Origin of the sequence: Agrobacterium bohemicum, from assembly GCF_001562555.1 — a bacterium.
GTDB lineage: Bacteria > Pseudomonadota > Alphaproteobacteria > Rhizobiales > Rhizobiaceae > Agrobacterium > Agrobacterium bohemicum.
The window spans coordinates 1-54648 of the sequence record NZ_KQ961039.1; the positions used below are offsets into that span (position 1 = coordinate 1).

59 protein-coding genes and 3 pseudogenes are annotated in these 54648 nt (G+C 53.6%); 29 read left to right on the forward strand and 33 right to left on the reverse strand.

Annotated elements, in window-relative coordinates; all coding sequences use genetic code 11:
• Nucleotides 1–248: 248 nt before the first annotated feature.
• Both ATO67_RS23645 and ATO67_RS21535 read left to right on the forward strand, forming a co-directional pair.
• Nucleotides 249–734, forward strand: a pseudogene (locus ATO67_RS23645) (IS5 family transposase); the annotation flags it as partial.
• 159 nt (nucleotides 735–893) lie between these two features.
• A complete protein-coding gene (locus ATO67_RS21535; protein ID WP_067653825.1) occupies nucleotides 894–1904 on the forward strand; it encodes a sensor histidine kinase in 1011 nt (336 codons plus the stop codon).
• A gap of 27 nt (nucleotides 1905–1931) precedes the next feature.
• Here the strand turns inward: ATO67_RS21535 and ATO67_RS21540 are convergent, their stop codons facing one another.
• Complete coding sequence (locus tag ATO67_RS21540) at nucleotides 1932–2258, reverse strand: hypothetical protein (RefSeq protein ID WP_067653827.1); 327 nt, start codon at nucleotides 2256–2258, stop codon at nucleotides 1932–1934.
• A gap of 190 nt (nucleotides 2259–2448) precedes the next feature.
• Nucleotides 2449–3240, reverse strand: coding sequence for a PRC-barrel domain-containing protein (locus tag ATO67_RS21545; RefSeq protein WP_067653829.1), 792 nt, complete (start codon nucleotides 3238–3240; stop codon nucleotides 2449–2451).
• 365 nt (nucleotides 3241–3605) lie between these two features.
• Between ATO67_RS21545 and ATO67_RS21550 the strand changes: the two genes are divergently transcribed.
• Nucleotides 3606–3974, forward strand: a complete 369-nt coding sequence (locus ATO67_RS21550; RefSeq protein WP_067653831.1) for an ArsR/SmtB family transcription factor — start codon at nucleotides 3606–3608, stop codon at nucleotides 3972–3974.
• Nucleotides 3937–5175 (forward strand): arsenite efflux MFS transporter ArsK, encoded by a 1239-nt coding sequence (arsK, locus tag ATO67_RS21555; protein WP_067653833.1) that lies wholly within the window; start codon nucleotides 3937–3939, stop codon nucleotides 5173–5175. The genes ATO67_RS21550 and arsK overlap by 38 nt, the downstream gene beginning before the upstream one ends.
• 4 nt (nucleotides 5176–5179) lie before the next feature.
• Here arsK and arsH read toward each other — a convergent pair whose 3' ends face one another.
• Genes arsH through ATO67_RS21585 form a run of 6 tightly spaced genes read right to left on the reverse strand, consistent with a single transcriptional unit; the run spans nucleotide 5180 to nucleotide 8710 of the window.
• Nucleotides 5180–5890, reverse strand: a complete 711-nt coding sequence (gene arsH, locus ATO67_RS21560) for an arsenical resistance protein ArsH (RefSeq protein WP_280940038.1) — start codon at nucleotides 5888–5890, stop codon at nucleotides 5180–5182.
• A complete protein-coding gene (arsC, locus tag ATO67_RS21565; protein WP_067653835.1) occupies nucleotides 5883–6308 on the reverse strand; it encodes an arsenate reductase (glutaredoxin) in 426 nt (141 codons plus the stop codon). The genes arsH and arsC overlap by 8 nt, the downstream gene beginning before the upstream one ends.
• Before the next feature lie 3 nt (nucleotides 6309–6311).
• Nucleotides 6312–7370: an ACR3 family arsenite efflux transporter gene (gene arsB / locus ATO67_RS21570; RefSeq protein WP_067653837.1), complete on the reverse strand. Its 1059-nt coding sequence runs from the start codon at nucleotides 7368–7370 to the stop codon at nucleotides 6312–6314.
• Nucleotides 7370–7897, reverse strand: coding sequence for an arsenate reductase ArsC (locus tag ATO67_RS21575; RefSeq protein ID WP_067653839.1), 528 nt, complete (start codon nucleotides 7895–7897; stop codon nucleotides 7370–7372). The genes arsB and ATO67_RS21575 overlap by 1 nt, the downstream gene beginning before the upstream one ends.
• Before the next feature lie 16 nt (nucleotides 7898–7913).
• Nucleotides 7914–8354: an arsenic resistance N-acetyltransferase ArsN2 gene (arsN2, locus tag ATO67_RS21580; protein WP_067653841.1), complete on the reverse strand. Its 441-nt coding sequence runs from the start codon at nucleotides 8352–8354 to the stop codon at nucleotides 7914–7916.
• The gene (locus ATO67_RS21585) at nucleotides 8351–8710 is read right to left on the reverse strand and encodes an ArsR/SmtB family transcription factor (protein WP_067653843.1); all 360 of its coding nucleotides are present in this window, start codon (nucleotides 8708–8710) and stop codon (nucleotides 8351–8353) included. Before ATO67_RS21585 ends, arsN2 begins: the two co-directional genes overlap by 4 nt.
• Here ATO67_RS21585 and ATO67_RS21590 point away from each other — a divergent pair.
• A complete protein-coding gene (locus tag ATO67_RS21590; RefSeq protein WP_157940878.1) occupies nucleotides 8692–8967 on the forward strand; it encodes a hypothetical protein in 276 nt (91 codons plus the stop codon). The genes ATO67_RS21585 and ATO67_RS21590 overlap by 19 nt on opposite strands.
• Nucleotides 8968–9244: 277 nt before the next feature.
• Here the strand turns inward: ATO67_RS21590 and ATO67_RS21595 are convergent, their stop codons facing one another.
• The gene (locus tag ATO67_RS21595; protein ID WP_067653847.1) at nucleotides 9245–10018 is read right to left on the reverse strand and encodes a DUF3108 domain-containing protein; all 774 of its coding nucleotides are present in this window, start codon (nucleotides 10016–10018) and stop codon (nucleotides 9245–9247) included.
• Between the two features lie 252 nt (nucleotides 10019–10270).
• On the opposite strand from ATO67_RS21595, the gene rpmB reads away from it, so the two are divergent.
• From rpmB to ATO67_RS21645, 10 genes and pseudogenes are all read left to right on the forward strand, one after another.
• Nucleotides 10271–10573 carry a 50S ribosomal protein L28 gene (gene rpmB, locus ATO67_RS21600; RefSeq protein ID WP_067653849.1) on the forward strand — a complete coding sequence of 101 codons (303 nt, stop codon included), beginning with the start codon at nucleotides 10271–10273 and terminating at the stop codon, nucleotides 10571–10573.
• A 110-nt stretch (nucleotides 10574–10683) separates the two neighbouring features.
• Nucleotides 10684–11319, forward strand: coding sequence for a queuosine precursor transporter (locus tag ATO67_RS21605; protein WP_067653851.1), 636 nt, complete (start codon nucleotides 10684–10686; stop codon nucleotides 11317–11319).
• Nucleotides 11320–11527: 208 nt separating this feature from the next.
• Nucleotides 11528–11962, forward strand: coding sequence for a helix-turn-helix domain-containing protein (locus tag ATO67_RS21610; protein WP_067653853.1), 435 nt, complete (start codon nucleotides 11528–11530; stop codon nucleotides 11960–11962).
• 5 nt (nucleotides 11963–11967) lie between these two features.
• Nucleotides 11968–12273, forward strand: coding sequence for an AfsR/SARP family transcriptional regulator (locus ATO67_RS21615; RefSeq protein ID WP_067653855.1), 306 nt, complete (start codon nucleotides 11968–11970; stop codon nucleotides 12271–12273).
• Nucleotides 12274–12323: 50 nt separating this feature from the next.
• Nucleotides 12324–12608 carry a hypothetical protein gene (locus tag ATO67_RS21620; protein WP_067653857.1) on the forward strand — a complete coding sequence of 95 codons (285 nt, stop codon included), beginning with the start codon at nucleotides 12324–12326 and terminating at the stop codon, nucleotides 12606–12608.
• Between the two features lie 121 nt (nucleotides 12609–12729).
• A pseudogene (locus ATO67_RS23650) lies at nucleotides 12730–12900 on the forward strand (Lrp/AsnC ligand binding domain-containing protein); the annotation flags it as partial.
• Nucleotides 12901–13040: 140 nt separating this feature from the next.
• The gene (locus ATO67_RS21630) at nucleotides 13041–14543 is read left to right on the forward strand and encodes a helix-turn-helix transcriptional regulator (RefSeq protein WP_067653871.1); all 1503 of its coding nucleotides are present in this window, start codon (nucleotides 13041–13043) and stop codon (nucleotides 14541–14543) included.
• Between the two features lie 174 nt (nucleotides 14544–14717).
• Nucleotides 14718–14897 (forward strand): CsbD family protein, encoded by a 180-nt coding sequence (locus ATO67_RS21635; RefSeq protein WP_067653874.1) that lies wholly within the window; start codon nucleotides 14718–14720, stop codon nucleotides 14895–14897.
• A gap of 63 nt (nucleotides 14898–14960) precedes the next feature.
• Nucleotides 14961–15302 (forward strand): BON domain-containing protein, encoded by a 342-nt coding sequence (locus ATO67_RS21640; protein ID WP_067653875.1) that lies wholly within the window; start codon nucleotides 14961–14963, stop codon nucleotides 15300–15302.
• Nucleotides 15299–15814: a DUF992 domain-containing protein gene (locus ATO67_RS21645; RefSeq protein ID WP_067653876.1), complete on the forward strand. Its 516-nt coding sequence runs from the start codon at nucleotides 15299–15301 to the stop codon at nucleotides 15812–15814. Before ATO67_RS21640 ends, ATO67_RS21645 begins: the two co-directional genes overlap by 4 nt.
• Before the next feature lie 244 nt (nucleotides 15815–16058).
• On the opposite strand, the gene ATO67_RS23655 is transcribed toward ATO67_RS21645, so the two are convergent.
• The 17 genes and pseudogenes from ATO67_RS23655 to repA all read right to left on the reverse strand — a co-directional run bounded on the left by ATO67_RS23655 (nucleotide 16059) and on the right by repA (nucleotide 31169).
• Nucleotides 16059–16256, reverse strand: a complete 198-nt coding sequence (locus tag ATO67_RS23655) for a hypothetical protein (RefSeq protein ID WP_082760384.1) — start codon at nucleotides 16254–16256, stop codon at nucleotides 16059–16061.
• Nucleotides 16257–16333: 77 nt separating this feature from the next.
• Nucleotides 16334–16775: pseudogene (locus tag ATO67_RS23940) on the reverse strand (response regulator); the annotation flags it as partial.
• 113 nt (nucleotides 16776–16888) lie between these two features.
• The gene (locus ATO67_RS21655) at nucleotides 16889–17584 is read right to left on the reverse strand and encodes a glycosyltransferase family protein (RefSeq protein WP_067653880.1); all 696 of its coding nucleotides are present in this window, start codon (nucleotides 17582–17584) and stop codon (nucleotides 16889–16891) included.
• 5 nt (nucleotides 17585–17589) lie between these two features.
• The gene (locus ATO67_RS21660; protein ID WP_067653882.1) at nucleotides 17590–19074 is read right to left on the reverse strand and encodes a glycosyltransferase family 2 protein; all 1485 of its coding nucleotides are present in this window, start codon (nucleotides 19072–19074) and stop codon (nucleotides 17590–17592) included.
• Nucleotides 19071–19700 (reverse strand): HAD family hydrolase, encoded by a 630-nt coding sequence (locus ATO67_RS21665; RefSeq protein WP_067653946.1) that lies wholly within the window; start codon nucleotides 19698–19700, stop codon nucleotides 19071–19073. The genes ATO67_RS21660 and ATO67_RS21665 overlap by 4 nt, the downstream gene beginning before the upstream one ends.
• A 32-nt stretch (nucleotides 19701–19732) precedes the next feature.
• On the reverse strand, nucleotides 19733–20353 hold the full coding sequence (locus ATO67_RS21670) for a phosphatidylinositol-specific phospholipase C/glycerophosphodiester phosphodiesterase family protein (protein ID WP_067653884.1): 621 nt from the start codon (nucleotides 20351–20353) through the stop codon (nucleotides 19733–19735).
• Between the two features lie 58 nt (nucleotides 20354–20411).
• Complete coding sequence (locus ATO67_RS21675; protein WP_067653886.1) at nucleotides 20412–21608, reverse strand: hypothetical protein; 1197 nt, start codon at nucleotides 21606–21608, stop codon at nucleotides 20412–20414.
• Nucleotides 21609–21740: 132 nt separating this feature from the next.
• Nucleotides 21741–22265 (reverse strand): flavin reductase, encoded by a 525-nt coding sequence (locus ATO67_RS21680; RefSeq protein ID WP_067653888.1) that lies wholly within the window; start codon nucleotides 22263–22265, stop codon nucleotides 21741–21743.
• 23 nt (nucleotides 22266–22288) lie between these two features.
• Entirely contained in the window at nucleotides 22289–23083 is a 795-nt protein-coding gene (gene rutD / locus ATO67_RS21685; protein WP_067653890.1) for a pyrimidine utilization protein D, read from the reverse strand.
• Nucleotides 23084–23089: 6 nt separating this feature from the next.
• On the reverse strand, nucleotides 23090–23479 hold the full coding sequence (rutC, locus tag ATO67_RS21690; RefSeq protein WP_067653891.1) for a pyrimidine utilization protein C: 390 nt from the start codon (nucleotides 23477–23479) through the stop codon (nucleotides 23090–23092).
• Nucleotides 23480–23506: 27 nt separating this feature from the next.
• Nucleotides 23507–24247, reverse strand: coding sequence for a pyrimidine utilization protein B (gene rutB / locus ATO67_RS21695; RefSeq protein WP_067653892.1), 741 nt, complete (start codon nucleotides 24245–24247; stop codon nucleotides 23507–23509).
• Complete coding sequence (gene rutA, locus ATO67_RS21700; protein ID WP_067653893.1) at nucleotides 24244–25335, reverse strand: pyrimidine utilization protein A; 1092 nt, start codon at nucleotides 25333–25335, stop codon at nucleotides 24244–24246. Before rutA ends, rutB begins: the two co-directional genes overlap by 4 nt.
• 332 nt (nucleotides 25336–25667) lie before the next feature.
• The gene (locus ATO67_RS21705; protein ID WP_067653894.1) at nucleotides 25668–26657 is read right to left on the reverse strand and encodes a Bug family tripartite tricarboxylate transporter substrate binding protein; all 990 of its coding nucleotides are present in this window, start codon (nucleotides 26655–26657) and stop codon (nucleotides 25668–25670) included.
• Nucleotides 26658–26767: 110 nt separating this feature from the next.
• Nucleotides 26768–27382 carry a biliverdin-producing heme oxygenase gene (locus ATO67_RS21710; RefSeq protein ID WP_067653895.1) on the reverse strand — a complete coding sequence of 205 codons (615 nt, stop codon included), beginning with the start codon at nucleotides 27380–27382 and terminating at the stop codon, nucleotides 26768–26770.
• A 94-nt stretch (nucleotides 27383–27476) separates the two neighbouring features.
• A complete protein-coding gene (gene repC, locus ATO67_RS21715) occupies nucleotides 27477–28751 on the reverse strand; it encodes a plasmid replication protein RepC (RefSeq protein ID WP_067653896.1) in 1275 nt (424 codons plus the stop codon).
• A 193-nt stretch (nucleotides 28752–28944) separates the two neighbouring features.
• Nucleotides 28945–29958, reverse strand: a complete 1014-nt coding sequence (repB, locus tag ATO67_RS21720) for a plasmid partitioning protein RepB (RefSeq protein ID WP_067653900.1) — start codon at nucleotides 29956–29958, stop codon at nucleotides 28945–28947.
• Nucleotides 29955–31169 carry a plasmid partitioning protein RepA gene (gene repA / locus ATO67_RS21725; RefSeq protein ID WP_082760385.1) on the reverse strand — a complete coding sequence of 405 codons (1215 nt, stop codon included), beginning with the start codon at nucleotides 31167–31169 and terminating at the stop codon, nucleotides 29955–29957. The genes repB and repA overlap by 4 nt, the downstream gene beginning before the upstream one ends.
• Before the next feature lie 355 nt (nucleotides 31170–31524).
• On the opposite strand from repA, the gene ATO67_RS21730 reads away from it, so the two are divergent.
• Nucleotides 31525–32916 (forward strand): FAD/NAD(P)-binding protein, encoded by a 1392-nt coding sequence (locus ATO67_RS21730; protein WP_067653903.1) that lies wholly within the window; start codon nucleotides 31525–31527, stop codon nucleotides 32914–32916.
• Nucleotides 32917–33072: 156 nt separating this feature from the next.
• Here the strand turns inward: ATO67_RS21730 and aptA are convergent, their stop codons facing one another.
• Nucleotides 33073–34407, reverse strand: coding sequence for an omega-aminotransferase AptA (gene aptA, locus ATO67_RS21735; protein WP_067653906.1), 1335 nt, complete (start codon nucleotides 34405–34407; stop codon nucleotides 33073–33075).
• A 148-nt stretch (nucleotides 34408–34555) separates the two neighbouring features.
• Between aptA and ATO67_RS21740 the strand changes: the two genes are divergently transcribed.
• The 4 genes from ATO67_RS21740 to ATO67_RS21755 all read left to right on the forward strand — a co-directional run bounded on the left by ATO67_RS21740 (nucleotide 34556) and on the right by ATO67_RS21755 (nucleotide 39826).
• Nucleotides 34556–35104, forward strand: a complete 549-nt coding sequence (locus ATO67_RS21740) for a cupin domain-containing protein (protein WP_067653908.1) — start codon at nucleotides 34556–34558, stop codon at nucleotides 35102–35104.
• A gap of 393 nt (nucleotides 35105–35497) precedes the next feature.
• Nucleotides 35498–37567, forward strand: a complete 2070-nt coding sequence (locus tag ATO67_RS21745; RefSeq protein ID WP_158667391.1) for an exopolysaccharide transport family protein — start codon at nucleotides 35498–35500, stop codon at nucleotides 37565–37567.
• Between the two features lie 36 nt (nucleotides 37568–37603).
• The gene (locus ATO67_RS21750; protein WP_067653912.1) at nucleotides 37604–38869 is read left to right on the forward strand and encodes a lipopolysaccharide biosynthesis protein; all 1266 of its coding nucleotides are present in this window, start codon (nucleotides 37604–37606) and stop codon (nucleotides 38867–38869) included.
• 42 nt (nucleotides 38870–38911) lie between these two features.
• The gene (locus ATO67_RS21755) at nucleotides 38912–39826 is read left to right on the forward strand and encodes an ATP-grasp fold amidoligase family protein (protein WP_067653914.1); all 915 of its coding nucleotides are present in this window, start codon (nucleotides 38912–38914) and stop codon (nucleotides 39824–39826) included.
• A 1-nt stretch (nucleotide 39827) separates the two neighbouring features.
• On the opposite strand, the gene ATO67_RS21760 is transcribed toward ATO67_RS21755, so the two are convergent.
• Nucleotides 39828–41126, reverse strand: a complete 1299-nt coding sequence (locus ATO67_RS21760; protein WP_067653918.1) for an O-antigen polymerase — start codon at nucleotides 41124–41126, stop codon at nucleotides 39828–39830.
• A 106-nt stretch (nucleotides 41127–41232) separates the two neighbouring features.
• Entirely contained in the window at nucleotides 41233–42468 is a 1236-nt protein-coding gene (locus ATO67_RS21765; RefSeq protein ID WP_067653920.1) for a glycosyltransferase, read from the reverse strand.
• 311 nt (nucleotides 42469–42779) lie between these two features.
• On the opposite strand from ATO67_RS21765, the gene ATO67_RS21770 reads away from it, so the two are divergent.
• From ATO67_RS21770 to ATO67_RS21785, 4 genes are all read left to right on the forward strand, one after another.
• Complete coding sequence (locus tag ATO67_RS21770; RefSeq protein ID WP_067653921.1) at nucleotides 42780–43886, forward strand: glycosyltransferase family 4 protein; 1107 nt, start codon at nucleotides 42780–42782, stop codon at nucleotides 43884–43886.
• Nucleotides 43883–44950, forward strand: a complete 1068-nt coding sequence (locus ATO67_RS21775) for a glycosyltransferase family 4 protein (protein WP_067653922.1) — start codon at nucleotides 43883–43885, stop codon at nucleotides 44948–44950. Before ATO67_RS21770 ends, ATO67_RS21775 begins: the two co-directional genes overlap by 4 nt.
• Nucleotides 44951–45042: 92 nt before the next feature.
• Entirely contained in the window at nucleotides 45043–46290 is a 1248-nt protein-coding gene (locus tag ATO67_RS21780) for a glycosyltransferase (protein WP_067653923.1), read from the forward strand.
• Nucleotides 46291–46414: 124 nt separating this feature from the next.
• Nucleotides 46415–48244 carry an alpha/beta fold hydrolase gene (locus ATO67_RS21785; protein ID WP_158667392.1) on the forward strand — a complete coding sequence of 610 codons (1830 nt, stop codon included), beginning with the start codon at nucleotides 46415–46417 and terminating at the stop codon, nucleotides 48242–48244.
• A gap of 115 nt (nucleotides 48245–48359) precedes the next feature.
• On the opposite strand, the gene ATO67_RS21790 is transcribed toward ATO67_RS21785, so the two are convergent.
• From ATO67_RS21790 to ATO67_RS21805, 4 genes are all read right to left on the reverse strand, one after another.
• On the reverse strand, nucleotides 48360–48596 hold the full coding sequence (locus tag ATO67_RS21790; RefSeq protein ID WP_067653926.1) for a hypothetical protein: 237 nt from the start codon (nucleotides 48594–48596) through the stop codon (nucleotides 48360–48362).
• A gap of 122 nt (nucleotides 48597–48718) precedes the next feature.
• On the reverse strand, nucleotides 48719–49408 hold the full coding sequence (locus ATO67_RS21795) for a TfuA-like protein (protein ID WP_067653928.1): 690 nt from the start codon (nucleotides 49406–49408) through the stop codon (nucleotides 48719–48721).
• Nucleotides 49408–50577, reverse strand: coding sequence for a YcaO-like family protein (locus ATO67_RS21800; RefSeq protein ID WP_067653930.1), 1170 nt, complete (start codon nucleotides 50575–50577; stop codon nucleotides 49408–49410). Before ATO67_RS21800 ends, ATO67_RS21795 begins: the two co-directional genes overlap by 1 nt.
• A 2-nt stretch (nucleotides 50578–50579) precedes the next feature.
• Complete coding sequence (locus tag ATO67_RS21805; protein ID WP_067653932.1) at nucleotides 50580–50804, reverse strand: hypothetical protein; 225 nt, start codon at nucleotides 50802–50804, stop codon at nucleotides 50580–50582.
• Between the two features lie 251 nt (nucleotides 50805–51055).
• Between ATO67_RS21805 and ATO67_RS21810 the strand changes: the two genes are divergently transcribed.
• The 5 genes from ATO67_RS21810 to ATO67_RS21830 all read left to right on the forward strand — a co-directional run bounded on the left by ATO67_RS21810 (nucleotide 51056) and on the right by ATO67_RS21830 (nucleotide 54565).
• Nucleotides 51056–51295: a Rossmann-fold NAD(P)-binding domain-containing protein gene (locus tag ATO67_RS21810; protein WP_067653934.1), complete on the forward strand. Its 240-nt coding sequence runs from the start codon at nucleotides 51056–51058 to the stop codon at nucleotides 51293–51295.
• The gene (locus tag ATO67_RS21815) at nucleotides 51256–51789 is read left to right on the forward strand and encodes a YbaK/EbsC family protein (protein ID WP_157940880.1); all 534 of its coding nucleotides are present in this window, start codon (nucleotides 51256–51258) and stop codon (nucleotides 51787–51789) included. Before ATO67_RS21810 ends, ATO67_RS21815 begins: the two co-directional genes overlap by 40 nt.
• A 123-nt stretch (nucleotides 51790–51912) precedes the next feature.
• A complete protein-coding gene (locus ATO67_RS21820) occupies nucleotides 51913–52674 on the forward strand; it encodes an isocitrate lyase/PEP mutase family protein (protein ID WP_067653938.1) in 762 nt (253 codons plus the stop codon).
• Nucleotides 52675–52778: 104 nt separating this feature from the next.
• On the forward strand, nucleotides 52779–53513 hold the full coding sequence (locus ATO67_RS21825; protein ID WP_067653940.1) for a helix-turn-helix transcriptional regulator: 735 nt from the start codon (nucleotides 52779–52781) through the stop codon (nucleotides 53511–53513).
• Nucleotides 53513–54565, forward strand: a complete 1053-nt coding sequence (locus tag ATO67_RS21830) for a bifunctional transcriptional activator/DNA repair enzyme AdaA (protein ID WP_067653942.1) — start codon at nucleotides 53513–53515, stop codon at nucleotides 54563–54565. Before ATO67_RS21825 ends, ATO67_RS21830 begins: the two co-directional genes overlap by 1 nt.
• The last annotated feature ends 83 nt before the right edge of the window (nucleotides 54566–54648 follow it).

Consider the following 54648-nt stretch of genomic DNA (forward strand, 5'->3'; position numbering starts at 1 on the left):
ACGCTGACAATCATCCGGCCAAGCCCGGAATACGCCGTGGATGTCATAAGCTACACCACGCTGCGGGACACGATCTGTCTTATCCCATGGCGCCAGCTATGCATCATGAGTTATCGTGAACTGTCGAGGCTAATTTGTCTACGAATTCAGTCCTGTTAAAGAATGACAATCGAATTTCGACATTTTGATATCGCTTTCCTAAAGCCAGTATCACTGTGTTCAAATTTCTCACGAAAGTTGGTTGTCTGTTGATGATCGACGCCACCCATTTGAAAGCCCATCGCACCGCAGCCAGTCGGCTAAAAAAGGGGATGTTCCCCGACGTATCGGACGCGCCAAAGGCGGGTTGAACTCCAAGCTGCATGCTGTTTGCGATGGTCCGGCCGACCGCTGATCCTGATTCTAAGCGAAGGGCAGATGAGCGACTACAAAGGTGCCGCGCGGATGCTTCAGGCCTTCCCCAAGGCAAAGTCGCTACTGGCCGACAAAGGATATGACGCCGACTGGTTTCGAGACGCATTGGCGCAACGCTAGATAACTGCCTGGATTCCATCACGGGCAAACCGCAAGGTGCCAATCTCACATGATCCGGCGCTCTACAAAAAGCGCCACAAGATCGAAAACATGTTTGGCAGGCTCAAGGACCGGAGGCGAATTCACACTCGATACGATCGATGCGCCCACACCTTTTTCTCAAGCATAGCATCGCAGCCGCCGTAATCTTCTGGCTGTGATTTAACGAGTCCTGAGCCTAGCTTTCCGAAAGAAATATCGCAAATGTTACCATTGCAAACTATTCTGACATTCCGGTCGTATTTTCGCTATAGAGCTGGAATTCAAGAGCGTGACGACGAAGGTCCTTTCGCTTGAACGTAAGACAATTTGGAGTTCCAATGACGACGACGCCGGAGACACTCAAGCCACTTCTGTGGGAACCGAAAAATCTGGTGCGCGCCATTGAAGCTGCAGGCGTCACTCTTTGGTCCTGGAACGTCAGCACTGACGCCTTCGCTATGGATGATCATTCTTATGAGCTGTGGGGGGTTCCCAAAGGCAAGGACGTCACATTCGAAGATCTCTCCGCACACATTCATCCGGCCGACCGTGACCGAGTTCGTGCAGCCTTCACAGCGACTCGCTCCATCATCGGTGCCTATGAGATTGATTTCCGGATTATGATCGGTGATGAACTCAAATGGATTTCGGCCCGTGGACAGGGTGACGACGTCGGCATGATCAAGGGGATCATGTTCGGCATTTTCATCGATGTCACAGGACGCAAGCAGGCCGAAGAAGGCCGTGAACTGCTGGCGGGGGAAATGAGCCACCGCGTAAAAAACCTTCTCGCCATTGCCTCTGGTCTTACAGCCATTACCTCGCGGTCAACGACAACGGTTGAGGATATGGCCCGCGAGTTGACGCTCAGGCTGACAGCGTTGGGACGGGCGCATGATCTCGTCCGACCGGTGCCCGGGCAAACGGAGGCGCCATCCGCTTTGCTGGGTGATCTACTGACCGTGCTTCTCGCACCTTATGATGATCTCGGCGCTTTCAGCGGGCGTATCCGTGTTTCCGTGCCACGAATGAGCGTGGGCGAAGGGGCAACGACCGTTGTCGCGCTGATCGTCCATGAGCTTGCCACCAACTCCTTGAAATACGGCGCCCTGTCGGTTGATACGGGAACCCTTGACGTTTCATGCTCGGCGCAAAACGAGGCTGTCACGATTGTCTGGACTGAAAACGGCGGCCCGAAAGTCGTCCACCCACAGTCCAAGTCTGGTTATGGCAGCAAGCTGGTAGAACGTAGTGTCACGGGGCACCTGCGCGGCTCGATCGACTATAACTGGGCTCAGGATGGCCTCGTCGTTACGCTGGTTGTCGATCCGGAGCGTCTAGCAAGCTAAAATCTTGATTCGGATGCCCCGAATGTATCAGATGAAAAGCATCAGCTCGGCTGCAGCCGCATTTGCCTCATCCATGGAGGCATCCAGAGTAGCCTTGAGAATCCGCAGCTCGGCCAGAAGACGTGGGCTGAGTTCCTCCTGTTGCCAATTTGTCAATTTCTGCTGCCATTCGGCAACTTCAACTATGAGCTGACGCGACCTGTCGGCTGTTTCGGGATTGACGGCACGGGCCGCCCGCTCGGCGTTTTCTGCAAGCTCGACCAATTCGACCGTGCTTACAATCCATGTCGGGAGCGCATCCCTCAACGTCACGATTTCAGCAAGAACGGATTTGTCGGCGGCATAGTGGGTCATGTTATTTCCAATCTTCGCAAAAATGAAATGTGAATGAGCGTCTTGTGTGAAGGTGTGCGGCACAATCAAACTTAGCCTACGGTCAGGTATTCGACCTCGGCAGCGTGCCTCGCATTATCGCTGTTTAACAAATTGGGTGTGCAATGCATTCGAGACATTCACGGCTATAGGGCTATTTGCGTTTTGAAGATCACTTCGGATCCAACCTCTGTCCAAGGGTCTTTTCTATACTAGCAACGTTGGAAACAAGGCTCTGGAAAATCGCGTCGTTCTTGGCACGCCATTCCTTGTCGTCCAGCCAGAGATAATCCTGATCCGGCATTAGTGGTACGGATTTCACCTGATCATTGGTGATGGGCAGGAAGAAGCTGGTTCTTGCGCGGTCGATCACCAGCGATAGAAGCGGCACCACCAAACTGTCTTTTCCCGGGACAAAAAAGCCGCCGGACGCGACAATGACATAGTCTTTCTGGTCTTTGGTGCCGATGACGACATTGCGAACCTCGCCGACGATTTTGTCGTCGGACGTTCTGACTTCTGCCCCGACAATTTCGTTGACCAGAAGACCCGGATCAAGGGCACTGATTGGCACGAGAGGTCCTTCGTTGAGCGTACCGCGACTACCTTTGACCTTGCCCAGCCGTTGTTGCAGCGGTTGACCTGCAGCCTGTTGCTGATCCACGGCATCTTCGTCGCTTGTGCCACGTTCACCCATTGAGGGTGAGGCGATCAGCTCCTTGATGTTGCCGACTAGACGCTCGCAGTCATCTTCCAGCCCATAGGTCCACAAAAGGAAAGCCGCATCGCGCAAAGTTCTAAGGTCGAGGACGAGATATCGGTTCTCAGGATCACGCAACTCAGGCTTTTGCAAAATTGCCTCTTCCAGCTTGGCGTCGGAGATGTTGCAGGCCGCCATCACCGGCGTCGCACACAGCGCAACGGCAAGCCCAACGGCAACAGCCGCTTTTTTAAGGATAGTCATGAGATAGGTCCGATCGGCGGATTTTGCTTCGACCTCGTGGTGTAAAGCACGTCAATCCGGAAAGAGCGTACCGCGTGACGCCTCGATCATGATGGCACAACGGTCTAGGTCCTGTTTCGTTCCATCTGCGGATCGGATTTGATAAAGGAAACCCGCGCATCGCGATAATCCATGACTTGTCAGCATGAAACTGCAGAATTGCTGCTTGGTAAGAATGTGCCGACGACGGGCGAAGAGGACAATAAAGTATATCTGAGCGGCCGACACGTCGATGCGCTCAATGCATGGAAGGCGGCAGAATTTGTCTTGTCGATCGCGTTCATCTAGGTTATGTAATAATACAATTATTCAAGGATTATTGAATTATGGACGACCGTCAAGCCCTGACTTCTTTTGCGGCACTGTCCCAGGAAACCCGGCTCGCCATCGTGCGCGCGCTTGTGGTTGCCGGCCATGATGGTCTTGCCGCTGGCGTCATTGCGGAACGCATGGGCGTCTCGCCCACGAATGTCTCCTTCCACCTCAAGGAACTGGAACGGTCAGGCCTTATCACTCAGAGACGGGAGTCTCGGTCGATCATCTACAGCGCGAGCTACGATGCTCTGGCAGACCTCGTGAAGTTCCTGATGGACGATTGCTGCGCTGGCCATCCGGCCATCCGCGAGAACGTCGAGCATTCCAGAGCGTGTTATTCTAATGACAAAAAATCTTCCGAGGGCCCCGTCGTTGCATAAGACCAGCGTACCTGCGGGGATCGTCTCCGCTCTCGGCCTTACACAAGTCATCGGTTACGGCACCCTCTATTACAGCTTCAGTATTCTAGCGCCTGGCATGGCGACGGATCTCGATCTGACGCTGGCTGAAGTGTTCGGGGTGTTTTCGGCGTCGCTTTTCATTGGCGGCCTGTCTGCCACCTATATCGGCAGGCAGATGGACAGGATCGGCGCCGCAACCATCATGACGATCGGCTCCGCACTTGCCGCTTTGACATTGGCGCTCTGCGCATGGTCGCCGTCCATCGCCATCTTTGCCGTCGCCGTTATCCTCATCGAGATATCGTCGGGAATGGTCCAATATCAGGCAGCGTTTGCGGCACTTGTCGAAAGCGATCCCCTATCTGCATCGCGCAGCATCACCTATTTGACCCTGATCGGCGGCTTCGCATCGACGATCTTCTGGCCCATCTCGGCAGCACTTTCCGTATATCTATCCTGGCGCGAGATCTACCTCGTCTTCGCAGGCTTGAACATGTTCCTCTGCATGCCGCTTCACTACTGGATCATGCGCGTCGGCAAAACGGCATCGAATGCCGATCTGGCGATCCGCACGCGTGAGACCATCGTCGGCGCGATCCCGCCGCATGCGAGACGCCGAGGAATGATCCTCGTCTCATTCGCATTCGCGTTGCTGGGCTTCACGCTCGCGGCGATCCTCGCCCACATGGTGCCGATGCTCGGATCGATCGGGCTGGGCGCAGCAGCCGTGGTGATCGGGTCGCTCTTTGGTCCCGCGCAGGTTTTGAGCCGCCTGATCAACATGGTCTTCGGAAAGAACCTGTCTCCACCAGAGCTTGCCGTCCTTGCCGCGGTACTGATCGTGCTCGGCGTTCTGATCCTGCTGGCGACTGGCAACTGGCTTCCCGGGGCCGTCGCGTTCGCGATATGCCTTGGCTTGGGTTCCGGCATCAACAGCATCGCGCAGGGAAGCCTGCCGCTCTATCTGTTCGGGTCGGACGGCTACGGTGCGATCACTGGCAAGATGGCGGCAGCACGGCTTGCAGTCGGAGCGGGCGCTCCCTTCGTTTTTGCAGCAGCCATGGAGAATATCGGCCTCGACTTCGCACTCCTGGCAAACGCTTGCCTTGGAGTGATCAGTATCGCGGCGTTTGTCGCGGTGGCGGCCTCCAGCAGGCAACCCGCCACCCCGACAGGCTGATCGGTCAGATCGATTTCAGCGAAACCCGCTTCTCGAGTTCCGCCGCCTGTTCTTTCCGCTCGCTGTAGCGCTCCGTCAGATAGGTCGAAGCATCGCGGGTCAGCAGCGTGAACTTGACCAGCTCCTCGCACACATCAACGACCCGGTCGTAGTAGGAGGATGGTTTCATCCGGCCATCAGCGTCGAATTCCTGATATGCTCTGGCGACCGAGGACTGGTTGGGAATGGTGATCATCCGCATCCACCGCCCCAGAATCCGCATCTGGTTGACGGCATTGAAGGACTGGCTGCCGCCGGACACTTCCATGACCGCCAGCGTCTTGCCCTGCGTCGGCCGCACGGACCCGATCGACAAGGGTATCCAGTCGATCTGCGACTTCAGTATCCCGGTCATTGCTCCATGGCGCTCGGGACTGACCCACACCTGACCTTCTGACCATTGCGACAGCTCACGCAGCTCCTGTACCTTGGGATTGCTGACGGGCGCCTCGTCGGGCAGCGGGAGGCCCTTCGGATCGAAAATCCGCACTTCGCATCCCAGCCTTTCCAGCAGGCGCTCAACCTCGAAAGCGAGCAGCCGACTGTAAGAGACCTCGCGGAGCGATCCGTAAAGGACCAATATCCGCGGCTTGTGCGTCGAGAAGGTCGGGCGCAGAGCGTCGAGGTCCGGTTGATGCAGATGCGGCTCCTGCAATGCGGGGAATGTATCAGACAATGCGTTTTCCTTCCTCGTCGAGGATCTGTTCGCCGCCTTCCTTGCTGAACGGACCCTTGAACGCGTCCGCCGGCAAGATATCGAGGACGACCTCGGAGGGGCGCGACAGGCGCGTCCCCATCGGGGTAATGACGAAAGGCCGGTTGATCAGAATCGGTGTCTCGATCATCGCGTCGAGAAGCTGGTCGTCGCTGACGTCAGGGTTGTCGAGGCCAAGCTCGGCATAGGGCGTGCCCTTCTCACGAATAGCGACGCGCACTGACAGCCCGGCATCCGAGATCATCTTTGAAAGCTGTTCACGGCTTGGTGGCGTTTTCAGATATTCGATGACAGTGGGTTCGATACCAGCATGCTGAATAAGCTCGAGCGTGTTGCGCGAGGTGCCGCAAGCCGGGTTGTGGTAGATTCTGACGTCCATGATCTAGGTCCTTTGGGATTTTTCGTTGCGGGAAACGGTGGGGGACGATTCGTACCATCCCTTTGAGCGGTTCACGATCCAGACCACCGAGAGCATGACCGGTACTTCGATCAGGACGCCGACAACCGTTGCAAGAGCCGCACCGGATTGAAAGCCGAAAAGGCTGATCGCGGCAGCGACGGCAAGTTCGAAGAAGTTGCTGGCGCCGATCAGTGCGGATGGCCCGGCGACGCAATGCCGCTCGCCCGACATGCGATTGAGGATATAGGCGAGCCCAGAATTGAAATAGACCTGGATCAGGATCGGGACGGCCAGAAGCGCGATGATGGTTGGCTGAGCAATGATTTGCTCACCCTGGAAGCCAAAAAGCAGAACAAGGGTTGCGAGAAGGGCCACAAGGGAAAGCGGCTGCAGGGTCTCCAGTATCCGGTCAAGGCGGGCGGACGTCCCGTCCGCGGTCAGCCAGCTTCGCAGGATCTGCGCGATGATGACGGGCACGACGATATAAAGGGCAACGGAGATGGCCAGCGTGTCCCAGGGAACGGTGATGGCCGACAGACCGAGCAGAAGTCCGACGATCGGCGCAAACGCAATGATCATGATGGCGTCGTTGAGCGCCACCTGGGAGAGGGTAAACAATGGCTCGCCACGCGTCAGGTTCGACCACACGAACACCATTGCGGTACAGGGCGCCGCAGCAAGGATGATCAAACCGGCGATATAGGAATCGATCTGGTCAGCCGGCAAGTAAGGCCTGAACAACCAACCGATGAACAGCCAGCCGAGAAGCGCCATCGAAAACGGCTTCACCGCCCAGTTGATGAACAGGGTGACGCCGATACCGCGCCAATAGCTACCGACTTGCGCCATCGAACGGAAGTCGATCTTGATGAGCATCGGAATGATCATCAGCCAGATGAGGATTGCGACAGGAATGTTCACCTTTGCCACTTCAGCTGCACCGATGGCCTGGAAAACGCTGGGAATGAAATGGCCGAGCGCAATCCCGACCACGATGCACAGACCGACCCAGACGGTGAGATATCGTTCGAAGGTGGACATCAGGCGGTCTTCCCTTGGCCGTTGGTGGTTCCCTCCATCGTCCCGATCTGCCGCAGCCGTGTTTCGAGGGCCAAGCGATCAATGGATTCGAGCGGAAGGCTCAGGAATGCCGTGATGCGGTTCTTCAGGAACCGTGCGGCCTGCGCGAATGCGCGCTGGATTTCGACTTCGGTTCCGGTCACTGCTGCCGGATCTTCGACACCCCAATGCGCTGTCATCGGGTGACCGATCCACACCGGGCAGGCTTCACCTGCTGCACTGTCACAAACGGTAAAGATGAAATCCATCTGTGGCGCACCCGGTTCAGCGAACACGTCCCAGCTCTTGGACGAGAAGCCTGTCGAAGGGTAACCGAGGGCCGCGAGTTCCTTGAGCGCGTGGGGATTGACTTCGCCCTTCGGCTGACTGCCAGCCGAGTAAGCCTTGAAGCGACCGCCACCTTCCTTGTTGAGGACGGCTTCGGCAAGGATGGAACGTGCGGAATTGCCCGTGCACAGGAAGAGCACGTTATAGGTCTTTTCGGTCATGTCAGTGATCCGTGTGTTAGGTTGGGGGGCGGGTAAGTTTCATGATGGTCGCCGATGATGGGCAGAGAGAGGAAAGCTGCCGTGTCGCGAGCACTGCGGCTGGCAGATTTTCCCGTTGAACTTCGATGAAGCTGAGGCGGGCAAAAAAGGGCGACGCGTTCGTGGTCACAAGAAAAACGTCGCGGCCCGGCTCAACATGTACAAGAGCCGCCGAGACGGCTGCATGGCCGAAACCTTTCCGTCTTTGACCCGGCAGCATGACTACCGATCTCAGAAGCTTGTCATCCTCGCATGCTTCAAGACCAGCGAAGCCAACCGTCTGATTGTCGTCGGACACAATCCTGAAGAAGGTCCGCCCTTCATCCTCGATGTCATCCGTTGGCAAATCGGCCTCCAAAAGCGCTTTCTTGAGATCAAGGTCGCTCCCGTGCACTTGTTCGACGCTCAGCGCGCTCATGCCGGACTTTCCTCTGGTGTTGGGATACCGCAAGGCGTAAGTTCGGCGATGAGTGGCGCACACAGTTCCGCCGATCCACCGCAGCAATCTTTCAGGAGAAACAGCGTCATATCGCGAAGCTGTTCGAGCTCAGCGCGGTACATGATGATCCGGCTGTGTCGTTGCGAGGACACGAGCCCTGCCCGCGACAGAATGTTCAAATGCGCCGACATCGTATTTTGCGGCACCACGAGCGCACGCGCTATATCGCCGGCCGGCAACCCTTTCGGCGCATGCTTGACAAGCAGCCGAAACGTTTCAAGACGGGTTGGTTGCGCGAGCGCTGCAAGAGCGAGAATTGCCTGTTCTTGTTCCATATATCCAGATTACTGGAAGTGTGAGAGAAGTCAACACGTTTGTGAAGCTGCACAAGCCTGATCTTTCCAAGAGGAAGGCCCATTCTGGAGTTGATGGTGCATACTACATAGAGCTCATTGCAGCCCGCGATAAGTTCTGCCGGACCCATGGTGCGCTCCTCAAAAACAAGATGATCGCCCACGGGCATCTTGAGCACTGGGACGTGCTGGGCCATGAGGTCGCCGCAGCGAGCGCCCTTCAGACGACGAAATCGTGAAGAGGTGGATCATGGTTTATTTGTTCGTTGTCTTCGGCGTAGCCATCGGTGCGCGCAGGCTTGGCTTCGGCCTTCCCTATCGCACGCTGACCGTCAATATCTTTGTTCTATCCTGATAGGCATGCTGACCGAACTTCGTCATCATCTCGGGAGGAAATCTGGCGACGACGATGCCATTCATGGGACCGTCGAGCACGAAGGGTGCCACCGATGAACTTGAACCATAAATACCGCCGAAGGAGAATCCAAAATCGATTCCGCCTAGCGCTGACAGACTCTAGCCGCCATATTTTGTAGCCGTGATATAGACTTGGCCTACCTTGGTGGGGATGCGTGCGTAAACCGGCGCGTAGACATCCATGTTGCCTGCCTTGGCAAACCATATTTCCATGGAAATCGACTTCAAATATTCGATATCCTTGCGACCCTTGCGAAAGCCCGATTTCGGCACGTAGCGCGCATTGCAAACGATGGCATCACCGGTAAAGCCATTCGTCGTAAACGGCTTGGTTCCACCAGAACTCAAAACGAGATCAAGGCGCGACTCACCGTCATAGATCGGCAACCGGCTGGGGCATATACGTCCGCCCACGGGGAAAATAAGCCCGGAAATCGGATCGAGCACGGAGCGGAGATCGCGGTCTTTGACATCGACCCAATTGTCAGGCCTTGCTTTGGGCTCAGGTTTGACCGTGGTTGAGGTCACATTGCCGTTGCGGTATTGCACATCATAAGTCCGTGTGCGCTTTCCATCTTTGTAGACCAGAGAATATTCGTTGGCCTGCATGCGGTTTCCACGCTTGGCGCCCGCTACATCGGTTCGCCCGGAGATGTCTTTCAACACGCTGGCAATGCCGGCCGCGCTGAAAGAACCTGTAATCGAGTAAGTGGAGCCGTTCATGCGGGTCGAAAAATTTGCGCGTGCAATCGGCAAAACGCCCAGATTGATGCTGTATTCGCTATCGTGACGCGTTTCAGCGGCCGTAGCGGTTGACAGGCTTGCCAGCGTAAGGACAGTCGCCGCGAAAAACCTCTGTACTTTGACATTCATTCAGGTAACACCTCGGCTGACAGAAAAAGCTGCCCTCTGCCGCGATGATATACGCCGACTTATGGCAATAAAAAAGCAGAGTATCGGCGAAATCCGGTGAAATCGCTCACAAAAAAGAGCGAGCGGCTTGACGGGAAGTTCCTGTCTGACTATAGAACCGCAACTTTCCAATCATTGCCAGTTGGATTGCTGACCGGATTTTGCCGGGTAGCGAGCAGTTGGTGAAACAGACGACAACAAATAGGTGTACCCATGTCCCGTGTATGCGAATTGACCGGCAAGGGCGTCCAGACGGGCAACAACGTCAGCCACGCCAACAACAGAACCAAGCGCCGGTTCCTTCCGAACCTCTGCCAGGTTACGTTGATTTCCGATTCTCTCGGCCAGCGCTTCCGTCTGCGTGTTTCCGCAGCTGCTCTGCGTTCCGTCGAACATCGTGGCGGTCTGGATGCTTTCCTTCTCAAGGCAAGCGAAACCGAACTTTCGATGCGCGCCCGTCTGCTGCGTCGTCAGATCGCCAAGAAGACCGTTGAAACAGCTGTCGCTGCTGCTTAATAGCGGTTTCAAGATCACGAACTTTCAAAAGGCTTGACTGGCAATTGCCGCTCAAGCCTTTTGCTCGTTATCCCTTCGCTCTAACTGGTGGCATCACCCAGGATAAAAAAATGCCCAATCTGCGCTTCACACTTGTCTACGTCGGACTGATGACCATCGTCGTCGTCGCATCCAATATCCTCGTTCAGTACCCACTGTCGGGCACTTTGTTTGGTATTAATCTAGGCGATCTACTGACCTGGGGAGCCTTCACCTACCCCATCGCATTTCTGATCACCGATCTTACCAACCGTCAGTTTGGTCCCTCCATCGCGCGACGCGTGGTAATGGCGGGTTTCGTCGTTGGCGTTACTCTGTCCTTCTGGACATCTATTCCACGTATCGCTGTCGCCTCCGGTACCGCCTATCTGATCGGGCAACTGCTCGACATAGCTGTGTTCAACCGTCTTCGCCAACAAAGCTGGTGGCGCGCGCCACTTGCCGGTTCCATGTTTGGCTCAGCTTTGGATACGGCTCTGTTCTTCTCCATCGCCTTCGCCACCACTTTCGCCTTCGTTGGGCCCAATGACGCATTCGCGATCGAACAGGCTCCAATCCTGGGCATCTTCTCTTCTGATGCGCCACGCTGGGTTTCGTGGGCCTTGGGCGATCTATGCGTCAAAGTGCTTGTCGGTCTCGTCATGTTGCTGCCTTACGGCGCACTCATGGGCAAACTCAAGCCGATGCCTTCTGTCGAAGTCCGTTAACATGAGAAGCCCGCAAATGCTGGCTCATCGACGCTTCGACAATAATGCCAGGATTTTTCAGAGTCTTGATGAGAATACGACGTGCTTTCGCTTCTGAAGCGCACACGAAATAAAGTGTGTCTGCGATTCACGCTAATCACCGATTGCGAACGGCTAAAGTTTCCGGCAATCATATGTAAAGTTTTACGTTCTGGAGTTTCGCATCATCATGAAAAAGTCGCCCAATTCAATTGATATACACGTGGGATCGCGCATTCGACTGCGCCGTGTCATGCTTGGCCTGAGCCAGGAAAAACTGGGAGATGGGCTTGGAATAACATTCCAGCAGGTTCAGAAATATGAAAAAGGCACCAACAGGGTCGGCGCCAGCCGCCTGCAGCATATTTCGGAATTGCTGGATGTTCACATTTCCTATTTCTTCGAAGGCGTTCCAGACGCGTCGCAAGATCGGGCACCGGTTGCGCCGAGCGCGCTGTCGCAATTTCTGAATTCGAAAGAGGGCATCTCGCTTGCCAAGGCGTTTTCGGCTATTGAAGACACGCGTGTTCGCCGTCGCGTTCTCGAACTTGTGCAGTCCTTGGGCAACCACACCGATGCTGAAACACAGAAAATGACAGAGATTTCCACCACTGCGTTGAACTGATCGACATGGTTTTTAGATTGGCCACATTGGGCCGTTGTAATCTGGATGATGAGACTGGAAACGTCCTGAACGTTCCGACCCAGGCTTTGCTCATCTCTGCCTATCTGTTTGATATCGGCAGACCGGTTGCACGACGCGATGTCGCCAATCTTCTCTGGCCCGGCAACGCGGAAGCAGCGCTGAGGAATTTGCGTTCTACATTGCGCCGCTTTGCGCTTGCGATGAAGAATGCCCCTGCCCCTCTGATCATTGCCGACACCAACGCTTTGTCCTTGAACCGCATATGGTGGCATGCGACCTCGACTTCGTGACAATATCCAAGCCGCTGGAGCGCCTCGATACTGCCTGAGGTGCCGTCGCCATGCAATTTCTGCCTTTTGCTGGCGTGGGAAAAACTGCATTCGACATATGGGTAAGGGATGAGCGGCTGCGGCTTCTGAGTACGCTTGGATCGCTGTTCATGGACATTTCAGACTCTCCACTATTGCGGTCGAAAGCCCATGCTGACCTGAAACGCGCCGCCGTCCTCTTGCTCGAAGCGAATCCCCTGGATCACTGTGTCAGACAGCAATTGTCATCCGGGCTCGGCGCAAAAACAATTCCTGCTACGCCACATACGGTGGTGATGATACAACGGGACACCTAAACCATTCGGTACAGCCCCGTATCGCTCTGCTTCCCCCTTACACGTTTAGAGCAAGTCCTGTGATCGATGAATCGATTGTGAGGTGACTGGCTGATCCGAAGCTGATTCAACATCCACAGGAGTCACGAATGGCTACTACGTCACCCGAGATGCCGACTTCGTCCTCATGGTGACGGTGCAGAGCATTGAAGATTAAGAAGCCTTCACCGGGAAGTTCTTTTATGAAAATCCCGATATCAAGGGCTTCAAGACGATGGTCATCATGGACCGGGTCAAAACGGGTTTCACGGTGCGATTGACGTGGGCAACTTTACTTAGTGGGCCGGAGGCTCTGGATTGGGTTGCTCGACTGCGTGAGATCGTACGATTCCGCTTTTCCATTCTATGGAAGAATGCGACATATAGAGTCATAATCACATTTAGAGATATGGCATGAGTGATATTTCCGAGCCTCCCAGGATCAACAGAAGCAGTCTTCAGGAATTGATCGGCGGCTTGAGTGATGGGATCATCCTCTTGAACCCGGATGGCGGTATCGCCTGGGCGAACGTCTCAGCACTCGACATGCACCGCGTGTCTGATGTCGAAGAGTTGGGCGCGGATACGAAAGAGTATCGCCGCCTGTTCACGCTGCGCTATCGCAACAATCACCTTCTGGAGGAAGGCCAATATCCGCTCGAACGTTTGTTAGCTGGCGAAACGATCGATGATGTGACGGTAGAAATCTCGCCGACGAGCGATCTCGATCTAGTCTGGGTGCATACGATGCGCAGCATGATCATTTCAGATGGCACCGGCAAAGCGGATGTTCTTGCTTTGATTTTGCGCGATGAGACGCCGCGCTTCGAAGCGGAGGAAAGATTCGAGCGCTCGTTCAATGCCAACCCCGCGCCGGGGCTCATCTGCCGACTGGATGACCACCGTTTTATCCGTGTCAACGAAGGCTTTCTGGAGATGACGGGCTTCACCAAGGAGGACGTCGTTGGAAAGACGGTGGAGGCGATCGGGCTTTTTTCGAATTGCGAGACGGGCGAGGATGCGCTCACCAAACTGGGCGATGGCCGGGTGATCCGTCACCGCGAAGCTCTTGTTCCGCTGCCAGATGGCGGCGACCGGCTGGTCATCGTTGCTGGTGAGCCGATTTCCGTAGTCGAGGAGCCGTGCATGCTCTTCACCTTTGCCGATCTCGATGCCAGACGCAAAGCTCAAAACGCATTACGCCAGAGCGAGGAACGCTTCTCCAAATCCTTCCGGCTCTCACCGGCACCGGCTGCGGTCTCCCGGCTGGATGATTTCGTTTTCACCGAGGCCAACGATGCCTTCCTGCAAGTCTCCGGCTACAGCGTGACGGAAATTACCGGTCGCACCGCAAGCGATCTTCGACTGTGGGAAGATGTGGCGGCACGACGCGCGCTGGAGCAAAAGCTGCGCGACAATGCCTTCGTTCGCAACGAACCCCTGCGTATGCGCCAGAAAGACGGCGGCACGGCTGACTGCCTCGTTTCTGCCGAACGGGTAGAAATCAATGATGAGCAATGCGTGATCTGGGCGCTTCAGGACGTGACGGAGCGCAGACGCAGCGAAGCGCAACTGGTGGAGGCGATCGAGAGCGTGATGGCGGATACGTCCTGGTTCAGCCGCTCCATCGTTGATCGGCTGGCAACGCTCAAGCACCAATCGACTGCGGCACCCACCGCTCGGCTGATGGAGTTGAGCGACCGCGAGCGCGAAATTCTGGGCTTGATCTGTAACGGCCAGAGCGATGCAGAGATGGGTGAAACGTTACATCTGTCCAAAAACACGATCCGCAATCACATCGCTTCTCTCTATGGGAAAATCGGCGTCAATCGCCGTGCAGCCGCTGTCATCTGGGCACGTGAGCGCGGATTTACCGGCACGGCCGATCCCAAGGCCAACTCAAAAGCCAAAAAATAAGTAAAAAACGGACTGATTTTCACAAAAAAGGTCATTTTCTACCAATTCAGATAGTATTTTTCGCTCTGCAAAAGCTTCCTTTGCAGCTGTATCTCCTATGGCGTGGCGCTGGTTCCTGTCCGGAACGTCCCACTGCGCCAGATAAGACAAACACAGTTTTAGGAAGGATACATCATGGATAAGAACCGTATCGAAGGTGCCGCCAAGGAACTGAAAGGCACAATCAAGGAAGCCGCCGGCAAGCTGACCGGCAACAAGAAACTGGAAGCCGAAGGCAAGGGCGAGAAGATTGCGGGCGATGTCCAGGGCAAAGTTGGCAAGGGTGCCGATGCTGTCAGGGACGCCCTGAAGTAAGCATCGATCCAGCAATCTGGTTCGCCTGCATTGGCGAACCAGATCAAAGGAGGCAATTTCCCCATGCTCTTTCTCGATTTCTCAACGCCCGAAGTTTCGTCTTCCGGTCACTGCGCAACTTGTGCTGCGATCAGGTCTTTGCTTGCCTATGCGCAAGGTCTTGAAGGCTGCCGGATCGATGTTGAGGTCTCGCAGGGCATTGTCATGCTCACGGGTCACGCGTCCTGCGACGCGGCGGTGGACAAGGCGATTGAAATTGCCGCTGATTTCTCATCCAAGCCCGTTCACAGCACCATAGATGTTCAAGAGACGTGCTTGCCAATGCCCACTCAGCCTGCCTGCGAACCTTTGACGGATGGTCAGGCATCGGGCAAAATTCTTTACATGAAAAGAGACTTGATATGAACAAATCAATCATCCTCGCCATCGCTGGCGCACTGACGATTACATCCGCAGCATCCGCAGCAAGCACGCAGCATAACCGAAAGTCCGCAGAGCGTGTGGCGTCGCAGCCCAAGGAACGCTTGGGAACGCTGTCTTGTGAAGTCGCAGGCGGCATCGGCCTTCTGGTCGGCTCCAGCCGGGCTGTAGAATGCCAGTTCAAGCAACGCAGCGGCAAGGTTGAACGCTACACCGGCACGATTGGCAAACTCGGTCTCGACGTCGGCGTAACCGGCAAGTCCTACATCACATGGATCGTTTACAACACTGAACCGACAACCATCGGCCGGGGCAGTTTGGCCGGCACTTACGTCGGCGCGTCCGCCCGCGCCTCGCTCGGCATCGGACTTGGCGCCAATGCGCTGGTTGGCGGCAACGCCAAGAACTTCGGTTTGCAGCCGCTGAGTGCCGAAGCAGGCCTGGGTGTAAATGTGGCAGCTGGCGTTTCGCGCCTGCAGCTGCGCACCGCAAGCTGATACTCACGCAACGCGCACATGGCTCAACGGGGCCATGTGCATTCCTCTGAGACAAAACCCACCACTGATTTGGATGTGTAAGCACGCTGGGCGAATTTGCGAAAAATGCCTGATGCTTATATTTTCGAACACCATGTCCCATAAAATGTTTGGTGTCGGCCCCTACCAAGCGCTGTCTACGCCATAGGCATAAACATCATTACACTATCAACACGTCCTGTTAGCCAAATCCAAGCGCACCAGTTCACGAAGCGCCAGCAGGGTCGCCGATAGGCAGCAATGCCGGATTGAGGGTCGGATCGTTCGGGTTTTTGCTATCACCAGGGTCTTTGATGGGCGGTACAGGCGGCTTCTCTTGCACTCGGTCGGGAATGCCCGGTGTAGAGATTGGACCCCGGGGAGTTTCCACAGGGCTTATAGGCTGTTGGTCATGACCAGTCATTGTACGGTTCCTTTTTGGAAGACGAGGAGCAAACGACCAGTCCGCATTAGAGTTCCCTAATGATACCATTTTGACTGCTACCTACCGATCAACTCTTTCACCTCTCGCGCAAAAGCGTCCATCTGGAACGGCTTTGTCATAACGTGCATACCTTGATCCAGATGACCGTGGTTGAGGACAGCGTTCTCCGCATAACCCGTGATAAACAGGAGTTCGAGGCTTGGGCGAGATAGCCGCGCAGCTTCTGCCCGTTCCGACGTCTCATTGAAGATCGAAATCACACCGACACAGGTCCCGTCATCGCTGACGACCGGTGGATAATCCAGGTTCATCCACACCTGTTCAGGTCTGCCATAGCGATGAAGCGGGAGCTCCTGATCCTTGTAGGACAGTGTGCCGCAAGACAGGCTGTTTCATGACATTGTCGTTGAAATCGGCAACCTCGGGCCAGCCTTCGCGAACTTTGGACCCGAAAAGTTTCGGGTGACGTTCGCCTGCAAAAAGCGAATAGGCGTCGTTATTTCCCATGCTTGGGCAACGATGTCGCTTATGGAAAATGAAGACCGCTACAGAGGGCTCAAAAGAACACCGCTCCGCGTCAACGCCTCCGCGAGTGTGCATCGTTTAGCACCCTATTTCTGGTGGAAAATTTTGCCTACAGGCTGGCAATCATCAATGTGAGGGGCCGCCACCGCATGACCGTCAGCGATAACGCCGTTGACCATGGGGCAGATGAAAAGTACGCCACGGTGGCTTATTGAAACGCGTTCATCTATATTGTGAACGGCTGCGCGCAGAAACACTTGCATGTTTCGGAACATGTACACGCCAGCAGATGCGTGGTCGGATATGACGTCCTTTTCGCGCGCTCGTGTGACCACGCCTTCCACGATCTCGAGATAGCTGTAGCAGCTTTCGGTGGAGGTGAAGACTGGAACGATGGCTCCGTAACCCTGTGTCGAAAACAGCGCCTCCGGATCATCAGGCCCATCTGAAAACAGAATATCCGCCAAATCGATGATCACCGGTTCGTCTGGCGCAACGAGGGCCATTGCCGCCAAAGCCGAAAACAGCGCTCCACCTGTGAGGTTCGACAACGTGACGATCTGGCACCTGGGCCATGTCCGCTGGAGATATCCTCGGAGATCATCAAGCTTGTCGACCTCGCGGACGACGAATATGTAATCTGCACCTGAGAGCCGATCTGCCCACGCTCGTCTGCCGAGGGCAGCTTCGATCAATGGCGTTCCGTTCAGGTCCACGCAGGGTCTGAAGCCGTATTCATTTGTCCACAGATCGGGTCCGGCCAGCGGGACGATACATTTCATGGCGGTCAGATCAGCTCCAGATAGGCTTCAAGATCGGGAGGCGTCCCTATTCCGTGCATGGCTTCGGGAGCGACATGATAGACGCCGATTCTTGCGCCCTGCCGGATCAGGTAATTGTAGACCGGGCAGACATAGAACTCGTTGTTGGACCGGTCGTTATGCGAAATCATATCCGTTGCCGCGTCGATAAAGTCACGGGCACGCCTGAAGTAGTAGATGCCGACCGTCGCGTTATCTGAAATCGCGACCTTTTCCTTGACCTCATCGACCAGCCCGTCGTCGTTCACATGCGCAAAGGACCATTTCGGATCGCGTACCCTGTCCTTGAAGCATAGAATAGAGCCGTCCAGATTACGGTCCACGGCGTCGCGCAGATACTCACTGCAGTCGAAATCGACAATCTGATCGCAATTGGCAATCAGGAGCGGCGCATCGGGATCAAGGTGCTGGCGCGCTGTCAGAACAGTACAGGCAGCCCCCTCCGTGACGAAGTTGATGGAGGAAAACGCCAGATCACCGTGAGTCTTCAATTCTTCAACGACGTCGGGTTCCGCATCAAGATGCTCTTCCCTTGCGATCAGCACAAACCGCGCATCGGTCAAACGCAGGTTATCCATGACCCGCTCGATCATGGTCTTGCCCTTGACGTCGATGAACGGCTTTGGCTTGGTGTAACCAACCTTGGCGAACCGGCTGCCGAGGCCTGCCATGGGAATGACCACCTGCACCTGTCTCGCAGGGTTGGCGATGGCAGCTATCTTGCTGCGCAGTTCATTTTGATAAAGTTCGATGCGTTTTGGCGAATAGAACGAAATGTAGCTGTCGGAAGAAACCTCGTGTTTCACGATCTTTCCGCCCATGAGAACGACCTCGTTCAAGACGGGTGAGAGATAATATTTTCCACCGATCAGACTGGCTTTCAGAAGGTAGGTTTGAGCCGCTTGGATGAACAGGTTGCCGCTCCGGAAATAATAGTAGCCGGCGATCGCCTTACGGCTCAAAACGCGCTTTTCGGCCGTCTCTATGACTTCGCCCTTCTCGTTCTCACGTATATAGGACCAGCGTGGATGCACGGAACTGAATGTCACAACGCCAGCATCCGCGCCAGAACGAACGAAATCCCGCGCAATTCCTGACAGATCCGCATCGATGATCTGGTCGCCATTGCAGATAACCAAAGGCTCATCGTCAGCGATGTGATCGATAGCCATCAAAGCGGAGCAGACAGCGCCCATCGTCGGATTGTTCAACTCGATGACCACGCTGTTGGCGCCTGCAAGCAGTTTCAGAATAGAGTCGAGGCTGTATTCGAGCGCATCCTGATGGAATACGATGAAAATGAATTTCGCAGAAGCGTCGCGATTGCGAATGCTGTTGATGACGAGAGAGATCATCGGAGATCCGTCCACCTCGATCAGAGGTTTAGGAAAATGAAACTCTTCCTTGGGAAAGAGATCGTCCTTAGACGCTATGGGGATAAGATATCTCACTGGGCGACCGCTTCGATGGAGTTAATTTTTTTCATGATGCGCTCATACGTGACGTCATTGGTAGAACCAACGACCAGTACATGCGCGCCGGATGACCGTGCAGCCTGAATGCCGTGGTCATTGTCTTCAAGGATCAGGCATTCCTCAGGGCGCAGTTTCAACCGCTCTATAGCGGTCAGATAGATTTCCGGATCTGGCTTCGCCTTGGCGACATCCTGATTGGACAGAAAGAAGTCCAGATACTTCAAAAGGTCGGATTGGCGCATCATCGCTTCGACACTCGACCGGACGGAATTCGAGCACACAACGATACTTTTCCCCTCCCGCTTCAGCCGGGAAAGAGCGTATTCGTGGTGAAAGACCGGAAGGCATTTTTCGACGATGACCTGGTAGGTCATCTTCTGTTTGAGCGTGTTGAGAAAATCATGCAGCTTCGGCGGCAATCCACGGGTTTTGCTCAACATTTCAAGCTTCTTGCGCGTGGGCAATCCGTCATAGACAGCAAGATGCTCCGTGCGGCTGATATTTAATCCAAACAGCGCCAGAGCATCATTGAGTGTCTCATAATGCCATTCCTTGGCGTCAATCAGAACGCCATCCATGTCGAAAAGTACTGCCTTGATCATCGTATTCTGTCCGTCCGGTTCATGGCTGACGTTTAACCCCATTTTTCCGCGGCAAGATGCGGCAAATCCGTGCAAATCGAGATGTCGTCACCATTGAGATCCCCCCAGGCATCCCAGGCTGCAGCATGGTCGCGCCCGTGTAGTTCGGGTGAAACAAGGGCGACCTGTTTGCCAGCGTCGCGATGTTTCTGAATGACGTCGGGCGTGATCCAGTCCGAATAAAAGGCGTCCAGCCAAACACCCTGTGCCCTGTCGTAGTAGGGTGGCACAGGCTCGAGTTCAGAATGGCGAGTATAGGTGACGAAACCCTGGTTGAAATAGCCGAGAGCATCTGGAACAGCCATGTCGAAGCAGAACAGATCCGCAATGCCTGCGCGGTCGAGTGAGGCGCGGAGTGCTTTTTGTAGACCGTCCGCTTTGATATTCATGGCGATGGTGCCCGATCCGACACAGCTTTTATGTAGAGCCAGAAAATAGTCGAGGTCCATCACCTCATCGCCCACGGGCATATCATGGGCGATTTTCAGCACACCATTCTGATCACGCGTGTCGGTTTCGACCCCGAAACCATTTTCAAAAGCGCGCTTGAAGGCTACCTCACTGTTTTTTTCGTGAGGTTCCAGCCACCAACCCCTATGCGCGAGAATTTTCATGACGTTTCCATTCAGTCTTGGCGAAAGTTTTGCCTTTCAGGCGTTGCAGCCCAATCCATCAATCCGGATTGAATTGCGGAAAGGTCTTTCTGTCGATGTGATAGAGCGCCAGATAATCGTTTTGTTTGAAGAATACCGGGTCCTGCGTGTAGGCGAGCGCGTTTGTCCATTTCATCGGGTTTATCTGCTGGTGAACACGAGAAACGATATTGGCGTTGCAGAATTCCAATGAATGCGTCACGCCACCGACGAGCGTGAACGAGAATCCACCATGCAGGGCCATGTAAAATTGATAGGTGATATGGTCGAAGACACTGTGAACCAGCCGTTCCACAAATTGCAGGCTCGCATCCCAGCCGATCCATTCAAGAAAGCCCGGGACGCTTTTTGCCGAGTAGACCGGTAAGTCCCACCACCAGGTATAGATGCTCCAGTTGCCGGAAACCGTGCGGATGTTCTCGCGCTCTTCGGCAGGGGCGAGGATGAGGGATGACGAATACATGATCTGTCGCTCGTTGGTGTGGGCAGCGGTCAATCCGCCACCATACCAGCGCGCCGCAGACACGATCTCTTCCGAAGCTTTGGTCCAACCCGTTGGATTGAGCACGAAGGTTTCGGCATCGACGCACAGAAGATAATCGTAGAACTGATGTGTCAGAGACAAAGCGAGGAATTTCTTGACCGTTGGCCAGGTGCGCCGGTCGGCGACCACCGACAAGGCACTTCCGGAAAAGTAATCGGATAGCACGATGGAGGAGTAGCTGAGGAACGGCGAGGCCTGATGCATCTCCCGAAATTGCAGACGGTCGGCGTCGGTCGAGAACACGAAGACGACATCGTAATCGGCTCCGATGCTTTGAAACAGAAAATTGATTCCGTAAGTGAAGTAAGCATCGTGGATGGGAACGATCAGCGCCGTTCTATTTTCGTTTTTTTTACGCTGGCCGCATTCACTGAGACGGTGAACAGGATTATCGCCAGGCAGGCGCCCCTGCCCTTCCATTTCAAATCGTCCGTCTACGGATTTCAGAGTGTCGAAGCGTGTGGTGACTGCATTGTTCTGGCTCAGAAATTCGACACAACCGCCCTTCACTCTCCAGGAATGTTCGTTCGGATGAGCATATCCCTGCAACCAGCCGCCGCTTTCGAAAGACATTTTCGGTGCAAAGACTTCGTCTGTGCCAGCCTTGCCGAAAGTCCACACCCGCTCCTTCATCAATCTCTCGAGCGCCAGGTCATCGAGGTCAATGTTCATACTGCTCTCCTATCCGTATTTGCCGCAACGGTAGGATGGTAAACTTGTATGAGGCTGTCGGTTCACCCCTGTATCAACAACTGTTTATGGTTCTCTGCTTTCGCGGTCAGTCCGCAATAGCTTCGCCTCCCCTCAAAGCTGCCGGTAAGCTCGCTTGAAATACATCAGAGCTTCTTCCCCACCGCCAATGACGGTATCCAATACTTCGCACATCAGAATATCGTGCGTCACACCATCATGAATGGTACGGATGCGGCAATCGAAGGAGACAAGCGCGCCCTCCAATACAGGGGCGTTCGTTTGCAACGTTGTCCATGTGCCAGAGGCAAACCGGACATCCATCGGCGTCTTGCCACCGAAGATACCGCTCAACGCTTCCTGCTCGCCAGCCAGTGTATTGATGCAAACGACACCATTTTCGACAACGGATTTGTGCGCCGAGGAATTCCGGTTAAGGCAGACCAGCAATGTTGGTGGATTGTCGGAGACGCTGCACACTGCGGTTGCCGCAAAACCAGCTTTGCCCGCAGGCCCGTCAGTCGTGACGATGTTAACCGCACCGGCCAATCGGGACATCGCGTTGCGATAGTCCAGGCTGCGCTGTTCCACAGTCTTCGTCTCCATTGTCACATCCTTTTTGAGAGACAATATCTGCATCTAAACAAACCTTCTCTTCTAAATCATAAAATTCGAGCTGATGCCGAGGGCAGCAGGAATTTTTTCAACGTTTCATTGAAGCCACTGATATCGACAGCATTGACGGCATGTGCACCCGTTTCAAAAATGACAAGCTCTGCATTTGGCAAGTCCCCTGCCAACAGCAACGAGCGGGTAAAAGGCACGAGAAGATCATCTTTCGCCGTCAGAACCAGCGTCTGGTTTTCGATTTCCGATAGCCGCCCCTCCACATCGAACGCCCTGAGCGCTGCGATGCGCCGCAAGACATTCTGCTTGCCTTGAAAATGCGCCACACCGTGGGCGTCGTCCTTTGCCAGCCGTTCGGCGTTCTCGGACATCCAAACCGCCGGGTAGAGAAACAGCGGCTGGGCTTTCACGAAAGCTTCCACGCCGGAATTTTCAAGAAGCGCTATGCGCGCGTCGAAGCACCGACCGGAATGCGGATCGGCTTTGCTCCAGGCGTTGATCAATATTAGCTTGTCGATAAGGCCCGGCTTTCGCAAGGCGATATCAAGCCCAATCAAACCGCCAAGGGCATGACCCATGAAGTGAAATTTTTCGAGATTCAGGGATGACGCGATGTCCAGCAAATCGTCGGCCATCGCGGAAATGCCGCCTGTTTCCGGCACCTCACCACCAGTTCTGCCGGTGCCGCGATGGTCATAGGTTACCACGCGGAAATGCTGGCCCAGTATCTCCATCTGCGGTGCCCAATAGCTGCCTGATCCGCCCAAACCGGAGGACAACAGAATTGTTTCTGCATCCGGTCGCGTCTGTCCATGAACCTCGAAATGCATGGCGTCCTACTTTGTGCCGATGTGGGCGACTGTGGCGATTTCCACCAACGCATCGGGCTTTACCAAACCGCACTGGATGCAGTAGCGCGCCGGTTTATCGCCGGGAAAATACTCGGCATAGACAGCGTTGATGGCCTGATAATTGACCCAGTCGGTGATGAAGATATGGTTCATGGTAACATCATCCATGGTGCCGCCTGCGGTTTCGATTACCGATTTGATCGTTTCCAGAACATGTCGGGTCTGCGCTGCGGCATCACCCACATGCACCACGTCGTTATTTTTGTCGAAAGGGAGTGTTCCCGACACGTAAACGACGCCGTCCGCCAATGTTCCTGGCGAAAATGGAGCAATCGGCTTGGCTGTGCCTTCCGGTACAATGATTTTCTTGGGCATATCGTTTTCCTCTTTGTCGATAGTGGATCAATCTTCGATGGGTGCGGCCTGCGAAATGACCGCGCAGAAATCATTGACCGTCGCCACCCAGCCGAAAAATTTCTCGACATTGTAGACGGTCGCCTGCTGGATGAAATCAGGGCCGAGATGGTGCGTGGCATCTTCCAGCATCACACCGAAATATTCGAGATGGAAGGCATCACGCAGCGAGCTTTCCACACAGACATTGGTGGCAATTCCGACAAAGACGAGATTTCGGATACCCCTTGCGCGCAGCACGCTGTCCATATTGGTGTTGAAGAAACCGCTATATCGCGTCTTCGGCACCAGAATATCCCCTGGCTGCGGCTGTAGCTCATCGACAATGGCATAATCCCAGGTGCCTTTTGCCAACAGTTTCCCTTGCAGGTCAGGACGCGCGCGCATGGTCTTCAGTGCGTTGGACTTGTGCCAGTTGGGAGAGCCGGGGCCACCCGCCTCGACATAATCGCTGTCCCAACCATTCTGGAAATAAATGACCTGAACCCCTGCCCGGCGTGCCGCATCCAGCGTCCTCCCAATATTGGAAATGGTGGATTTCGCACCGGTAATGTCGAAACCGGCCAGATCGACGTAACCGCCTTCTGTGGAGTAGGCATTCTGCATATCCACCACCACGACGGCGGTTTCGCTGGGCTTCAACGAGATTGGTTCGGGTCTTGCCGGAAGAGTGACACTTTCCGAGCGGCTCTTTGGTGCCTGATAGCCCGTCACAACGGCGTCAGTCATTCCGCGGCCTCCAGAGCAGTAACCACATGTTGCCTGCTCTTCATCAGCGGCTGCACGTATTGACCAAATTTCTCGATACCATCCACGAAATCATCGAATGTCAGCATGACGCCGCCGGTTCCCGGCACTTCACTCATTTCATCCAACATGGCGGCAACCTCTTCATAGGAACCGATGATGGTGCCCATGTTGATGTTGACGGCTGATACCGGGTTGGCCATGTGGCGCACATTGGTATCGGCACCGGACTTGGTATCGACCGAGCTTTGCAGACCCAGCCATTTGATCGCTTCCTGGTCTGCACCTGCCTTGTAGTGTTCCCACTTCGCCCAGGCATCCTCGGATTTTTCCTCGGCAAGCACCATGGTCAGCACGAAGGAACGCACATCACGCCCCGACTTTTCAGTAGCCGCCAGCAAACGTTCATTGGTGGGTGCAAAGGCCTTTGGCGTATTGACGCCCACGCCAAAACAGAAGCTGTAATCAGCAAATTTCGCCGAAAATTCCATACCTTTGTCGGATGAACCAGCGCAGATCAGCTTTACATCCCCCTGCGGCACCGGCTTCATGCGGCAATCGTCCATCGTGAAATATTTGCCTTTGAGGTCAGACTGGCCGGTCGTCAATAGTTCCTGAAGCACCGTGGTATATTCGCTGAGATAGGTGTAGCGGTCGGCAAAATATTCATCGCCCGGCCAAAGGCCCATCTGGCTATATTCCGGGCGCTGCCAACCCGTGATGAGATTGATGCCGAAACGGCCTCCAGAAATTGAATCGATGGTGGTGGCCATGCGTGCAACGATGGCAGGGGGCATCACAAGAGTAGCCGTGGTGCCGAAAAGCTTGATTTTCGAGGTGACAGCAGCAAGCCCAGCCATTAGCGTGAAGGATTCCAGATTGTAGTCCCAGAATTCCGTCTTGCCGCCAAATCCGCGCAGCTTGATCATCGACAGCGCAAAATCAAATCCATATTTTTCAGCCGTCAAAGTGATCTGTTTGTTAAGTTCGAAGCTTGGCTTGTATTGCGGCGCGTTTTCCGACAGCAGCCAGCCATTGTTTCCAATTGGAATGAAAACACCGATTTCCATATGCATCCTCCGTATCAAGTGACTGTATCAAACTGATGAGAGATAAAATGCAGGTTCTGTGCCAGTCTCGTATGATCAGCAAAAACAATGTCTTATACGCTAAAGCAATTTTTATTTTTATCAAATGATAAAATATTTATCGTTTGATAAAAATATTGCTTATTTCTTCGGCAGATGCTTCCAATCAAGTGAAATGAAGACGTCATAATTTCGAGGAGTTATTTGCGCGTACGATCGACTGGACCCTGTCGAAGGGCGAACATGCGCAACCGGAACCGCTTTGTCAGCTACCAGGACGATCGGCGTGACAACCGATCGTCCCGAACTTTAGTTCAGTCCATCTGGACATTGGCACTTTTGACAACCGGTTCCCATTTGGCGATTTCCTCCGCCACATGCGTTTTTAGTTCATCAGGCGTAGAGCCGACGATTTTTGCACTGAAATCTGCCATCCGAGCGGCGACGCTTGTATCGGCAAGCGCTTTTTTTGCAGCTGCATTCAGCTTGTCGACAGCTTCCGCCGGCGTTCCCGCAGGCGCAAACAGCGCGTTCCAAGTGTAGGTCTCATAGCCTGGGACCGTCTCGGCAATCGTCGGCACGTCTGGGAAGGACGATGCGCGCTCCGCAGTTGTCACGCCCAGTGCCTTCAATGTTCCCGATTTGATGTGTCCGGAAGATGAAGGCAGATTATCGAACATGATCGAGACCTGATTGCCAAGAAGGTCGTTCAGAGCCGGACCCGATCCCTTATAGGGCACATGCTGCATGCTGACCCCTGCCATGGCCTTGAAAAGCTCGCCAGACAGATGAAGAGGGGTTCCGTTACCGGATGATGCATAGGCATATTTATCCGGTTCGGCCTTCAAGAGAGCAATGAGGTCTGCGACTGTATTGACGGGCAGTTTAGGATTGACCACCAAAACGTTGGGAACCACGACCAGCAAAGAGATCGGGGCGAAGTCCTTTTCGGGATCATAGGGTTTTGTTTTGAGAATAAGAGGATTAAGCGCGTGGGTAGCAACTGTACCCATCAGAATCGTGTAACCATCCGGCTCAGCACGAGCGACCCGGTCCGCACCGAGGTTGCCCCCAGCGCCTGCGACATTTTCCACGACGATCTGCTGGCCGAGTTCATCACCCATTTTCTGCGCAATGACACGGGCAACCACATCGGTGGAGCCTCCGGCCGCAAAGGGAACGACCATTGTTATCGTTCTGTCCGGAAAACTCTGGGCCTGTGCTGTATTACCAAGAGCGAGAAAAGTCGCAGCAGATGCAGCTAGTGTCAGCGCAGTGCGCCGCTTGAAAAGTCGATATGTCATTGAACCTCCTGTGGAGTGGCCTCCCCGCCACCGAAACAATGTAGCTCAAACACATCTGAGGGCAAGTCGCGCGATAGCCTATGCAACTAGCCTTCTCAGACAAAAGGTGTTTAGGACATCATGCGCCTAGCGTGACCATGCACTGCGTGAAATGCAGCTTCGGCACCTTGAATCACCCGGTTTTCTTCCTCAGGGGTCAGTTCGACCGCGTCGAGCGCTGCGACGAATGTTTTCCAATGCAATCCGCGTCCTTCCGGTGCCCCTGCGAGATGGCGAGCACCGAATGTTTCATCAAGACCAAGCTTTGCGGCGTCTTTCAATAGAAACGCTGCACCAAGATTGGAGCCTTCGACCACATAGAGCCAGCCCAAAGCCTCTGGGAGATCAAACGCAGCAGCATCCTCGCTAAAATGGATATCTGCGGTGTCAGGCGCCGCGATTGTCAGGTCTGCCAAGTCTTGGGCGATGAAGTCAAGGCGTCGACGTCCTTTTAAATCCGGCAAGAGGTGGTCCAGTGTTCCATTGAAAAAGAACGCGTCGAGATCTCTGTGAAAGAGATATTGGCTTTGAACAAATTTGCCGAAGTTTTCGCGATTTTCGAATGGTTTTGCAGACGTGATAAAGCTGTCCAGAATTTTGTGGGCTTCGTGCGTCGCTGCTCTCAAACGTTTTGTCCGGCTTGGTTCAAGCTCGGATGTTCCGATTTTCAATTCAGCAGCGGTCATTCAGTCATTCCTTTCAGCCATCACTTCAGCGCACATAAAAATCTTTCCTCAAAAAGTCAATTTTATTGCGACGATACTTTTTTCAACTCTGTTTTTAGCAGAAGGCATGGGAAACCGGGGGTGTTGATAACGTGCGGGCTTTCAAAAGAGCCATCAGCATGGGCTTTATCGAGAATTGCTTGGTTTGCGCCTTCTCCGTCAAGCTTCTGAGATAACCACCGGCCGACTGAATTGCATCAGCGCGCTCCAAAATACACGCTATGATTGCGTCTGTATGCTGTGTTCCCATAGTTTTTTCGGCCGCTTCATAAGCGGAATGGCTGATGGAAAGCATTGCGCGAACGACATTGGCTGCCTGTTTGAGGTCGCTCCAGCTCCTGACTTCACTGTTAGGGCCATAGAGAATGATCTCGGGGCAGGCTTTTAGAATAGTTTGAAGATCAAAACCTTCACTCCTGATCCGAGTGGTGTTGATTGGTTGGTCCTTTGCGACATTCGTCTTTTCCAAAGCAGTGTTGGTGTCTGCTTGCGCCTTCGTTAGCCTGCTTTCCTGTTTATCCACATCGGATGTTTCAAAAATAGATTCGGATTCTGAATTCTGTATAAGCCGCTCATTTTGATAGGCATTGCCGCTAATTTTTTGTTTTTCTATGTGCTTTTCCAACTGGTTAGCCATCTTATCGCGCAAATTTCTCAAATCGTCCAGAACGATTGCGAGATAGGTGGCCTTTGACTTGCGATCAAGCGTGGATGTGATGACGTAATACTGCTTTTGGTAGGCGTCCCAATCGCCTTCGATGCCATCTGCCAAGGCTATTTCACAGAACTTGGTAATATCTCTGCGGCAAAGGCTGATCTTTTCGCGCAGTCTTTGCAGCTGCAATCGCTCTTCCACGACCTGATCGGCTATCCTCTGGATGTCGTCAGCGCGTGCAATGAGTGGTGCGAGTGAGAAACCATATGCATCGCTAATGCTGCCGGTCCTGTCCTTACGTGCATAACGTTTTCCATTGGGACTGTCTTTGCGCAGAATGAGACCAGCGTCTACCAGCGCTGAAAGATGGCGACGCAACGTCTGTTCTGCCATCCCATGTGCGCGCAGGGAAAGCTGCTGGTTTGATGGAAATACGACCAGGCCGTTTTCTTCGGATAGTTCTGCTTTGGGATAGAAACTGAGCAATGCGTTCAAGACGGCCAATGATCGGTCTGAAATTCCCAGCAGAGGACGAGCTTCGCATGTTGCGCGAAACAGTTTCCATTTGTCTATTGACCGCGCAGGATCAATGTTTCTTGACGCGAACTGGCTTGCGAGACGGCCAATAGAAAGCCTTCGCCGCCCAAAGGACGTCGTTACAATATCACTATTCATGTCTTTCACCTTCAAAAAGGCAAAAGAAAATCGCCCACCGACCAAATATCGATGCCAAGACTCTTGACTATGATTCGCGGAAATGAGATTCTTTGGGTGCTTAGATCAAAGAAAGCTTCCGTGCGGTAACGTTCGGGGGCTTTTTTCTTTTGGGCTTGCTGCTCCTGTTAATGTTTCAATCGAAACGTGGTGATCACTGTTTTGAGCGATGCTCTTCGAACAGTGTTTGTAGATGTTCCAGAACGAAGGCTGCGAACTCAGGCGCCTGCCGACGATCAATGGAAATGTCGAGCCGTTGGTCGGTCTCTACGATTTTTGCGAGTTTTTGACCGCTTTCGGTCGACATGACACCCATCTTCTTGGGCTCTGCCTTCGGTTTCAAGAACTCCAGAACGGATTTGAAACGTTCTTCCGAGGGAAGCCTGGCAACACTCTCATCGTTGAGATATGCCCGCGCAGCTTCGTTGACCTTCGATGAGGAAAGCTGTTCAGCAAGGTCCATCCAGCTGCGACGACCGACACCCGGGGCAGGGCCAATGCTATCGACGATGTCATCGGGGATGCGACCCACGACCGAAAGCATGTTGGATAGGTCACCCTTATAAAGCGACATCGCGGCCATGATTGTTTCCCGCGAGAAGCGCATCTGGAGCTTTTGAGCAAAGCGCGCCTTTTCAATGTAGCTGAGATCGCGACGCTCGTTGTTTTCCTGGCCCTGTGCCACGACAAGCTGTTCATCCGTAAGATTACGAACGACTGCGCGAACCGGAATACCGATTTCAGCCACAGCCCGCAAACGACGGTGACCGAACGCGACCTGATAGCGGCCGGGATGATCTGGATGGGGGCGAACGAGAATTGGAACTTGCTGGCCCTGTTCGCGAATGGCCTCAACCAGTCCGAAATCAGCTTCGATTGATGACGGCATGCGGTCAGGAATAAACGACGGATCAACATCTGAGGCGTCGAGCGCGACAATGGTCAAACCTTCGGCAAGTTTGCGCTCAATTTCCTCGGCCCTTTTGGAGCGCTCCGACACCTCGTTCAAGGATTGGCCGATCATTCCCACCGGAGAATTTATAACGTCGGTGACCAATTCAGGCGAGCCGAGAATAGGGCGAATGCGCGGACGTGCTCGCTCGACTGGAGCGTCTGCATTTTCGGCGTTCTTGCCGCCGAGATTGGCGAATATTTCTTTTCTGCTCATACGGTTCTACCCCAGGCTTTCTTAATTAAGCCTTCAATTTCGGCGTTCACATTCGTCATGGCTTCCAACGCACGGTCATAGGTCGTTCGCGTGAATTGTGTCCGCTCCACCTCAAAAAGTGTCTGATTGGTTAAACCGGCATCGGATACTGCTGTCGTTTTCAGCATCGGATGGTTCAACACGTGCTCGCCGAAAATCGAGCGCAGGAAAGCCACCATCTGATTTTGAGGGCCATCACTTGGTTCAAAGCGGGTCACGAGATAGCGCATCCAGTGATAATCCGAACGTGCTCCCGCTCTGCCTATTTCCGCAAGAAGGTCACCTGTCATGGCAAGAAACTGGTTCATGGACATGACATCCAGCATTTGCGGATGGACTGTTACCAACACTGATGTTGCTGCGGTTAACGCCGAGAGCGTCAGGTAGCCAAGCTGTGGGGGGCAGTCGATGACCACGACGTCATAAAAGTTTTGCGCCTGCGCGATAGCCTGGCCAATGCGAGCGAAAAACAACGTATCTCCAGGCGCGCGACGCATTAGAGCCCGTGGCGTATCATGTTCGAACTCCATCAGTTCCAGATTGCCCGGAATAATGTGAAGATCGGGAATGTAAGTTCCGCGAACGATTTCGGCGATAGGGCGTTGTTCGCCATCGTAACGGATTGCGCCATATAAGGTTTCATTAGGCCCAACGTCCAGCTCGGGCTGATGTCCGAACAGGGCGGACAAGCTTGCCTGAGGATCCAGATCGATGGCGAGAACACGGTAGCCACGCAGTGCGAGATATTGTGCAAGATGTGCCGACGTCGTCGTTTTGCCCGATCCACCCTTAAAGTTCATGACTGCGATGACCTGCAGGTCTTCCCCTTCGCGGCGATGGGGAAGATAACGACGCGTGCCACGAGCACCCTGATCGAGGAACTTACGGATCTCGTGAATGTCTTCCACGGAATAGCTGCGGCGTCCGCCACTCTGCGAAGCGCTAAGCTCTGGTTGCTCAGCTGCGATCTGGCGCAGATAGGCTTCTCCAATGCCAATCAGTTTGGCAGTCTCTGACGGAGAAAAATTCCGCATGCTTTTTTCCGCAAGTGGTGCGAAAGTATTTGCGTTGTGCGCTTGCAGTTGCGCAGACAGCGCGGCCGAATGCTGTAGGATCAGCTCCGTAAGATCGGGTGCCTTCTCAGCAGATTTCAGATCGGCGCTTTGGGTCATATCAAGTGTTTTCCGCTTGTTGGATCAGTTGCGTTTTTTTCCGCTGAAATCGGTTTTTTCCGCAACTGAGATATAAGCGCCGATTCTCTTTTTTGCGCAATAGGCATTATCGAGGCCTAAACATGAATCTTTTCAGCCAGCTAAGCATCGTTTTTCACATGAAATCCGAGACGTTCACTAAAATTGCCGCTGATCATCCGCAGTGGTGAAAAGAGTTAGCCGCGGCTAACAGCAATTCTTAATCAGCTCACCTGTGGCCTGATTGGATTCTCAGTCATCGTTAATCTGATTCCCGTTTGCCTTTGGCCCTCAGTTCAGGTTTGTTTCCAGCGCAATGAACGGAAGGAGATTCTGTGTGGTTTATGATGTCGCTGTTGTTGGATCGGGTTTTTCCGCGATCAGTCTGGTGAACAATCTTCTTGAGCTGCTTCCGGCGTCTGCCTCGATCGCTATTGTTGGCGATGATTCCGCGTTTGGGCGTGGCACTGCTTATAGAACGGAACTGCACCTGCATCGGCTGAATGTGCCAGCTGCCCGAATGAGTGCGTTTGCGGACAGGCCGACTGACTTTCTGGATTGGCTGACAAAGCGCGGACGTACCGTCGATGGCGGAAGCTTTGCGTCGCGTCATGATTATGGACTTTATCTGCGCGACACGCTTGCTTCTTCTTTGCGGAGCAAACAGCAACGCGCGCGCGTGGATTTCGTGAAAGCGAAGGCTGTCTCTTGCTTAGCATGCGAGAATGAATGTGCGGTCTTTGGCTTGAGTGACGGCAGAGAGTTGAAGGCAGCAAGTGTCGCGCTTTGTCTCGGCGTCGGAACTGCAAGTTTGCCGCGGCTAACTTCTGATGCTGATATCGCGCTTTTGCGGCGGGTGGTGAGGAATCCCTGGCGTTTGGGTTGGCTCTCGCGGGTCAAACCGGATGATACCGTCGCTATTCTCGGGTCCGGCCTGACGATGATCGATCAGGTTTTGTCTCTTCGTAATGCGGGACATCGCGGCAAGATCCACGTCTTATCCCGCCGAGGTTTGACGCCGCACGCGCATAGTCATGTTCCTGTGCAGTCGGTAGAGCCCGCATTGTCTGAGGGGCGTTTGGAGATAAGTGAAATTCTGGCTGATCTCCGAACTCAAGTTAGGAGAGGGCAGGACTGGCGAGCCGTCATGGAAGGATTGCGGCACAACACGCAAGGTTTATGGCAGAGTTTAAACCAGCCGCAGAGATCGAGATTTCTCAGGCATGCATTGGCGTGGTGGAATATTCACCGGCACCGGGTGGCGCCGCAGGTGTATGAGGTTTTTGATGCGCTATTAAAGGATGGGACTGTTTCTGTTCATGCAGGGTTTGTCTCCAAGATCGCGCGCATCGATGGAGAAAACCGTCTGACCTTTCGTCAGCGCGGAACGTCTGTAGAAACCTCCCTTGCTTTTGACTGGCTGGTGAATTGTACAGGCATGGAGCGCGCCGGAATTGGCCACTCGCCGCTTTTGCAAAACATGCACGAACAAAACATGTTAGAGATCGACGCTCTTGGCCTGGGAATTCAAGTTGACGAAGAGTCTCGCGTTTTGTGTTGTGATAAAATACCGCGACAAGGCCTCTTCGCTGTTGGAGCCTTGACAGCGGGGCAGTTTTGGGAAATTACTGCTGTGCCTGATATACGTAATCAGACTCGCGACGTTGCAAAGCGCATTGCAAAACGTTCAACGCGGAACATCTCCGATTTAAACGATAACCAGACATAATTATCTGTACGAAGTGGTGAAACACAAGTACGACTTGGCTTTCTCTTGCTGTTTTTTATGCAACAAAAACAGACGCATAGATTTTTTAAAAATTGAGTATAATTGAACTGTTTCAACACCAGAGCGGCGCGTGGCCGCTCTGGTGTTTTGACAGCATCAAGCCGTTGTCTTCAGCGCATCACCAATGATTGAGGCGATATCTGCAATCTGGTGTTCTTCTATGATCAGTGGAGGGGACAGTGCAATGATGTCGCCCGTAACGCGGACCAAAAGACCTTTCTTGAGGCACTCTACGAACACGTCATAGCCACGGGTCCCCGGGGCACCTTCGCGTGGCGAAAGCTCGATTGCGCCCACGAGGCCGAGGTTGCGAATATCGAGAACGTGCGGCAGTCCTTTCAACGCGTGGAGAGCGTCCTGCCATGTCTTTTCGAGATCCGCTGCGCGGGTCAGGAGATTTTCTTCCTGATAGATTTCGAGCGTAGCAATGCCCGCAGCGCAGGCTACGGGGTGGCCTGAATAGGTATAGCCGTGGAATAGCTCGATCTGATTTTCAGGTCCTTGCATCAATGCATCATACACGGCGCGTTTGGCGAAAACTGCACCCATCGGGATCGCGCCATTGGTAATGCCTTTTGCCGTGGTGACGAGATCTGGGACGACGCCGAAGTAGTCGGTGGCGAATGGTTTGCCGAGGCGGCCGAAACCTGTGATGACTTCGTCGTAAATCAGTAGAATTCCATGCTTGTCGGCAATCGTCCGCAAACGCTGCAAATAGCCCTGAGGCGGAAGGATAACCCCAGCGGAGCCCGACATGGGTTCAACGATGACAGCCGCTATGGTTTCAGCGCCATGCAGAGCGACAAGACGCTCCAGGTCTTCAGCCAGTTCGACGCCATGTTCGGGCAACCCTTGTGAGAAGGCATTACGGTCCAAATCCAGCGTATGGCGCATATGAGCTGCGGGGATCTGCGGAAAGACACGACGATTGTTGACGAGGCCACCAACGGAAATACCGCCGAAGCCGACACCGTGATAGCCTTTTTCACGACCGATAATGCGACTACGAGTCCCTTGGCCAATCGCCCTTTGATAGGCAATCGCGATCTTCAGCGCAGTATCTACGGATTCTGAACCGGAGCCGGTGAAGAAGATACGATCCAGTCCACCCTCTGGTCCGCCCGGTGCGACAGCCGCCAGCTTCTCGGCAAATTCGAAGGCAATCGGATGGCCCATCTGGAAAGTGGGAGCGAAATCGAGAGTGGACAGTTGGCGCTCTACAGCTTCGGTAATGCGTCTACGTCCGTGCCCGGCGTTGACGCACCACAAGCCTGCCGTACCATCCAGAATTTTCTTACCGTCGATATCGGTGTAGTACATGCCTTCTGCGCTGGCCAACAACCGTGGCGACGTCTTGAACTGTCGGTTCGCCGTGAACGGCATCCAGAAATTGGAAAGATTTGGCATGTTGGATTTACTGCTCTGATCCATCGGATTCCCCATGTTAGAATGATCCATCAATCCTGCACTTGCCGCTATCGAACAAGTCTATTTCTTGTAGCCACTAAGGCATTGATATTTATAAATTTGAGTGTCACAGTTTGCGGTATATCGAACATATGCAACGGAGAGGTCCAAGATGGTCGTCGATATTGGCAACAGGTTGCGGCATCTGCGGTCCATTCACAAATTATCACAACGTGAGTTGGCCAAACGTGCAGGGGTGACCAACTCCACCATATCTTTGATCGAGTCCAACTCCACAAATCCATCGGTGGGTGCTTTGAAACGCATATTGGATGGCATCCCGATAGGCTTGGCTGAGTTTTTTGCATTCGAGCCAGACAAGCCACGCAAAGCATTTTATGCGGCTGACGAGTTGGTGGAGATTGGGAAAGGTCCCGTCTCCTACCGTCAGATTGGGGAAAACCTGTTCGGCAGAAGCCTGCAGATTTTAAAGGAATGCTATCAACCCGGCGCAGGAACAGGCCGTGTTCCTTTGGTCCATGAGGGAGAGGAGGGCGGTATTGTGCTCTCTGGCCGACTGGAAGTCACGGTGGACGATGAGCGACGCATTCTTGGTCCAGGTGACGCGTATTATTTTGAAAGCCGACGCCCGCACACGTTTCGTTGCGTGGGACCGATCCCATGCGAAGTGATCAGCGCCTGTACCCCTCCGAGCTTTTAACCGAAGGCCTAACTCCAATGGAGCGTCTTAAAAAATGTTAGCCGGATAATAATATTGTCCGACGTTTTTCGTTGCGGGTACAAAGGGAGAAATGGTGTTTGAGACCAAATGCCAACGACAAGAGGATACATTCATAACGCCTTAGTACAGCCGGAATAATGGCTCATGAAAAGCGTGTTTTCGCAAAACGGTATATTAACAGGTCCGCCCTAGACTGAGGCTTGTCAAATGCTGGGCGGTCGTTCCGCGCTTCATAACCAGCCAGGGCATATCTATGCAGTCAGTATGCATCGATCTGGCAAACACAGTAAGCAGACGTTCGAGAGCATGGCCATGTCGGGAAATCGTAAGACGCAGCTTTCGCAAGAGATGGGATCGTAAACCGGTATGGCGATGAACGAGACGACATCTTACGAGCCGCATTATCGTGAACAGACAAGCCGCCCGAACAATCTCATTCGTTTGGCGGCACTGCTGTGGCGCAACGCTCTGTTCATCTTGCTCATCGGCATCATCTGTGCGGCACTGGCTTTCGGCGCGTCGCTGTTAATTCCGAATTATTATATCGCGACGTCACAAATATTACTCGATCCCGAGGGTTCACGGGTTTTGGAGAGTGATCTGCCGGGACAGCCGCGAGCGGTGGATTCGCACGTTCTTAATCAGCAGTACATCATCACATCCGCACAGGTTCTTTCCCGCATCGTGGAAAATGAGAAACTGTACGACGATCCGAAGTTCGGTGCCGCGGATCCGGTTTATCCAGACAAGGAAAGCCGCAGCAATCTGGCTCTTGATGCGCTACGCAAGGCAACATCCGTTGCGGCCGTCGGTAAAAGCTTCATCGTCAACGTGTCGGTTAAGTCCGACAGCCCTCAGCGGGCCGCTGAACTCGCCAATCTCATTGCCACGACATATTCACAGGTGCGTGTCGAAATGAACAGCGATGTGCTGCGACGCACCGGCGGCGGACTGGCGGCCCAACTGGATCAATTGCGAAAAGCCGTGGAAGATGGTGACCGTGCGGTTCAAGCTTACAGGGCAGAGCATAATCTCGCTGACATTCAGGGCCGACCCGATATCGAGCAACGCGTCGCAGATGCGAATACGGAGATATCCAGACTATCGGCAGCGGTTGCGGAAAACGAGGCTCTTGTCGCTGAGCTCAATCGGGCCAGAAACGACCGACAGTATTTGCGATCCATTCCCGATACCTCGTTGACACCAGCGATCATTTCGCTCCGTGCACGTTATCAGGAAAGTCGAGAAGAGGAATCGGTTCAGGCGACTTCGTTGGGTGCGCAGCATCCATCTTTACAGGCGGCACGTGCACGAACCCAATCGCTTGCCAGTATTCTCGATGAGCAACTGCGAAATTTTTCGACAGCGACCTCGAGCAATCTGGCGCGGCTGAAAAACCAACTGGCGCTTTCGACCTCCAATGCCGACGCTTTGAAAACCAACCTGAACAGCGACGAGCAGACGATGGTGCGGTTGCGGGAATTGCAGCGAAAGCTGGAAAGCGACCGCGCTGTCTATGAAGCGTTTCTGTTGAGAACCAAGCAGCTGTCGGAGCAGCAAGGCACATCGAGCGAAAACCCGCAGATCATCTCCAGTGCCGAACCGCCCTTGCGCAAAGCTGGACCTCCACGCGCTCTGATGTTGGCTGGCGGCGGTATCTTCGGACTTATTCTCGCCGCTGGTCTTCTCATCCTGCGCGACCAGTTTCGTGACGAGCCAAGTGAACTGCAGATGGTGCGCGCACCTCAGAAGTTGCCCGCTCCAGATGCTGATAGCGACCGTGAAGCTGCATTGTTGCCAACGTCCGATAAAACGAACGCGCCGCCAGTTCCTCCGGTTACGAAATCCAACAGGATCGTTCGCGAGGCTGACACCAAGGCACTGGCTGCCGCAGCGGGTGAGGGCTTTGACGGCCTGGCGCGCTTCGTCTCGTCTTCGCTCAAACCTTCAGCCAGCCACACCATCATGGTTGTTTCTGCCGGTCCAAAAAATCGTTCGCCTTATTCGGCGTTCAATCTGGCCGCTGATGTTGCCAGACTCGGTCGCCGTGTTCTTCTCGTTGACCGCGCGACACATGATCCATTGTTGACGGCCATGCTTTTACCCGAGCACGGACCGGGTGAAGCTGGTACACGTGAATTCTACGACGTCGAATCCACCCCTTACCTTCAGTTTTCCCCGGCAGATGATCGCGAAACCAGCAAAGCCTTGCGCGATGCGGTGGATGAAAACGGCGAGGCTTTCGATCTTATTGTGATCGACGGCGGTGTGGCGGCGAAGTCGAGGATACATTCAAGCCTGCGCCGCGATCTGGATGACGTTTTTCTCATGCAGCACGAAGACGACACCGGCAGTATCGTGATCGCGCTTGTCACTCTCGAAGAGAGCGGCATGGAAAATATCAAAGTGATACGGATGACGCGTTCCGGCTTGCAATATTGAGGACTAATTTTGGCTGAAAACAACCATCGGACAGCCATGCGTATTCCTTTTCTGCGAGGCCGTTCTCTTACCGGAATCAATGTCATCTTCAACATGGGCCTTCGCGGCTCGACGCTTGTTCTGCGCTTTGCTTTGTCTTTCTACATCGTCAAGTTCATGGGCCTCGAAGCCGCGGGCATCTATGGTCTCGCGCTGGGTGTGGTGAACGCCGCGCCGGCGGCCCTTGGCTGGGGCCTGAATTATTTCATTGCGCGCGATGTTAGCGGCAAAACATCAGGCGTTGCCGGTGTTTACATGAAAACGCGATTGCTTGTGACGGTCACGTCGCTTGCGGCGATGACGGCAATCGCCTTGATAGCAGCCTATTTCATGGGTCATGCAGTCGCGCCCTTGTACTTCCTTATTCTTCTTGTCGTTTGGCTGGAAACGATTTCCTGCGACATCCATGTGCCTCTCATCGCGCAGGAAATGTCGAGCCAAGCCAATGTTCTGTTTTTTTTGAGAACATCATCCTGGATACTGCCGGTGATTGGCCTGGGCTTGGCGTCTGAAGCCTTCCGCAATATCGAAACGATCATGGTTGCATGGAGCCTCGGCTACATTCTCATGCTTGTGGCACTTGTCAGTTTCCTGCGGCAATGGCCGTTCCGACGGATTTTGCAGGCGCCGATGCGGATGCGTTGGGTAAGAAAGCGCATGCGAAAAGCATGGCTGATCTACATCAGTGACATGAGCAATGTCGGACTGGTTTATGCGGATCGATACATCGTCTCGCTGCTGCTCACGCTGTCCCTGACAGGCGTCTATACGTTCTATTGGTCGCTCGCCAACGCCCTGCAAACATTGATATCGACTGCGGTATTACAGGTCGCGATCCCTGCTCTCTTCAAGGCTTACAATACAGGCTCCATGAAGGAGTGGCGGGCAGTGATGATCTGGCAGTTCACCAAGACCGCGGCTGTTGCCTTCGGATTGGGTGCGGCCATTTTCGTCAGCGGCAATATTCTCGTGCACCTCATGAACATGCCGGAACTTGGTCAGCATCAGGGTATTTTTGCGCTTCTCCTTCTGACAGCCGTCGTTCGCTCCTGTACCGATTTGATGGGGCTTGGCCTCAACAGTCTGCGGAAAGACGGGCATTACGCATTCGTCAATTTGTCGAGCGTTCTTCTGTCGATCGGGATGAGCTTTCTCTTGATCAGCGCATTTGGTTTTATCGGCGCCGGTCTATCAGCATTTTTCACGGCGCTTGTTACGGCGTCTATATCGAGCGCGTTGCTCTGGCGCGCCTCAAGATCATAAATCCGGTAATAATTGCGCAGTTTTTTAAAGGCGATTGAACCCATGGCATCGAACCAGCCCCGGCATTCACCAGGACGCAGTATTTTCAAAAAGCTATACCACGCCGCCATTCAAAGCTTGCCAATCAAGCAGGCGACGAAATTGCAATATTATCGCTATCACAAATTATGGGCTGATCTCGACAATCCCAAAACATTGAACGAGCATCTTGCCGCACGTAAGATCGCCTGGACAGGCCCGCAATCCGACCCGCGTCTCATCATGCTCAGCGACAAGATTGCGGTAAAGGCGCACGTCGCCAAGGTTCTGGGAAAGAAATGGGTAACGCCAACGCTTTGGCGTGGCAAAAACCTCAATGATTGCCCACCGCTGCCTTTTCCCTATGTCATCAAGGTCAATCACGGGTCAGATCGTAATATCTTCGTCTACGGTCCCGAAGATTTGGTCGGTGCGAAAGAGCAGTGCGACATCTGGCTTGCGGGGCGCACCGCGTGGCGTTTAGCGGAAGAATGGTACAACCATATCGATCCGGAAATCTTTATCGAACCGTTTATCGGGGAGGGCGGAGAAGCACCGGTTGATTACAAGCTGTTCTGCTTCGAGAACGATATTCCCTGCATTCAGATCGACACGGCACGGTTTACCGACCATCGGCGCTGTTTCTATGACGAGCATTGGAAAAAGTTGGATTTCGGACATTATTATCCGCTTGAGACGGAAGATCTTCCCCGTCCGCCGCATCTGGATGACATATTGGAAGCTGCGCGCACCCTAGCGCAGGGTTTCGAGTTCGTCCGCATCGATTTCTATGACAAGCCATCCGGTCCCCTGTTCGGGGAAATGACGTTCAGCCCAACCTCCGGTTTTGGCGCCTTCAGGCCACCATCGACTGATGTCTGGCTTGGAACATTCTGGAAAGATCAACCCAAAGGCCTATTTCGGACCGGAGAAGAGTGATCTAGCTTTTGGACGTTGCTGCCTTGCTTTGATGTGCAGGTGTATCGAGAAGGTAGGACAGGACGATGCCGCCCGTCAGCCAAGCGACCAAGACGTAAACATAATAAAATCCGGGCGTGAACACGGCGTTGAACAGAAACAGGAAGGATATATAGCCGCACGCGACTTTCCGTAGGCCCATGCGATTGGGCTGTAGATTGCCGTGAACCCACATTTGAAGCTTGCCAAAATAATAGCCGAACAGGGTCGCGATGAAGACGACGCCGGGAACGCCGAAGTTCAGATAGGCCTCACCAAACAGGGTCGGGCGCAGACCGGCGTGAAACTGTGGATCAAGCCCCGCAAGTGTGCTGGTGATGATGCCCATGCGAAAGTCGTTTCTAAACTCGCTGATGAAAGACGGCACCAGCGCCATGTAGCCGGCGAGGTAGGTCATGCCATGATAAAAATGTCCATCGAAGCCGCTCAATATCCAGGCGTAGTCGCGGAAATCCGAGAAATTGTTGCCGTAGAATATTTGATAGGAAACGGTTTGCAGGATATCGACGCTGTCGTTCCCATCCGCTGTGGAGCGTAAAATGCCGATGACGATCGCAATCGTTACGAAGCCAACGATGGATAAGGTGAAGGCTGCAAGATTTTTGTAGCGGTAGACGATGATCAAGCAAACGACGAATATGAACAGTGTTTCGATGCTGGCTCCGCGCGTTCCTATCATCAGACCAAGCGCGCTGCACATCAGACCCGCACCGATAAAGAAGCGGCTGTAGCCAAAGCCGTAGACCAGAAGGCTCAATGTTATCGTTGGCAAGATAACGGAGTAAAGATTGATCGCAGGACGGAGCGAGGTGTTTTCGAACGAAAACTGCCGACCTTCGAATGGTCGAACGCCCAGCGCAATCAGGCCCAATGTGGCGAAGATGATGACGATCAGAGAAATCCAGACGCCCGGCTTGGTTTGCCAAAACGCGTAGCCTTTCTCCACGAAGGTGAACATCACGCTTTTTCCGGAGCTGAATGTTGCCAGTCCCATCCCGACCAGAACGAACACCACGCCGAGAACCGAAAGATAGAACGCTTCATCTATGTAGTCGCGGATGATGTAGATGGAATCCCCTACCGCTTCCATATTCTTGTCGGATGCTGCGAAGGGAGACATGACCAGAATGGGCAGGACGTTATAGCGGATCCAGAAATAGGAGGAGAAGGTCAACACACCCCATTTGTAAAATGAGCTGACATAATAAATTAGGAAAACCAACCAGCCGATGATGAATATGAGCCAAGCCAGATGGGACATGTCAAACCTTATAGCCCACGCACCGTGCAGGAAGCAGTGTAAAACCGGTTGAGTGACCGTCGCAGAAATCGGTTAAGAAGCTGTTAGCTATATTGAGCGCGGCACTCTACCGCATGGCTGCTTTCAGCAGGATTTGTTCAAGGCGTTGGTAATAATTGGACTGCTCAGCTGTACCTTTAAAACTGGCGATACCAGGAAAAATCTCGTCCCTGTTTTCCCACCACGCTGTCTGTCCAATGGACAAAGCTTTTGCCATGAGGTCCTTGAGGGCCTGTGGCTTGTCAGGGTCGTAAGCCCAGCCTGTTTGATGATCTCTGATGATTTCCGTTGATCCACCCCGCGTGGTGCCAATGACCGGAACGCCGTAAACAGGTGCTTCCACCAGAATGCGGCTCTGCGGCTCTTGCCATCGCGACGGTACGATAATCGCATCGGCCTCTCGATATACGTCTTCAGGTCGGACAAAACCTTTGAATTCAACAGGGGCGCCATTTGAAAGACGCTTCATCTTTACGACGTCGCGATCGCGACCGCGCCCTGCGATGATGAGTTTGGCATTTTTGCTGTGCGCAAGAGACACGAATGCCCGGATCAGGTCGCTTACACCTTTTTCTTCAGAGACCGCACCGAGATAGCCGAAGGTGAACACGGGCGCGGATGCCTTGCGTCTGCCAACCAAGGACCGATCGAAGATATTTTCGTTCGAATTGGTGTTATGCATCACATGCCAGTTGGCATCCTGCAAAACGCTGTTTTCCAAAAACCGTCGCCGCAGAGCATCGCTGACGGCAATCACCGTCATGCCTGCGCCACTCCTTTCACGCATGCGCTTGGTCAAGATCGAGCAGTCTAGACAAGGTTGCTCGCAATTATCGCCATTGCGGTACATACTGGTTTTGGGACAGAGCAGCCCATAATCTCGCAAATGCAGGCAGATCGGGATGTTTGCCGTGCGCGCAGCAATAAACAGGGCTGGCTGCATATAGGCAGAGTTCTGGGCATAGATAAGATCAAACTTTTCCTTCAAAAGAAATTGTGTGAGTTGTTCTGGACAGAGAGCGCCCATCGCCGTGCGCAAATGCCAGCTTGCACGGCGCAGAAATCCTGCGGAAGATTTACGGGGTAGCGGGAGATAACTGTTGTTCCAAGCAAGGCGCATGACGCGAATACCACCCCGCAGACGGGTTTCGCCCGGCGGTGCAACGGCGTCACCCTCTTTTCCCAATGCCAGCACGGTAACATCGTGGCGCTGGCCAAGCTCCATCGCACCCAGACGCGCGGAGATTTCAGCGCCGCCTTCCTCCTGTGGAGCGAATGTTTGCGATACGATGCAGATTTTCAAGTCCGCTTACCTTTATCCGCGAGACGGGCGGGGTCCTTACCTTCGTCCTACTTATGTCTCCACAACCATTTAAATATATTGAACACCACTCTATCGGAATTCGTAGTTCGTATAGGTGATATCAAAATAAAATGATTGCCGGAGACGCGCCGATAACGTTCTTAAGTTGCACGATGCTCAATATAATCAAGTCGAGTGAAGGCATTCGGTCTTTTTCATCGTGATATTCCGTCTTGATTAAGGAATTTGAGATTTAAGGTTTTTCGAAAGGGCAGGTCGTAACCGATCCAATGCCGTCAATGAGGTGGATCATGAAGATTCTGCACGTTTTCGAGACCATGCCTGGCGGGCCTGCGACCTATTTCAATGAGATAGTGCCAAGCCAGATCAGCGCTTTGGGTGCTGATAACGTCAGGGTCATCGTGCCTGACGCACATGTGGCTTTCCTCAAAAACACTCCGTCATCTTCAATCGCCACGTTTGTCAGACGCAAGCGACTGACATCGCTTCCGGCACTGGCCCGCGCCGTGTTGAACGAAGTGAAGGTCTTTAAGCCCGATCTCGTCCACGCACACTCTACTCTTGCCGGAGGGATCGTTCGCGTCATCAACGCAATGCCTGGCAAATTTCCACCTGTCGTCTATTGCCCACACGGGTGGGTGTTCGACATGGAAACGCTTGGTTATTTTCGTCACCCCGCTCGTTGGGCGGAGCGGATTTTGTCCCCGTTTGCCGACAAGATCGTGGCGATATCCGGTTACGAATATGAGCAAGGCCTGAAAGCGGGCATACCGGCAAAGCGGATGGTCGTCATAGAAAATGGCATATCGTCTCAGCTCCCGGCTGTTACGCCCACGGAGTGGGCCGACGCACGCACGAAAGTTCTGTTTGTCGGTCGGCTGGATTGGCAAAAGGGTGTCGATATCCTGTTGCGAGCGGCAGCGGAGTTGAAGGACGAGGCGGTGTTCCGCGTCATCGGTGCACATGTCACGACCAAGAATGATCTGACGGACGCTTTGCCGGCTAACGTTGAATTGCTGGGATGGAGATCTTCCGAAGATATCACTGGCCAAATGGCCGTGTGTGACGTTGTTGCAATGCCTTCGCGGTGGGAAGGTTTCGGCCTTGTCGCGCTGGAGGCGATGCGGTCGCGCAAGCCTGTCATCGCATCTGCTGTCGGCGGTCTGCAGTCGGTGGTGAGTGACGAAAAAACCGGACTCCTTTTTCCCCCTGGTGACCACAAGGCATTGGCTGCCGCGATTGCGTCTCGCAGTTCCGAGGACTGGGCGCAGATGGGGGCAGCCGGATATGTGCGTTTCGTGGAACGTTACAGAAGCGAGCGGACAGTTGAAGAGCTCATGCAGCTTTATCGCCGCGTGGTCGACGATTGGCCCGTTGAGAAACGCAGGATCGCATGACAAACTTTATCAATGGCCGTTTCCTCACTCAGAAAATCAGTGGTGTTCAACGTTTCGCGCGCGAGATCGTCAAGGCGCTGGACCGACACCTTGTCTCGACCCGTAGCACGGACGAATGGGTTCTGCTTGCACCTGAAAATACAGTGCTGAATCTCGAACTGTCTGCGATCAAACAGCGCCACGTTGGAAACCTGACCGGCCACCTGTGGGAACAGACGCAGCTGTTCAAAGCATCGCGTCGCGGCAAGTTGATCAATCTTTGCAATAGCGGACCTGTTTTGCATGGAGAAAGCCTGACTATCATTCACGATGCGATGATTTTTCGCACACCGGAGAATTTTTCGCGTTTCTATCGCGCAGTCCATGGCACGCTTGGACACCTGCTGGCACGACGGGGTCATATCGCGACCGTTTCGGAGTTTTCCAAACGCGAGTTGGTTGAGATGATCGGCGCTAAAAATGTCTCCGTCATCGCCAATAGTTGCGAACATATGGCATCCATCGTTCGTGATGAGACGGTTCTGCAACGTTTGAATCTGACGCCCAATGCTTACCTACTTTTTGTCGGATCGCCGACGCCGAACAAGAATATCATACGGGCTATCGAGGCAATCAGTCTGATGGCGGACAGCGCGCCGCACTTCGTGGTGGTGGGCGCCGCGGCATCGGCTGTTTTCAAGTCGCAGCAAGACCTTACTCCCGTATCCGATCGCGTTGTAGTGACCGGACGCCTGACCGACGAAGAGATTGTAGCACTTTACGCAAACGCCGCCGCACTGCTATTTCCAAGCCTGTATGAAGGGTTTGGTATTCCTCCTCTTGAAGCAATGTTTCTGGGTTGCCCAGTGCTGTCATCCAACATTGAACCTGCACGCGAAGTCTGTGGCGATGCCGCGCTGTATTTTGACCCGAATGACGCTCACGACATTTCCCGTTCCGTGGAATACCTTCGGGCCAATCCCGATCTCCGCTCCACGATGATAGAACGCGGCCATGCGCGCGCTGCCGAATTTTCGTGGGACAGGAGTGCCATCGCTCTGCTTCGTGCGGTGTCCCGTGTTTGATCCTATGTTTACCCTTGCTGGAATAAGTGGGATATCACTTGGGCCCGCGCTCTGTGGAATGATGACTGCGTGATGGAGAAAAAGCGAAACCGATGAAGATCTGTATCGTCGCTCAGACATTCGCGCCCCAGGAAGAGGGCGGAGCAGAGATTGTGGCACGCATGTGCGCGGTCGAGCTTTCGCGCTACCACGAGGTCATCATTCTCTCTCTAGGTCTTGAGGGCAACGACATCGCGCCTCCCGGTGAAATGGTGAATAGTGACGGAATCCGGGTGATCCGTGTCAATTGGCACAACAGTTATCTTCCTGGACCACGCAAACCGGCCGTCAGTAAGCTGGCAAAACTGGCATGGCATGTTCGTAGCGCGCTTGGCGCGACATCGATTGATGAAGTCAAGGAATTGCTCACGCGCGAGCGTGTGGACATTGTTTATGCGCATAATTCAGCAAGAATGCAGCCTGCGATATTTGAGGCGACCAGTGCACTTAATATTCCGCTCTGTCTGCATTTGCATGATTATGCCTTGCTGTGTCCCAAATCGAGCATGTTTCGCAGTTCCGGTAATTGTGAAAAACCGTGCCTCGAATGCCGCGTTCTGACCTCGCGCATTAAGTCCAGCAAAGGTGACGGCGTCACCGCGATTTCCGTCAGCGACGCGTTGCGTCAGCGTTTTCTGCGCAACGGCGTCCTTCCCAAAGCGGATTGGCATGTGCTTTTGAACGCCAACCGCAGTGAAACCCTTTTTCATGCTCCATTGGTGGGTCGGAAAACCAGTGCAAGCGAACACTTTACCTTCGGATATCTTGGGGCCCTTGCGGAAGAAAAAGGTATCGAAGATCTCATTCGTGCATTCTTAACATTGCCGCAGTCCGAAACGGTGACGCTTCTGGTCGCAGGGCGTGGGCGAGAAGACTATGAGCGACATCTGAAATCGCTTGCGGGCAATGCCCCCATCCGGTTTCTCGGCTTCGTGCCACCGGAAGAGGTCTATAAAGTCTCCGACGTGATCGTCCTGCCATCACGTTGGCACGAACCGCAAAGCCTGATCCTGATGGAGGCCGCGACCTATGGTGTCCCCGTTATAGGAACAGAGCGCGGCGGCACGCCTGAAATTCTGCGCGACCTGGGAACAGGCTGGTGTTATGATCCCGATCAGGAAAACGGCCTTGCCGACACTCTGAACCGAGCCATTTCGATAGGGCATGACCGTTGGTGGTCGGAGCGAGACATCCATTTCCCCGGTATCGACGGTTTTAGGGGGACGTCCGAGGCATCCGGCTATTATCAGAAGCTCAATGACATCCTGGTTGCAGCAACAGTTCTCAAAAGACCGGCCTGAAGCAAGGTACGCGTCTGAATAGCGAAAATGAAACCTTTGTTTCAAGTGCAAACTCAAGAATTGCTTAACGCCGGTAATGTATTTTACACACCTGTTGCTTGAGGCAGCTATCGTGGGGGCGAATATGAATGCTACTGTTAGTCTGCCTTTCGTAGCGGGAAAAACTAGGCAGATTGCTGCTGATTACCCCGTTACGTTCGCAGATACGGTGGGTCTTTTTCGACCAGCCGACGCGCTGGTCGATGCGTCTCAGCACAACGGTGCATCCGTTTTGACCGACACTGCGGTCCTGTTTGTTGGCTCATGGGGCTTTGAAGAACTGTGTGCGCGAAAATTCTGGCAAAGGCTTGCCGTCGCGTTGTCTCAACGCGGTATGGCCAGCATGCGTTTCGATTATCCAGGAACCGGCGATGCACTTGACCATCCCGATTATGCCGCAGGTCTCAATGTCTGGCTCGACACCACAAGCGCTGCGGTAACGACATTGAAGGAGTTGTCCGGCGCAGACCGCCTTCTGTTGATCGGGCACGGCATTGGCGGCGCGCTGGCATGGCGCGTAGCGGAGAATATGGAGGGAGTGTCAGGCCTTGCTTTGGCGGCACCTGCGCTTTCCGGTCGTCATTGGTTGCGCGAATTCGTCGCCCTCAGTCGAATTGCCAACCAGGGTGCAATATTAAACACCAGCGCCTCATCCGGTCCGACCATGGGTGAACAGGTCATTCCTGATGCGGTGACGGCAGGTTTGCGGACGCTCAACATCGCATCGGCAGTCAAAGCACCAGCGCCCAATATTCTTCTGCTCCAGCAGGAAAACCGCCCCGCCGACGCAGCATTCGCAGAGCACCTAGAGACACTTGGCGTCGATGTTCGGACTGTGCCTTTCGAAGGCTACGACCGTTTTATAAGCGATGTCATGTTTTCGGTGCCGCCCATGGGTGCGATTGCAACTCTCACCGAGTGGGCCAGCGGTCTTGCCAATACGGTGCCAGTCGCGTCACATCTTCAAGCCAGGGGAATGGTTCCGTCCCCGTCTGCGCTCGACGGAGATTATTTCCGGGAAACACCGGTCCGATTTGGTGAGCAAAGTCGTCTTTATGGTGTGTTGTGCGAACCGAAGGGTCAACGCAAGGGTGCCACTGTCTTGGTCCTCCCCACCGGCTATGAACGTGCCTCAGGCTGGGGTCGCATATCAGTCAAATTGTGTAGGGATCTGGCCCGTTCAGGCCACGCCAGCCTGCGCTTCGACATGGCCAATATCGCTGACAGCCCGCCGGTTCCAGATCAACGAGACCAGATTATTTATGGCGAGGGTCAATTGGCCGATATCGATGCCGCCATGGATTTTCTGGAGGAAAGACAACTTTTCCCGGTTGTTGTGACAGGGCGATGCAGCGGCGGTTGGGCGGCTTTCAAGAGCGGTGTGAAGGACAAACGTTTCAGTGGTGTCGTGCCCGTCAACGTGTTCGACTTTTACATTCCCAAAGATACCGATGTCGAAGCTTTGTTGGTGTCATCTCGGCAGCCACTGGCAAGTTACGGCGCGAAATTGTTTTGTGGCGGCTTTTGGCGCAGGGTTTTGCGCGGCGAGGTGCGTATCAGAAATGGCATCACTAATATGTGGGCGATGATCGCTGCAAAAGTCGTCTCTTTCACGACACCGATTATGGTGCGCTTTCCGTTTCTGTCCCCCAGGTTTCATGCACTTTCACAGGATTTCACGTCGATTGTCGCCAATGATACCCGGATGTCGATCGTTTTCACGGACGGTGATGTTGGGGCAGCCATGCTTGAGACCAATTTCGGTCCGCGTGGACGGTTGCTGACGAACCGCTATGGAAATCCACGCATCGTCTATATCGCAAACGCCGATCACAATCTGACAACGGCCGAAGCGCGTCACGCCTGGGCCGACGAAGTCAGGGCAATAGCGCTACAATTTCCTCCCTCACAATAGACGAGGCTCTTCCCGGCGATCCTGAGAGAGCGTTCGTCGGTAAGATAAAGGAAAGCCAGGACAAGTGGGAAATCCTCGTCCTGGCCTAGGAGATAGGTCGATTGCAGATTGAATCTCAGCAATGACCAACGCGAGCCGAAGCCAGGTTCACGATGTCGGCAGTTGAGAATTCCATTTCCATTTCGCTCTGCAAAGCGGATTGGAGCGCCTGTTTTGCAACGTCGATATACCAACTGGCTGACGGTGCACCGAGAGATTCGGCAACGCCTTCGGCATAGGTCAGCATGTTGATGAGGGTCAGAAAGTCTTCCTGGCGTTCATCGATCTGGGCGTCAGTTCTGAGTAATGTCATCGTAATCTCATCGTATCGGTTGCGATGGCTCGTTTTATGCCAAGACAGCCCGCTTTGCGCGTTGCAAAACCGTTGCACACGCAGTGCTTGATTTTTGGTGATGTAATTCACCTTTTGCGAAACTAAAGATACATTTTACGGAACAGGGCAGTTGCATTAAATTGCCAAACGTCAATATCGACTGGATGCTGATCTTGTCCCATTGCCTGAAGCAATGCCGTGGCATCCGTTTTTTTCTGATCCACCCAACACATTTCAAGAACGGGCTTGAGCGATTCGAGTTCAATACCAGCCGTGTTTGCGATGTTTCTCCAGTTTCTGCGCTTGAAAAAGAGTGCGCCTGCAGCATCCTTGAGTTTGGCGCATAAAGCTTCATTCAACAGGCCGAGATCGCATATCCTGGCGATTGTTGCTTGAGCATTCACCAGTGGGATACTTAATGGCGGGTATCCTAGCTCGGCAGGACCGTAGGTCAGTGCAACGTCGGCATCATCGACACGTGCGCCTGACATATAGTCCTCGAATATCGTGCCAACGCCAATCATGCCATAGGGGGCACATTCCGCGGCGCGCAATGCGCCCATGCTTGCCGCCCCAAGCACCGTGATTTTCTTCGACAGCGCGAAAAGCAATTCTTTATGCCAGACTGGTGCGGCCATTTCGAACTGACCGTCGATTAAGCCAATTTTGGTTGCACCATCCGCAATTGCTTGCATCACGTCCCCTTGGCAGGCCGGAGGGCGGATTTCGATATCTGTTGCAGCTATTTCATGAGCATTCGGCAAGCTTGGCCCAACGAACACGACTTTCATCACAGAACTTTCGAAAGAGCGCGGTTGCCAAGGCGTCTGTGTCTTTCTCCGTCAGGGTTTTCAAGCTGGGGGGCGAAGACTTTAACCACGCTCGCGGGCAACCAGTCGGGCGCAAGATCAACTGCGAAGATGTCCCGAATGCCGCGATTGCTCAATTGATCCAGCACCATTTGGAGAGATTGCTCTGCCGATGTCGCGCACAGGATGGGAAGATCGCTCAATCGCCGAGAGGCGAGCATGTCCATGGCAGTGAGTGTCGCCGGGTCTGCCCGCTGCGAAAAGATGTTCGGTAGCAGATCGTCTCTTGCGCCGCCAATGAATGTCATCCGTGACTGAGCAGCTTCGGTTATGGCCCTCATTGCCGCGGTTGCTGGCGAAGCCGATGCGCCGGCACCAAGAGTGATGTCGACATAGCGGGCCGTCGTTCTGTTCCTGGGGCCAAGCAACGCTACGATGCAGGGTATTTCCAAATCTGTCGTGATGTCGAACAGCACGATATCGAGACCCGCGCGCGCAATTTTGTCCAGAGTGTCCCGCAATGCTGGTTGCGCAATTGTCTTCGTGTCGATTGCGGATTTGTACCGCTTGGCGGCCGGTGTGACCTGCCAAAGCGTCAACGCATCCCGCTCCACCCGCTCCAGCAAACCATGCAGCAAAGCTTCATCACGTTTATTACCAGAGGCCAAACCGTCGGAGGATTGCCAATATCGAGGCGACATTATTGTCCGGTCGAGGTGTATAGCGTCAAATGGCACCCATATGTCATTGCCCGTCAGTACATGCCGTCCCCGTCCCCAAGGTATGTCTTCGTTCGGAGTGACCGGGTTTGTATGCGGTGAGAGCAGACTATCGAGGGTGTTTGATAAATTTCCGGACGTTTCCAAAGCACGCTGGCTGGTGACACGCAACTCGCAAGCCGGATCTGTGGCCACGGATCGCTCGATGGCTTCCATCGCCGCCGATGTTTTCGCCGCGTCGTCATCCATACCCTTGCCCTGGGCGATAACGATTGCTTTTGCATTCGGAGCAAACGCGCACCAGACGGGAATACCGATATCATCGAGATCCGTCTGTCGGGCCAGTCTGGTTATTCCTAGCCGTCGAAGAAAAGGCGAAACCCTGGAAAGAGTTTCGCCCGGAGAGCATGCGCGGTAATTATCGAGCTGCAAGATCAGTTGTTACCTTCATGAATGCTACCTGTTGCCAAGGTCTCTGCTGAGGTCGCTATGGCAATGTCGACGCCCTTGGTTATGGTAACGCCTGATGTACGCAACGATGCGGCCTTTGCCAGTTCCCTCGCAAGGGGTTCTTTCGCGGGAGTGATCGTACCTGATTGCAGGTCGGCCAGCAAAAGACCTTCTTTACCCTCACCCCCAAGAATAAATGCCTGTGTCATTATCTTCCCTGCCTAAAATCCGGCCTTTTTGAGGCCCTATCTATCCATCTTGGTCTGCCACTGCTCTTTATGAGGAATAACAGAAAACTGCACGAAGAGCTTTCGATGGGATAGATGCGGTCTACATTGTCGCACCGACAAATACGAGCGACCATGGTGCGATCGTCCCACCAGTCCTCGATATTGCGTGCTCCTGCGGTGTCCGGCGCTTTGTCCTGCTCAGCGCGTCGTCGTTGGAAGCTAGTGGGCCGATGATGGGGCAGATCCACGAATATCTTGCAGACCACGTGCCAGAGTGGACGGTTTTGCGTCCCATCTGGTTCTTGCAGAACTTTTCTCACCAGCAGCACCAGATCACCATCCGGCAAGAGAATACCATTTACTCGGCAACTGGACGGGGCCGGATTGGCTTTATTGAAGCAGCCGATATCGCCGAGCGGCTGTCAGCGCATTGCTCGAAGACCAATCCTGGAACCGGGATTTCATTCTGATAGGCCCCGAAACCTTGTCCTACGCGGACATTGCGTCCAAGCTGAGTGGCATTTTTGGCCGTAACTTCCGACATGTGAATCTCGACATCGATCAACTGGCCGAGCGATATCACGCTGATGGCCTGGATAAAGATTATGCGCAGACACTTGCCTCGATGGATAAATGGATAGAGGACGGGAACGAGGATCGCGTCACCGATGGTGTGCTCACGCTGAAGGTGGCGCGCTACTTTGGCGGTATCGATGCGAGGTTTGCAGATCCCGCCACCGTATTTTCACTAACGGGGTGTGTAAGCGGTTGCGTTATGCCGATGTGCCTGCACGACAAGATTCCAGTGATAGCCGATTTTGAGGTGCTAGAAAGGACCAATGTGTGGTTCAATTCGGGGCTGCTGGATCATTCAATCAGGATGCGGACGGCAGACTGGGTGGCCTTTGCGCGGCCTCGGCTGGACGCCATCGCTGAGCGGGCGCCGCTTCTTACCGACGCTTGAGATAATCTGGAATAAACGCCTGATTTTCGACCTTTCTGCATCGCAGACGCCGTTATGAAACAGGCAACTTTAACTAGCAACGCGTTGCATCGATAAACAATACCAATCGGATAAATATAGACCATGATAAATACAGAAAAAGCCAAAATATTTCGCGACCTTCACATTCAAGGCAATCCGGTTATTCTATATAATATTTGGGATGCCGGCAGTGCAAAAGCCGTGGCTGCGGCTGGTGCCAGTGCAATAGCAACTGGAAGTTGGTCTTTAGCAGCGTCCCAAGGGTATGAGGATGGGCAGAATTTGCCTCTTGATCTGGCACTTGATATCGTTGCGCGGATCGTCGCTAGCACTGACCTGCCGGTGACAGTAGATTTCGAGAGTGGTTATGCAGTCGATCCGCAGGACATAACTCGCAATGTGTCAAGCCTGTTGCAGACTGGCGCAATTGGATTAAATTTCGAAGATCAGGTTATTGGTGGTGAAGGGATTTATGATGTAGCGACACAGGCCGTGCGAATTACGGCCGCCCGACAGGCGGCGATCGACTCAGGTGTGCCTGCCGTCATCAACGCGCGTACCGACTTGTTCTTGCAGGAAAGTGATCCGGATAAACATGATGGGTTAGTCGATGATGCCATCAGCCGAGCCATTGCCTACAAAGAAGCTGGCGCCGATTGTTTTTTCATTCCCGGGCTGCCTGATGAAATCCTGATCGCTCGGATTTGTGCAGCTATTGCGCTTCCAGTCAATGTCATGGTTTTGGACACAAATGCCGACCTTTCAGGTTTCTCCAGGGCCGGTGTGGCAAGGGTCAGTTTTGGTCCTGCCCCCTATTTTGCCGCAATGAAATCTGTAGAACAATCAGCTAGCAAATACAAATAGTTAGATTTCCACCAAAATAGATGTGTCTAACTAATCAAGGCGGCTACTGCGCGCAACTGAGATAGGAAAAATCCTAAAAACTTATTAAGTGATGGTTGAAGTACATGTTTTTATCTGAGGCCTTTGAAACAAAATTCCTTGCAAGCCGAAAAAGTGAAATTATTGATGTCGCGCAAGATGTGCTAAAAGATTTTGGTATTGCACATGTTTGCTATTTCACTTCATTGCTGAACGGGAATAATCCAGATTTAGCAACTAACTATCCGAACGACTGGGTGGATCATTATACTAAAAATGGTTGTCATCGTATCGATCCGGTATTTGCGCAGACCTGGGAGGGACACAGGCCCATAAATTGGGAAGAAATTCCGAGGAAAACAAAGAAAATTTCCAATTTCTTTGGTGAATCCAAAGACTTCGGTATTGGTCAATCAGGAATGACAATTCCAATTCGTGACGGCTTCAATAATGCGTATTTCTCGATCTCAAGTGACATGAGTGCAGCTGACTGGAGCAAGGTTACGGCTGAGCATGATCTCGATATTCGCAACTTCACCTTTCTGTTTCACATTTATTGCATGCAATCCAAAAAAAATCAGCCGCCAAAACCCAATTTATCGGAACGCGAATTGCAGGTGCTCAGTTGGGCAGCGGAAGGGAAGTCAGCATGGGAGACATCGCAAATCCTTGAACTGTCGGAAAGGACAGTGGACAGTTATATCAAGAATTGTATGGTCAAAATGGAAGTCAATAACAAGACTCATGCCGTTGCACGCGCTGCACGTTTTAATTTGCTTGCTAGTGAAATTCGGCGCTCTGGACTGCAAGAGGGCAGGTGATGTTGTTTGCCATTCCAAGCCACGATACTCTCTATCAAGCACTGGTTGCACGCGATCAACGTTTCGACGGGCAAGCTTATGTTTGTGTATCAACAACCGGGGTCTTTTGCCGCATTACTTGTCCTGCGCGTAAGCCTAATGCCGTGAACTGCACGTTCTTTGGCACGATTCGGGAATGCATTGAGGCAGGTTTTCGTGCTTGTAAGCGCTGTCACCCACTAACCCCCGCGGCCACAGCCGACCCGTCGGTCAGCCAGTTGCTAGCTGCGTTAGACAATAATCCGCAAAAACGCTGGTCAGAACAGCATATCGCCAACATGGGTTATGATCTGTCGACCGTGCGCCGTGCATTCAAACGGCAATTCGGCATGACATTTCTTGAGATGGCGCGCCAAAGGCGGCTGCGAGAAGGTTTTGAGAGTCTTTCAGAAGGTGCTAAAGTCATTACCGCCCAGCATGACGCCAACTTTTCGTCCGCCAGTGCATTTCGCAGGGCGTTCGCCAAGCTATTGGGCTGCCCGCCTGCTACGTTGCACAAGAAAGGGCTCTTGTTGGCGAACTGGATTGCGACGCCATTAGGTGACATGATCGCGGTCAGTAGCGCTACGCATCTGCATTTGCTGGAGTTTGTTGATCGCAAAGCCCTTCCCATGGAACTGGCCAAGTTGCGTAAGGCCTGCAACGATGATCTAGGTCTGGGCAGCTATGATCCGACAGAACAGATTAGGGTAGAACTGCATGCATTCTTTGCCGGTGAAAAAGCGGTGTTCAACACGCCGTTAGCGCTTCAGGGCAGTTCTTTTACTAGAGAAGTTTGGCAAGAGCTACGCACAATTCCCGTAGGCCAAATTCGTAGCTATTCGGATATTGCAAAACGCATAGGTCACCCAACCGCCGTGAGGGCCGTAGCGCGCGCCAATGGGGCCAATCAGATCGCGCTAGTGATTCCTTGTCACCGGGTGGTCGGGGCCGATGGATCGTTGACCGGCTACGGCGGAGGGCTATGGCGCAAACAACGTTTGATCGAAATCGAACAACAGTTTGGAAACTAGCCCAATTAGGTGTTTGGTCCCAGCATGTCATGGCTTGGGGTTTGAGTGAAGATTTCAGGTTTTTTCTCACTCAGTTGCCGTAT

Excerpts from the sequence above, each read along its gene's own strand:
- ATO67_RS21535 (WP_067653825.1), top strand. The coding sequence starts at position 894 with ATGACGACGACGCCGGAGACACTCAAGCCACTTCTGTGGGAACCGAAA.
- ATO67_RS21540 (WP_067653827.1), bottom strand. The coding sequence starts at position 2,258 with ATGACCCACTATGCCGCCGACAAATCCGTTCTTGCTGAAATCGTGACG.
- ATO67_RS21545 (WP_067653829.1), bottom strand. The coding sequence starts at position 3,240 with ATGACTATCCTTAAAAAAGCGGCTGTTGCCGTTGGGCTTGCCGTTGCG.
- ATO67_RS21550 (WP_067653831.1), top strand. The coding sequence starts at position 3,606 with ATGGACGACCGTCAAGCCCTGACTTCTTTTGCGGCACTGTCCCAGGAA.
- arsK (WP_067653833.1), top strand. The coding sequence starts at position 3,937 with ATGACAAAAAATCTTCCGAGGGCCCCGTCGTTGCATAAGACCAGCGTA.
- arsC (WP_067653835.1), bottom strand. The coding sequence starts at position 6,308 with ATGGACGTCAGAATCTACCACAACCCGGCTTGCGGCACCTCGCGCAAC.
- arsB (WP_067653837.1), bottom strand. The coding sequence starts at position 7,370 with ATGTCCACCTTCGAACGATATCTCACCGTCTGGGTCGGTCTGTGCATC.
- ATO67_RS21575 (WP_067653839.1), bottom strand. The coding sequence starts at position 7,897 with ATGACCGAAAAGACCTATAACGTGCTCTTCCTGTGCACGGGCAATTCC.
- arsN2 (WP_067653841.1), bottom strand. The coding sequence starts at position 8,354 with ATGAGCGCGCTGAGCGTCGAACAAGTGCACGGGAGCGACCTTGATCTC.
- ATO67_RS21585 (WP_067653843.1), bottom strand. The coding sequence starts at position 8,710 with ATGGAACAAGAACAGGCAATTCTCGCTCTTGCAGCGCTCGCGCAACCA.
- ATO67_RS21595 (WP_067653847.1), bottom strand. The coding sequence starts at position 10,018 with ATGAATGTCAAAGTACAGAGGTTTTTCGCGGCGACTGTCCTTACGCTG.
- rpmB (WP_067653849.1), top strand. The coding sequence starts at position 10,271 with ATGTCCCGTGTATGCGAATTGACCGGCAAGGGCGTCCAGACGGGCAAC.
- ATO67_RS21605 (WP_067653851.1), top strand. The coding sequence starts at position 10,684 with ATGCCCAATCTGCGCTTCACACTTGTCTACGTCGGACTGATGACCATC.
- ATO67_RS21610 (WP_067653853.1), top strand. The coding sequence starts at position 11,528 with ATGAAAAAGTCGCCCAATTCAATTGATATACACGTGGGATCGCGCATT.
- ATO67_RS21615 (WP_067653855.1), top strand. The coding sequence starts at position 11,968 with ATGGTTTTTAGATTGGCCACATTGGGCCGTTGTAATCTGGATGATGAG.
- ATO67_RS21620 (WP_067653857.1), top strand. The coding sequence starts at position 12,324 with ATGCAATTTCTGCCTTTTGCTGGCGTGGGAAAAACTGCATTCGACATA.
- ATO67_RS21630 (WP_067653871.1), top strand. The coding sequence starts at position 13,041 with ATGAGTGATATTTCCGAGCCTCCCAGGATCAACAGAAGCAGTCTTCAG.
- ATO67_RS21635 (WP_067653874.1), top strand. The coding sequence starts at position 14,718 with ATGGATAAGAACCGTATCGAAGGTGCCGCCAAGGAACTGAAAGGCACA.
- ATO67_RS21640 (WP_067653875.1), top strand. The coding sequence starts at position 14,961 with ATGCTCTTTCTCGATTTCTCAACGCCCGAAGTTTCGTCTTCCGGTCAC.
- ATO67_RS21645 (WP_067653876.1), top strand. The coding sequence starts at position 15,299 with ATGAACAAATCAATCATCCTCGCCATCGCTGGCGCACTGACGATTACA.
- ATO67_RS23655 (WP_082760384.1), bottom strand. The coding sequence starts at position 16,256 with ATGACTGGTCATGACCAACAGCCTATAAGCCCTGTGGAAACTCCCCGG.
- ATO67_RS21655 (WP_067653880.1), bottom strand. The coding sequence starts at position 17,584 with ATGAAATGTATCGTCCCGCTGGCCGGACCCGATCTGTGGACAAATGAA.
- ATO67_RS21665 (WP_067653946.1), bottom strand. The coding sequence starts at position 19,700 with ATGATCAAGGCAGTACTTTTCGACATGGATGGCGTTCTGATTGACGCC.
- ATO67_RS21670 (WP_067653884.1), bottom strand. The coding sequence starts at position 20,353 with ATGAAAATTCTCGCGCATAGGGGTTGGTGGCTGGAACCTCACGAAAAA.
- ATO67_RS21675 (WP_067653886.1), bottom strand. The coding sequence starts at position 21,608 with ATGAACATTGACCTCGATGACCTGGCGCTCGAGAGATTGATGAAGGAG.
- ATO67_RS21680 (WP_067653888.1), bottom strand. The coding sequence starts at position 22,265 with ATGCAGATATTGTCTCTCAAAAAGGATGTGACAATGGAGACGAAGACT.
- rutD (WP_067653890.1), bottom strand. The coding sequence starts at position 23,083 with ATGCATTTCGAGGTTCATGGACAGACGCGACCGGATGCAGAAACAATT.
- rutC (WP_067653891.1), bottom strand. The coding sequence starts at position 23,479 with ATGCCCAAGAAAATCATTGTACCGGAAGGCACAGCCAAGCCGATTGCT.
- rutB (WP_067653892.1), bottom strand. The coding sequence starts at position 24,247 with ATGACTGACGCCGTTGTGACGGGCTATCAGGCACCAAAGAGCCGCTCG.
- rutA (WP_067653893.1), bottom strand. The coding sequence starts at position 25,335 with ATGGAAATCGGTGTTTTCATTCCAATTGGAAACAATGGCTGGCTGCTG.
- ATO67_RS21705 (WP_067653894.1), bottom strand. The coding sequence starts at position 26,657 with ATGACATATCGACTTTTCAAGCGGCGCACTGCGCTGACACTAGCTGCA.
- ATO67_RS21710 (WP_067653895.1), bottom strand. The coding sequence starts at position 27,382 with ATGACCGCTGCTGAATTGAAAATCGGAACATCCGAGCTTGAACCAAGC.
- repC (WP_067653896.1), bottom strand. The coding sequence starts at position 28,751 with ATGAATAGTGATATTGTAACGACGTCCTTTGGGCGGCGAAGGCTTTCT.
- repB (WP_067653900.1), bottom strand. The coding sequence starts at position 29,958 with ATGAGCAGAAAAGAAATATTCGCCAATCTCGGCGGCAAGAACGCCGAA.
- repA (WP_082760385.1), bottom strand. The coding sequence starts at position 31,169 with ATGACCCAAAGCGCCGATCTGAAATCTGCTGAGAAGGCACCCGATCTT.
- aptA (WP_067653906.1), bottom strand. The coding sequence starts at position 34,407 with ATGGATCAGAGCAGTAAATCCAACATGCCAAATCTTTCCAATTTCTGG.
- ATO67_RS21740 (WP_067653908.1), top strand. The coding sequence starts at position 34,556 with ATGGTCGTCGATATTGGCAACAGGTTGCGGCATCTGCGGTCCATTCAC.
- ATO67_RS21745 (WP_158667391.1), top strand. The coding sequence starts at position 35,498 with ATGAACGAGACGACATCTTACGAGCCGCATTATCGTGAACAGACAAGC.
- ATO67_RS21750 (WP_067653912.1), top strand. The coding sequence starts at position 37,604 with ATGCGTATTCCTTTTCTGCGAGGCCGTTCTCTTACCGGAATCAATGTC.
- ATO67_RS21755 (WP_067653914.1), top strand. The coding sequence starts at position 38,912 with ATGGCATCGAACCAGCCCCGGCATTCACCAGGACGCAGTATTTTCAAA.
- ATO67_RS21760 (WP_067653918.1), bottom strand. The coding sequence starts at position 41,126 with ATGTCCCATCTGGCTTGGCTCATATTCATCATCGGCTGGTTGGTTTTC.
- ATO67_RS21770 (WP_067653921.1), top strand. The coding sequence starts at position 42,780 with ATGAAGATTCTGCACGTTTTCGAGACCATGCCTGGCGGGCCTGCGACC.
- ATO67_RS21775 (WP_067653922.1), top strand. The coding sequence starts at position 43,883 with ATGACAAACTTTATCAATGGCCGTTTCCTCACTCAGAAAATCAGTGGT.
- ATO67_RS21780 (WP_067653923.1), top strand. The coding sequence starts at position 45,043 with ATGAAGATCTGTATCGTCGCTCAGACATTCGCGCCCCAGGAAGAGGGC.
- ATO67_RS21785 (WP_158667392.1), top strand. The coding sequence starts at position 46,415 with ATGAATGCTACTGTTAGTCTGCCTTTCGTAGCGGGAAAAACTAGGCAG.
- ATO67_RS21790 (WP_067653926.1), bottom strand. The coding sequence starts at position 48,596 with ATGACATTACTCAGAACTGACGCCCAGATCGATGAACGCCAGGAAGAC.
- ATO67_RS21795 (WP_067653928.1), bottom strand. The coding sequence starts at position 49,408 with ATGAAAGTCGTGTTCGTTGGGCCAAGCTTGCCGAATGCTCATGAAATA.
- ATO67_RS21805 (WP_067653932.1), bottom strand. The coding sequence starts at position 50,804 with ATGACACAGGCATTTATTCTTGGGGGTGAGGGTAAAGAAGGTCTTTTG.
- ATO67_RS21810 (WP_067653934.1), top strand. The coding sequence starts at position 51,056 with ATGATGGGGCAGATCCACGAATATCTTGCAGACCACGTGCCAGAGTGG.
- ATO67_RS21820 (WP_067653938.1), top strand. The coding sequence starts at position 51,913 with ATGATAAATACAGAAAAAGCCAAAATATTTCGCGACCTTCACATTCAA.
- ATO67_RS21825 (WP_067653940.1), top strand. The coding sequence starts at position 52,779 with ATGTTTTTATCTGAGGCCTTTGAAACAAAATTCCTTGCAAGCCGAAAA.
- ATO67_RS21830 (WP_067653942.1), top strand. The coding sequence starts at position 53,513 with ATGTTGTTTGCCATTCCAAGCCACGATACTCTCTATCAAGCACTGGTT.